The following is a 43,023-nucleotide window of genomic DNA, read 5'->3' on the forward strand; positions in this document are numbered from 1 at the left end:
AGGGCTAGGGGCCGTAAGGTTACCGAACCTTGTCAAACTGCGAATGGCTGCATTTAGAGCTTGGGAGTCAGACTACGAGTGATAAGATCCGTAGTCAAGAGGGAAACAGCCCAGACCATCAGCTAAGGTCCCGAATGCCGTGCTAAGTGGCAAAGGATGTGGCGCTACAAAAACAACCAGGATGTTGGCTTAGAAGCAGCCATCATTCAAAGAGTGCGTAATAGCTCACTGGTCGAGTGGCGCTGCGCCGAAGATGTCCGGGGCTAAAGCACGGAACCGAAGCTATGGGATTGAGAGGTGCATCTCACCTCTCAGTCGGTAGGGGAGCGTTCTTACCGGGTAGAAGGTTTTCTGGAAGGGGAGCTGGACTGGTAAGAAGTGAGAATGCCGGTATGAGTAGCGAAAAGACAGGTGAGAATCCTGTCCACCGAAAGCCTAAGGGTTCCTGAGCAACGATCGTCGACTCAGGGTAAGTCGGGACCTAAGCCGAGGCGGATAAGCGTAGGCGATGGACAACGGGTAAACATTCCCGTACCGCCCGAAGTCGTTTGAGCGAAGGAGTGACGCAGGAGGTAAGGCAAGCGCGAGGATGGAAAGTCGCGTCTAAGCCGGTAGGGTGCAGTGCAGGCAAATCCGCACTGCGAGAGCCTGAGAGGTGAAGGGGAGCTGAGGGGAGACCCTTGGCGAAGTTGCCTGTGCCAGACTGCCGAGAAAAGCTTCTAGCGAGACGGAGGGCGCCCGTACCGGAAACCGACACAGGTAGGCGGGGAGAGGATCCTAAGGTGCGCGGGAGAACCCTCGTTAAGGAACTCGGCAAAATGTCCCCGTAACTTCGGGAGAAGGGGAGCCCAAGCCCGTGAAGGCAGGAAGCGGCCGGAGCGGGAGTGGGTCGCAGAGGAGAGGCCCAAGCGACTGTTTACCACAAACACAGGTGCCTGCTAAAGCGAAAGCTGACGTATAGGTGCTGACACCTGCCCAGTGCCGGAAGGTTAAGGAAGGGGGTTAGGGGGAAACTCCGAAGCTTTCGACCGAAGCCCCGGTGAACGGCGGCCGTAACTATAACGGTCCTAAGGTAGCGAAATTCCTTGTCGGGTAAGTTCCGACCCGCACGAAAGGTGTAACGACTTGGGCACTGTCTCAACGAGGGACCCGGTGAAATTGAAATACCTGTGAAGATGCAGGTTACCCGCGACTGGACAGAAAGACCCCATGGAGCTTTACTGCAACCTGACATTGGACTTTGGTAAAGCATGTACAGGATAGGTGGGAGACTAGGAAGCTTGTGCGCCAGCATAAGTGGAGTCGACGTTGGGATACCACCCTTGGTTTACTGGAGTTCTAACTGGAGGAGTAACGAACCTCAGGACAGTGTCAGGCGGGCAGTTTGACTGGGGCGGTCGCCTCCGAAAGAGTAACGGAGGCGCCCAAAGGTTCCCTCAGCGCGGATGGAAATCGCGCGGAGAGTGTAAAGGCAGAAGGGAGCTTGACTGCGAGACGGACAGGTCGAGCAGGGACGAAAGTCGGGCTTAGTGATCCGGTGGTACCGAGTGGAAGGGCCATCGCTCAACGGATAAAAGCTACCCTGGGGATAACAGGCTAATCTCCCCCAAGAGTCCATATCGACGGGGAGGTTTGGCACCTCGATGTCGGCTCATCACATCCTGGGGCTGAAGTAGGTCCCAAGGGTTGGGCTGTTCGCCCATTAAAGTGGTACGTGAGCTGGGTTCAGAACGTCGTGAGACAGTTCGGTCCCTATCCATCGCGGGCGCAAGAGACTTGAGAGGAGCTGCTCCTAGTACGAGAGGACCGGAGTGGACGGACCAATGGTGTACCAGTTATACCGCCAGGTGTACAGCTGGGTAGCTACGTCCGGAACGGATAAACGCTGAAAGCATCTAAGCGTGAAACCGGCCTTAAGATGAGGTCTCTCACAACGGAAGTTGGTAAGGACCCTTGTAGAAGACAAGGTAGATAGGCCAGGAGTGTAAGGCGGGCAACCGCTTGAGCGGACTGGTACTAATCGGCCGAGGGCTTGACCTAAAAGACAATAGCCGTTGGACATTGGACGTTTGACGGAGAAAGCTAAAGTGCATAGCTTAGTAATCTTCTGTGCAGTTTTGAAGGATCAATCCTTCAAAAAATAGTCGAAGCTCGAATGTCGAAAGTCGACAGGCGAGATAATCCGGTGTCGATAGCTACGGGGATCCACCTGTTCCCATACCGAACACAGAAGTTAAGCCCGTAAACGCCGAAAGTACTTGGCTGGAGACGGCCTGGGAGGATAGGTAGACGCCGGTTACACCAAAAGAGCACCTTGCCCAAGGTGCTCTTTTTATTGATATAGCCGAATAACGTATCCGAAATAAATGCCTGCTCCCATAGGGAGCAGGCATTGTCATAATTAACTATAGACGACCACTGCAATTGAGGACGTTGCGGATTTTGTGTTTTACCATGTTCTTAATGGCTTCGCGTGCCGGTTTTAGGTATTGACGCGGGTCGAAATCACCGGGGTGAAGGGCGAGATGTTCACGGATGGACGCAGTCATGGCCAGGCGGAGGTCGGTATCAATGTTAATTTTACATACACCCATCTGGCCTGCTTTCAACAGCATCTCTTCCGGTACGCCCTGAGCGCCCTGGATTTTGCCGCCGTATTGGTTGCACTTGGCTACAAACTCGGGCAGAACGGAGGATGCACCGTGCAGAACAAGTGGGAAGCCAGGCAACATCTTGCTGATTTTTTCTAGTCGTTCAAAATCCAAGGTAGGCTCTCCTTTGAATTTATATGCGCCATGACTTGTGCCGATGGCAATGGCGAGAGAGTCTACACCTGTGCGCTCGACAAACTCGACTGCTTGGTCGGGGTCGGTATATGTAGCCTCACGCTCGCTAACTTTGACAGCGTCTTCAACGCCGGCAAGGCGGCCTAATTCGCCTTCTACGGTGACGCCGCGCTCATGGGCGTAATCGACTACTTTTTTCGTGAGGGCAATATTTTCCTCAAAGGGAAGCTTAGAACCATCAATCATGACCGAAGTAAAGCCGCCATCAATACAAGCTTTGCAAATCTCGAAATCTTCTCCATGATCAAGATGGAGACAAATAGGCAGGCCTGAGTCTTCAACGGCCGCTTCTACCAGTTTCATCAGATAAATATGTTTGGCATATTTGCGTGCACCGGCGGAAACTTGGAGAATAAGGGGAGCCTGTTCTTCTTTGGCGGCGTCGACAATACCCTGAATTATTTCCATATTGTTGACATTAAAAGCGCCAATGGCGTATTTACCCTCATACGCCTTTTTAAACATTTCTTTTGAGGTAACGAGTGGCAAGCAAAATCCCTCCTGTAACAAAATTACTAATTATTATTATATCATATGGCAAGCAAAAGATAGAAAAAGTATATGTCATTTAAAAATATTACTCACAAATTTAGTTTTTTGACGAAGAAGCTGAATTAAGTCAGCCAGATCAGGGGGTAGTGGGCTGGTCAAAGTCAATACTTTATCTGTAGCAGGGTGCCTGAAGGAGAGACTGGCGGCATGAAGGGCTTGGCGCCTGATCAGGTCGGTTGCCCCTCCATAAAGATCATCGCCCAGCAGCGGGTGTCCGATGTGGGACAAATGCACCCGAATTTGGTGAGTTCGCCCGGTCAAAAGTTCCAGTTCGACCAAACTAGCCATGGAAAAAGTTGATAATACTCGATACAGCGTTATTGCCGGCTGTCCGTCAGACCTGACCACCCGTTTAATTATACTATTAGGGTGGCGGCCAATCGGGGCATCAATCCTCCCCATTAGCGAAGACGGGATACCGGTTACAACCGCCAGGTACAGTCGTTTAAGGCCTTTAGCTCCGCCACCTGATAGAGCATGTTGAATATGCGGGTGTTTCGCGATAGCGACCAAGCCAGAGGTATTACGGTCAAGACGGTGAATAGGGTGAAAGGCGCCCAAAGCTCCCTTGCTGTGAAGGTAGTATAGAATGCCATGAGCTAAGGTGGGCTCCGTGGGGTCGCTTGTGGGGTGGACGAGGAGACCGGCAGGTTTGTTAACAATTAGCAGAAAGTCGTCTTCGTACACAATATGAAGCGGCATCTTCATAGGCGTTAAGCAGCTATCGTCGCCATAATCGATGCTAATTTCATCGCCGGACGAAACCGGCGTCTGAAAACTTTTGACAGGATGGCCATTTATCAAGACTTGCCCTTGGCGCTTGATTTTTCGCAACTGGGTAAGCGATATTCCCGCTGACTTGAGAAAATCTCGCACCGATGTTGAAGTCGTTGCGAATGGCACGGTTAATTTGAACATAATGTCTCCTAACGCATTTAATAGTTATTTCTTATTTTCTCCGCATTTAGATCAATATCCTTGCAAAAAAATAACTGCCTTTGAGGCAGTCGACACTACAGGGCTCTTTGCATCATGGCAATTAGGCTGGCCATATGATCGCGTTCCATGGCCATAGATCCTTTCCAGTAGTCGCTCATCGGGCTACCGCGCAACCCCCATAAATAGTACATGCGGCGGTGGCGACGTATCAGCGCCAGTAGCAGGAAGGTGAGTAGCACAGCGCTTAAACCAAACTGGCGGTCGGCATCTTCGAAGTCGTCAGTGTCTTGCGGTTTCATGCCGTACTTGTTCATGGCATTGGCCATGGCTTCGTCGTGCATGGTAATCATATGCAATACTTAGGTACAACAATAGAAAGTGCCTCAAAACCTTATTTTATATAGCGTCTCGCCGTTTTCAGAGCGCTCTGCGGTGACGGTTATGCCCAGGCGCAGGATTATGCGGCGGCGCTCTTCGAAGGTGTTTGCCTCGAAAACTTCTGTCGGCGAAACGTCGCTTTCCTTGGCGGCCGGCTCTGGTGCAGATAATATTGCCTGGGCCGCGTTGATGTCGCTGTTGAGCTTTTGCAGTTCTTTTTCGGCCACTTCCAGGTCGATTGTTCCGTCCGTTACCCACTTTAGAATAGCCGCCTGCCTGGCTTTCAGTTTTTTTAGCCTTGCCTCGGCCCGGGCCTTTTCTTTGCCGGCGTCACTGGTTTTATTTCTGTCACGGCGAATTCCGCCACTCTTTTTAAACATGTTCACTATTTCCTGCCAGACGGCTTCATCGAGTTCCTGGGACGGCACACAACGGCGGTTGTCGCACTCGTACGCATTGACGTATGCACTGCAGACGTAGTAAGCGTAGTCTTTATTGTTGCGTTTGGGGAAGCGTGTACCGCGCATGGCATAGCCGCACTTTGGACACTTGATAATGCCTGACAGTAGATACTCAAATTTGGTGTTTCGCTTTGCAGTGACTTTGTTCTGTCGACGGACTTCGGCTGCCTTCTGAAACGTCTCTTTGTCGATGATTGCTGGCACGTCGATTGACACCCATTCGTTTACATTTCTTTTTAAAACTTTCCGCTTTTTTTGTCCCACCGTCTTTTGATATTTTTGGAAATACCACTTCGTCCCGGCGTACATCTCGTTTGCAAGTATGTGGTCCAGAACCGACAGGCTAAAAGGTTTGCCGCTTCGATTGACAACTCCCATCGCTTTGAGCTGGGCATGGAGCTTCGCGACGCTGTAACGGTTTTCGGTGTATAGCTTGAAGATAAGCCGGACGATTTTTGCTTCTTCTTCGTTTATAACATATTGTCCAGTATCACGGTCACATATGTAACCGTAAGGGTCCCGGCCAAACAGAGGCTTACCGGAAAGGACCTTCGCCCGTTTCCCACGCAGGCTGCGCTCACGGATTTTTTCTTTTTCAAATTCCGCGATGGCCCCGCGGATGGAAAAAAAGAGCCTGCCTTCCGGGCTGGCGTCGTAAGAGCCGGTGATAAATTCAAGTTTCGCCCCGTATTTTTCTATTTCATCGGCAATGATGAGCTGATTGGTGAGGTTACGGCTGAGTCGGTCAGGGTCATAGACCATGACGGTTTTTATGAGCCCGGCCCGCAGATCGTCGCGCAAGCGCGATAGGGCAGGACGGTCGAGAAATTCACCGCTGTAGCCGTCGTCTATGTACTCTTTGATATTCGACAGGCCCAGACTGAGAAGCTTCTTGCGACATTGGTTGACCTGGTCCTGGAGAGAATAGCCTGTTCTTGCTTGTTCGTCTGTTGAAACTCGGGCGTATATAGCGTGCATGTTTGGTCTCTCCGTAAATTCTTATCGATTGTCCCGCTTTTTGGTGCTCACAACTCGTCTATCAAGGAAACAAACCAGTACTATAGTTATTGATATTAACAAAGAGCCCATAATAGAGTAAAATATCAAGTTTTGCCTTTTTTGATAGGCGTTATCTAATAACTTTTGAATTTGATGAAATGGAGGATTATGCCCAGTCGGATAATTTTCAAGATGCTTTAACATTGCATCAAATTCCAAATCTTCTGGTGGATTTACCCCCATTTGTAAAAACAAAATTTCTTTTCGCTTGGTTTCAATTTGAATTTGTCTCTGCCGTGCTTCCCAGCGATCGATTTCTTGCTGGGTAGGCGGGTATAACTTGATTTCGTTTTTTGCTGCTTTTTGGTAACGAACAATATCACTATCGTAATAATAATAGGCTATAGGTAAACTGATTATAAGACATAAGATAAAAGATATAAAAAAGATTCTTAATAAAGACATTGGTGGTTTTTCTTGGTACAAGTCAACCACCCCACGGCTAAAGCCGGGTGGCCCCGACGCTATTTGATCCTGATTGACAATATTTGTAGGATTTTGATTTATTGGTAATATTTCATTTCTTGGTACCTTGCATTCGGCAAATATATCAATAAGAGCAGGATATTCCTGTATGAGGTTTTTAGCAGTTATAATATTAGGGTTATCAATAAATTCATTTAAAAAGATCATAAATATTTCGTCTTTTATTATTTCAGCTTCAATACCACCATTTTTCTCAATTTCAGCCAAAAAAACTACTACTTTTGGAACGGCTTTGCGAAAGTCTACGTCTTTTAGTTTGTCATAAAGCAAGTATGACATAAACTTCCATCCTCCAAACACAAAGACACAGCCTATCAAGTTCAGTGCTGTGTCTTTTACTGCGTTAGTCATGGCTTCGCCTCGCTTTAATACTTCCGGATAGTCTGTTTCACTTTGCCAACAATCCGGATTTTTTTGCGCTCTTCGCCCGTAAAAATTTCCGGCGGGTAGGACGGATTGGCTGATTGGAGGACAATGCTGTCGCCTTTAAAGTGGACGCGCTTAATCCGCCCTTCCGGCTCAATGTCATCTACGATGACAACGGCCAGGTCTCCAGAATAAACTTCCGGCTGTTCTTTAACAAGGGCCAAGTCGCCCGGCAAGATGCCTTCGCCGATCATGCTGTCACCTTTGACTTGCAAAAATATATGCTTTGCACCGTTGACGTCTTTTTTGTCGACATACTCATAGCCAAGATGTTCCTCGTACGCTAGGCCGTTGGGGCCGGCCTTTACGGTGCCGACAATGGGGATAGGAACAAAGTTGCTTAAGTCGGCGGGAATTGCGTCGGGAAAAAGGTCTGTAATGGATGGCTTAGGCTTGTCCCGGCCCAACAGGTAGTCCACCGAGACGCCAAAGAAGTCGGCCAGGCGGGACAGGGTGGCGTTGTCAGGTTCGCGTCGGTCTATTTCATAATGTGCATATGTACCGCGAGCAATTCCTAATATATCAGCCATTTCTTGCTGGGTTATTCCTTTTTGCTCTCTTAATGATTTAAGTCTTTCGCCGAGCATGACAACACCTCTTAAATATATTATAGATGTTGCGGTTCGCCACCAAAATATCTGTGGCGATAAGATACATTTCAGCTAAAAACCTATTGACATTGTAGCGATATGCCACTAAAATAAATAGTGAAAGTAGCTTTACGCCACAAGGGGGGTGAAAAGGTGAAAAGAGTATGGTTAGAGCGAGTGCTGCAAAACAAAAAAATGACGCACCAGGAAGCTGCAAATTTAATTGGTATTGAACGCTCATACTTTACGCAAATAGTAAATGGCCGACGGAGACCAAGCCCAGAAGTAGCGCAAAAGATTGGCCAGGCACTGGGATTTGATTGGACGATTTTTTTTAACTGTTATTGTGGCGTAAAGCCGCACGACAATCAAGCCGCGACTGTTGAACCGGAGCCGGCGGCGTAGAGAGGGGAGAATGTAATGACACTTAAAGAAGCGGCCAGAAAACTGTATCAGCACAACGTCGGTGGCTTGGTGCAGTGTATGCAAGGGGATCTGTTAATTGAGCTTGTTCGTACCGGATGGGATACATGCCTTTATACCGAGTATGACTACGATCCTGTAACCGATATGTGTAAAGAGATATATCAGCACAGCATGACCATTAGCGTAATTGCTGGACTGTAAGGAAAGGGGGCGAAACACTTGGCAAGCGGTATCTCATTAGACCAGTTCAATCGTGAAATGGCGTTATTACCTGAATGGAAACAGAAGCTAATTGAAGCCTGCTTTATCCTTGAGAACAACCCAGAAAAGTTCTATAAGCATCCTGCAAGACTACTCCGGGCGATTGCATCTGCACTCCACAAAACTGGACATGTCGAGTATCTCAATGTCTGCCGCAAATGCGGCGGCACTGGGCTTTACGACATGCACACAACCTACCGTGATGATCGCGGCAAACCATTTTGCTTCCGATGCAATGGCTTAGGATACGACATTAAAAAATTGTCGGATAAGCGAATAGAAGAAGTCCGTGTAATCGTTGAGAAATATCGTGCCGATAATTTACCGGCGACGCTGGAGAAGGCGGGGTGAGGAGGTGAATAAGGCTACCATTAGTATGTTCTGTCCAAAAAAATTTTTCGTGGCGCAACCAGACAATCCGTTCCCGCATATATTCTACGGGGGTGGTGATGTGGCAGTAAGGTGTGTCGGGTATGTCATGGGCGGCGTGGAGTATTCTGAGCCGCCCCAGGAAATGATTGAGCGCGTTCGGCAGGCCTTTCAGGCAGAATACGACTCTCAGCACAGTCAGCTTGAGATGTCCGAAGAGGACGAGCAGAGGAATGTTGGCTAACCGGCGTGCTCCAAAATTGGACAAGCGGGGGTGAGAATGTGACGAAAGACAGACTTGCGTGGTACCGAGACCAGATGGAGCGGGCCGAAGACGGCCGCACGCTGGCTTCCCTAATGTCGCTGATGGAACGCGAATTCAAAATACCGGCCATGCGGTGTCGAAAATTCGAGCGCAGAAACCCAGGGGTAATGGCGCTATATCTTGAGATGGCCAGACGGAGGTGGGAGATTGGCTAGTAAAAAGCGGCCATGCGCAACGTGTGGCAAAAAGCTAACCCGGTTCGACGGCACGTACATGTTCGACAGCCAGGTGCAGAAAGTCGTGTTTGTTTGCCGTGACGATAGAATGTGCCAACGGCCATACCTAAAAACGCCGGCAAAGGGGGTGAGTGGATGCGTTGGTTAGCGTCGCTAATCTGGCGTTTGCGGTACTGGTGGCTAGACCGTCAGGCAAAAAAGCGTCGGGCAAATGTGTGGCGCTGTTATTTCGCCCGTGGCGGCCAGTGGTGATGATAAAAAAACTGCTTGATTACATGATACCCTCGAAAGGAGGTGAGGTCGATGTTTAAAGAGGCCAGAAAGGCAGCTGGATTAAGCCAGGCTGAAGCGCATTTTAAAACTGGAATAGCCCTAAAACGCCTTCAGCGCATTGAAAGCGGGGCGGAGCTGCCGCTGCCAGGGGAGGTTAGTTTGTTAGATAAAACCTATGGCGCGAACCGGATGCTGGTGCTTCGCTATTGCGGCGGCCGGTGTCCGGATGGGCAATATGCGGGCCTGCAATTTGAAAATGTAAGTCCGCAAACAGTCGGCATAAAGCTCATCAGTAGCTTAGCCGGGATTGAAAAGCTGCTGCCGGAGATAGCAAACATTGTGTGCGAGGCATGCGACGGTATTTATCGCCCAGAAAATCGGGACAAGTACGTCAGTATATGCCAGCTGCTTAGTCAGCTTCGGCGGTACATCATGGCGATTGAGGTCCTTATGCTTGCAGAGAGGTTGCCGCAGTTTCAAGACACAAAAAAAGTACGCGAAATGCTTGCTTACCTAAAAGAAAAAACCGCCTGCAATAGCAGACGGTAACTAATTACAATCCCTATTAAAATTGTAAACCGGAAGGGGCGTAAAGTCAAATGTATTTAAGCACAAACAAAGCCCCACTGACTTGCAAATATCATACACGCTTAATCATAGCAATGGCGCTTGAGCAGCGGGGTTACAATGATGCAAAAACGCGCTACATTGAGCATCTTAAAAATTTTTCGGTGGACGAGTTGGCCGACGTGGAAAGAACGTTTGCTAAGATTGGGACGCTGCACGGCCTGGGTGTTGCCAGGTTTGCGCGGGAATTAGCGAGAGCAAAAGGGGGACAAGGGGTATGTCAGTCTGCTTAGACAGGTTTGCGCAGGGCCTGCCGGACCCGCAGGCCAGGGAGCCGGAAATAGTTGCAAATTGTTCATTTTGTTGTAAAACGCTCTACGATACTGACAGCTTTGTGTTTCTTGATGACAACTATTATTGTGATACTTACTGCTTAGCACGATATTTGGGCGCTGAGTTTTGGGATGGTGATAATAAATGAATACGCTATATGAGCTTGATAACAATTTCAATGCTGTACTGTCGATGGTGTATGACGAAGATGTTGACCTTGATATGCTGGAAGACACATTGCAGGCCATCGAGGCGGCATTAGAAACTAAGGTCCAAAATGGGATAGGTCTTTTTCGAGAGCTCGAGAAGGAACGCAACGGACTCAAAGCCGAGATTGAGCGACTGACCAAAAAACTCAAGCGCATTGACGGCAGCATTGAAAGGCTTAAAACATACTACCAAGCTCACCTGGAAAGCATGGCCAAGGATGCAGTAAAGACGCCGATCGGAACAATGAAAATCTGTTAAATCCACCGACTGTGGTCATTGATGACGAAACGAAGCTGCCGCCACAATATTTTCGTATCATTCCTGAAACCAGAGAACCTGACAAAAAAAATATCCTGCAGGCGCTAAAATCCGGGGCCGATATCCCTGGAGTGCACCTCGAACAAAAGCGGAGGTTAGATATTAAATGAGCAATATTGTTGAGTATAACAACGCTGCAATATCAATAATTGAAAGCGTTAACTTGCAACAAGTGCAGGCGACAATGCAGAAAATAGCCCAGTTTCAGGCACTTGTACAAAAAACTTTGAAAAAAGATCATGACTTTGGTGTTATCCCAGGCACTGGCAGTAAGCCTACCCTGCTAAAACCTGGAGCGGAAAAAATTTTGATGCTTATGGGACTAACAAGCGAGTATGAAGTCGTCGAGAAGGTCCAGGACTATGACACCGGGTTCTTCGCTTTTACCGTAAAATGCACGATACTGCGGCAAGGTTTAAAAATCACCGAAGGGGTCGGGCACGCCAACACGCGGGAAAAAAGATATACCTCTGGCCGACAACAGGACCCATACACGCTCGCCAATACCGTTCTCAAGATGGCGAAAAAACGTGCGCAGATCGATGCGGTGTTGACTGTAGCAAGCTTGTCGGAAATCTTTACCCAAGACCTTGAGGATATGGACTTCGAGCAGGAAAAACCAAGACAGGAACAACCTAGACCGGCTACTCAGAACGGACCAGCCACCGAGGCCCAGCTCAAGAAACTCTACGCAATGGCCAAGGAAATGGGCGTGTCTGACCAAGCGATGAAAGAACTGTTACAGCAAAGATACCAGGTAGAAAGTTCTAAGCAATTGACTAAGCAACAAGCTAGCGACCTGATTGAATACCTTGAGCAGTTCCGAGCAACTCAGGAGCAACCAGCATAACACACTACTGTCCCGTTCGCGGCAGGCGGCGACTTGCAGTTGTGCTAGGTCAAAGAAGTGGTGGAAGGGAGCCGAAGCACATAAACTTGCAAGCAGGCGTTGAGGGAGGGGCGGTCGCAGGGACTAAAAATCCCGAGGCGGCGGGGCGGTAGTAATACGGCCGGCCGCTCGATGAGTCCCGGTTCCTACTGGGAAGAGAGCGGTCCCGCCAAACATCATATCAGGCCAGGCAGGCGGACAGACGCCGGGGTGAACCCTTCCGCCGGGTGAGCGGCTGCGGTCGAGCTCCACAGGGCCGCAGCAACGGCCCGCTCCTAAGCGCCGAAAGGTGAGAAAGTAGGAGTCGCTGCAGGCGGCAGCGGCCCTGGCCTTGATAAATATAACGGAATGAAGGAGAGGAGTAAATTTATGTCCGCTGAGTATTTTGATGCTCCGGAAGTTGAGGTAATTGCTAAAGAGTTAATTGAAGATCATCATCCTAACCTTTGCCAGGCTAAAATCAAGTATCTATTCCGAACCGGTGATTGGGAAAGCAAGGGCAAAACGATACTTGGAAAAGCTGAGAAACTCAATGACAAGATTAAGCACCTCGCGGGCTACGACTTCATAATTACCATAAATCAGATAATGTTTTTCGCCATGACCCCACAGCAAAGAAGAGCACTTGTTGACCATGAGCTAACCCATTGTTTTGTTGATGAAGATGATAGCGGAAACCCGGTGTACAAAATACTGCCGCACGATGTTGAGGAGTTCCATTCGATTATCCGTCGGCACGGACTGTGGCAGGAAGATTTACGAAAAACTGAGACGGCTATGGAGCAGCATCGGCAGCTTAGTTTGTTTAAGCGTACCGGCACAGAAGGGTAAGCACTGAACTTTAAAGCGGCGGGCCGGTAGCCCCGGCCTGCTGCCGGTATGGCCGCTAGTTTACGGGGCAAAACGCCGGCTGGCAGACGCCGGAGTGCCGCCGTTCAAGTCGGCGGGCGGTCTCCATTTTTACCTCGCAAAAATGACAAGAGTATCCCTGATACGTAGTATATGCAAAAAATATGCATCTTATGCATGGCGGGGAGGTGGAATTTTGGCATGGATAGAGTTACATCAGGCTATTTGGACTCACCGCAAGACACTATTGCTCGCCGCAGAGTTAGACTTGGACGAGACATATGCGGCCGCTCATATGATTCGCCTATGGACATGGGCATTAGATAATGCTCCAACAGGAGAACTCACAGGACTACCAGCTAAAGTTATTGCTTACGGTGCTGGCTGGCGCGATGACCCAAATACATTCGTAAATGCAGCAATACATGCTGGATGGCTTGATAAAGATGGCGATAGATTATTTATTCATGACTGGCAAGATTATGCCGGTAGGCTAATTGAGAAGCGACGGGCCAACGCCGAACGCATGAGAAAGGCGCGTGCAGATGATGTTGCTATTAAAAATAAAGCATGTGCGTTGCACGTGCAATGCACAACATCAGCATGTGCAGGGGCTACCGTACCTAACCATACCGTACCTAACCAAATAAATAATATATATACACTCGCGCAAAGCGGCGAGTGCGAGCGAGTGCAACAAGTCGATGGACGAGCAGCGGGCCAAGACCCTGATGGAAGCGTAGAGGCCGAAAAGGTGACTGCTACATCAGGCGAGCAGCGGGCCAAGACTCCATTGACTGACAAGCCGGAGACCGCCGTTTAGCAGTAAAAAACAAGAAGCTCTGTTTGATCAGTTCTGGCAGCTTTATCCCAAAAAAAAGAACAAGGGACAAGCAGAGAAGGTTTGGGTTAGGTTGCGTCCTGACGAGGCTTTGTTCGCGGAAATAATTGCCGGCCTGGAAAAAGCCGTGGCATGCCATGACTGGTTGAAAGACGGCGGAAGGTTTATCCCGTACCCCGCCACTTGGCTGAATGCAAAAGGCTGGGAGGATGAATATATGCCCGAGGTGAACCCGGCCAGGCCATACAAACCACGCGCTATTGGGGAGGATTTGCCGCTGTTATGAGCGTTGATTTAGAGCTTGAAGCCCAGGTGTTGGCCGCCATGCTGAACGACAACGAGTGTCTGGACTCCGGTATGGCGCTGGTCAAAAAAGAATACTTTGCCGAGCCTTTTCATCGCACAGTGTTTGACCATGTCCAAGCCATGTATTCGGCCGGCAAGCACATCGACGCCATAACGGTTTACGAAGAGATTAAAGATATTGCCAAAGGCCGCGGCGTAAGCTGGATGACGTTAAAAGACGCGTTTTTTAGCAGCGCGACGTTTGAGTACTGCGTCAACAAACTGGCTGACCTATATCGTGCCCGCCGCCTGGCTGATCTTGCACAAAAGACTCTTAAGCGAATTCAGCAGAAAGACGAGCCTGAAGATATCCTGAAAGACGTCGAAGGCGAGTTGTATGCAATCACGATGCAGACAAGCGAGATAAAAATATTAACGCCCCAAGACCATGCCAGGCGGATGTTTGAGACGCTGTCTAAGCGCCTGGAAAAACGGTCAAACGGCGGCATTTGTACAAGTTATGTCCGGCTCAACTACGCGACTAACGGAGGTTTTTTGCCTGGCCAGCTGATAATCATCGCTGCACAAACGGGAAAAGGCAAGACGGCGTTCGCGATGAATTTGATGCGCGATATAGCAATCCAGCAAAAGCAGCCGGCGCTATACATAAACACTGAGATGTCAGAAGAACAGATGGACTGTCGGTGGATGGCGATGTTGACGCCGGAGCCGGAGCTTACGCACACCAAAATTGCAAGCGGCCAGCTCACGGATGAAGAAAGCCTTTCCGTTGTGCGGGCCCTGGACAAAATGAATAATTCCGGCTTTTACAGCACGACTATCCCAGACTTGACGCTTACTACGCTTGTCAGCACTGCCCGGCGTTTTAAGTCGAGAACCGGCATGAAAGTGCTTGTTGTCGATTATGTCGGCCGGATGGACACGTCGGACCCGAAATTGCAAGAGTGGCAAGTGTATAAGCAGATTGCCAAACGGTTGAAAACATTGGCCCAGGAACTGCAAATAACTGTCATCATGCTGGCGCAAATAACCGAAGACGAAAAACTGGAAGGCGCGCGCGGCATGAAAAACGAGTGTGATTTATTCGCCTGCCTGCGCGAGATGACACCGGACGAAAGCCTAAGTTTCTTGCAAAGCTATAACTACTTCCTTGTACTTGACAAAAACCGCGATGGGCGGCGGATAAAAATCCCTCTAAGGTTTATCGGCGAAAAACTGACTTTCGAGGGGGAAACGATTGATGAAGTGGTTAGAAGCCAACAAAAACAGGGTGAAAATCGAAGCGCTCCAGAGGTTGCGGCAGAAACTGGCGGAGGACGCGGTCGAAGGCAGGCAGGATCGAGAAAAATGCCGCAAGCTGATTGGGCTCGTTAATAAGCGCATTGAAAAGCTATATTACGCGGGGGTGTCATAATGGACACATTCTTTTGGGGCATGGTGGTCGGCGCACTTGTCGGCCTGTTTATCGCCGGTCTGTGCGCGGCGGCGGGCAGAAGTGACCTGTTAACCGAAAACGAGGAGCTGCGTCGCGAGAATATCGCGCTCGAGTGTGAAAATATTCATCTGCGGCGGAAGCTGCGTTCAGTAGGGGTGGTTGACGATGACGCATGAAAAAGAGGCGAAAGCCATGGGATTGTATCGCGCTGGGCAAAAGCGACCAAGAAATAGGTCGAGCATTGAACTATTCTGCGAGCAGCATCTTGTGGTGGCGAAAGAAAAATGGCCTACCGCCTAACCCCAGAAAAAGGAAGTACGACGAGGACAAGCTGCTTGAGCTGTATGCCGAAGGGTACTCAGATGCAAAAATCGCTGCTGAACTGGGGTGCTGCCGGGACGTGGTGTTTAATTTTCGTCAACGAAACGAACTGCCCGCTCTCCATGGAATAGGCGGGCGACTAAGAAAAAGGGGTGCGGGAAATGCATAGTCGTGAATACTTGGTGCGATATATCCTTAACAAACTGAACGAAGTTAAATCGTTGTTCGAATACAAAAACGGAGCCTATGGCGCAGAAAACGATGTGTTCTGGAACTTTCGCCAGACGGCGCTTAGGAAGTTCGGCAGCGCGTTACCGCCGGCAATGTTTGACGTTGCATACATACTAGCGGACAAGCACTGGGTGGCCCTGGGCAAGGGAATTGATGTTGCCGAGGCCGAGGAGCGATTGCAAGACATGATTGTCTACTGCCTGATTATGCTGGCAATGCTTGAGGAACACAGGAGAATAGCGGAGGATGAAAATGCTTAAACCGGCGACAAAGTTTATCAAAAACTCTCCAATCGAACAATTTAATCACATACTGAGTGAGGTTGCAGAAGCGCACTTCGAATTGTTGCTTAGCTCAAAAGAAAAAAACGCCGATAAAAACACTAATATCGTTCTGGCTAGAGAACTTGTTGACATCCAGGTTAGTTGCGAGACAATGTTGGCGTGTCTTGGCTACAATGACGAGGAGCGAGACAAACTACGGCGGCATGTGTACGAGAAAAACAAGGCGAGGGGGTACTACGATGAATAAAGCAATCCTGGTCGGCCGCCTGGCCCAGGACCCGGATGTACGGTACACGCAGAGCGGCAAGGCGGTGGCATCGTTTAACCTCGCCGTAAACCGCTACGTTGGCCAGGGCCAACAGCAGGCAGACTTTATTCCGATTGTCGCGTGGGACAAACTGGCCGAGACGGTTGGCAATTACCTTGCCAAGGGGCAGCGGATTTTGGTGGAAGGGCGGTTGCAGGTGCGGAGTTATGAGAAAGACGGGGCCAAGCGGTGGGTGACGGAAGTGGTTGCGCTACACGTTGAGTTTCTGGAGCAAAAGAAACAGGCGCAGCCGCATCAGGAGGATCCGTTCGGTGCAATGGGGCAAGAGTTGCCGCCAGATGAAGAGATACCATTTTGAGGTGACGGCTATGTGCGGTGATTATATGCCCAATCCTTTTCCGCAAGGAAAACATTGTTTCAGTTATCCTCATTGTGGTTATAAAGACTATTTTCAATCAGGTGGTGGGTGGACGCCAAGGTCATATGTTTATTGTAAGCTCATCGGCGCTGAGGTTTATGTTGAACCACCCGACGCCGATGGGGTTATGAAGCCGATTGAAAAGGTGTTGTTGCCAGACAAGTGTCCGTACGCGATGATGAAAGACCTGTTTTGATGCCGCGAAGAGGGGAGATGGCGGTCGTGATTGACGTGACAGCCGTGATATTGGCGCTGCTGGCGCTGCTTTATGCAATTGGTTGGTGGGGAGGATGTTGAAATGATGGGAGGGCGAGATGAATGTTTAATCGTGCGACGCAAGCGCAGATTGAGTACATAAAAATCCTATGTGAGCGGCTGGGATATGATTGCGAGGATTATTTAAGCGAGGAACTGACAAAGCAAGAAGCGGCAAGGATTATTAACGATCTCAAGGACGAGTGGGAAGGGTAAAAACATGTCAAATCTGGGGGATTGACAATGCTGAAGTTAACGCTCCCGATAGTCCCAAGTGTCAACCACTGCTATAGAAACGTCAGCATCCACCGGCGCGTTTTAACGCCGATCGGTAAAGCGTGGCAAGAAAAAGCTCAGTACATAGCAAAAGCAGCGGCCGCAAAACAAGGGTGGCGGTTTTCTAAAAGACAAAAATTGGTCATGGAGTATTGGACATACTGGCCGGATTATCGCACCCGAGACGTACACAATCAAGAGAAGCTGCTCTTAGACACGCTGGAAGGCATACTCTACGACAACGATAAATGGGTGCTGCCGCGGGCGATGGATTTTGCGGTGGACAAGGTTAATCCGAGGATTGAAATTTTGATTTATCCATTGGAGGGGAGATAATGGCAACGACAAAGATAGAGTGGGCCGAGCGGGTATGGAACCCGGTCACAGGCTGCACAAAGATTAGCCCCGGTTGCCAGAATTGCTACGCTGAGCACATGGCCCGGCGCCTGGCCGGGCGGTGTGGGTATCCGGCGGAGGAGCCGTTTCGAGTGACCATACATGGGGACAGATTTAATGAGCCTTTGCGTTTTGCTAAACCACAAAGGTATTTTGTTTGCAGTATGGGCGATCTTTTTCATGCCGACGTACCTGACAACATAGTATATGAAATTTTTGCTGTAATGGCTGATACTCCTGGGCACACATACATCGTCCTAACAAAACGTCCACAACGGATGAAAGAACTACTAGGCAGACCAGACGCCGCGAATGAAGTATGGAATAGAACAACGTACAGTGATTATCCTGGTTGCAAAAAACCCTGGCCTCTACCCAATGTCTGGCTCGGCGTCACTGCAGAAAACCAGCAGGCTGCCGACGAGCGCATACCGATACTGCTCCAGATACCGGCGGCGGTGAGGTTTGTTTCATGCGAGCCTTTGTTGGGACCGGTGGATCTGTATGATTATTTGCAACCAAAGACCAAGACCGCGTTTTATAATTATGGCGGTCGAGGGCGAGCCATGGAGGTTGTGATCAGAAAAGAACACCTGAACTGGGTCATCTGCGGCGGAGAAACAGGCCCTAACGCCCGGCCGATGCACCCGGATTGGGTGCGTAGTTTGCGTGACCAGTGCAATGCGGCGGGCGTGCCGTTCCTGTTTAAACAGTGGGGTGAGTGGCGGGAGGCGTGTCCGCCAGACGATGAGATCTGGAACGGGCATCCACCGACACTGAGGCATGAACACGGAACGTATTTTATCCGCTTGGGCAAAAAACAAGCCGGCCGCCTGCTGGACGGTGTGGCGTGGGATGAGTTGCCACGTTTCTAAGACGACCTAGATGCTGTGCTTGGGGGATTAAACAGGGCGGTTAGTCCGCCCTACGCCTATTTGGGGGTGGGAGAGTGGCCATACTTGATGGCAGTGTTTTTAAGCGCATTGAACGGTATTTTTACCTGCACGACAAAATAGCACGGGCGGTGCGCGAGGCTCGGGAGCAAATGCTGTATGGACATGCCGGCACGGAAAAAACAGGCGGTGTGGGCCACTGCTACATTAGTGACCCGACTGCCAACAAGGCAATCGGGTTAGTTGACCCGATCCAGCGGGTGGAGGTAGACGGTGAGACTATCCGCCGGCCGGAGGACTGGCTCAAAGTTGTGGCTGCTACCCGCCAGCGGTTCGCCGGTACGCCAATGGGGGAGCTGATGGAGCGGCGATACATACGCAATGAGACGATTGTAAAGACGTGCCAGGAGATGCATATTGATCGTAGTACATACTACTATTGGCGCGAAGACATAATTACCTACGCAGCTATGGTGTGCTGCCAGGTGGGGCTGTTGAAAGTTTCGGAGTGAAAAAATAAGGCTGGGACTATTTGTCCCGGCCTTTGTAATTTGCAGCAACTCTACAATTTGGGGAACATCGCGCTTAGACTGATAATAGATTGCATAACACGTGCCACTCTCCCCATTGCATAGCTGGGGTTTTTTAGGTTTCAACCCAAACCTTGCAGCCAAGAAATTGTCAATCTTGGTGACAATGTCAAGACTGCCATAAATTCGCAAGCGTGGAGTTGGTACCCCTTTGGGCCTAACAACATCAAGCGTTGCTTTTGTGTGACAATAACCTCGGATAAACTCAATTTCGTCAAATAGTCCTCTAGGATATTTACGCTCTTTATCTAGCCTACCTGACCATCCAAGCGACATCAACCTCTGGGCAAATGGGTGTTTAAGCGAAAAACGTAAAGCTGTTTTTCCTTCTGTCGGATGGTACGGTTTTGCCTTTGTCCGTAGAACTTCTGCGATCTCAGCAAGAAGTTCTACGTCGTGATACCTGATAAAAAGGCGGTGGCTAGATATTGTACCAACTCCCCAAGTAAAACCCAAGACCCAATCCTCAGTTATAACTATCACCCTATTCGCCAGTTTTTGGTTGCGGGCCGTACACCCGCTTCATTGCGGCCCGTGTAACAAGCCACGTCCCCGCGCTTTTGCGGACTTCATCTGGAGCAAAGCGCGGCGGGTAACCGCGCTGCCCCAATATGGCTTTTTTTATTGTACTCGGGTCCAGTCCCCAAAGCTCTGCTGCTTCGGGGACTGTGAGAACTTCTTTTAGGATATTGGTCAAAAACATTCCTCCTCTTGCCCGTCTATTTGTCCGCGCCTATAAGGCGGCGAATATTGATGCATAACTCACGCAAGGTATTGTCCCCTGTTTGGTCAAGCCACAATTCAAATTCTTCTTCTTCGTAGCTTGCTAGATTGGCAAGCTCGTCAATGGTGACTACAAAATCACTATTTTCCGGTTCTCTTTCGGCCACTTCTTCATCGTGGCCGTCCCAGTTTGCGACCGAACTTGTTTTTACAAAATCAACAATTGCGCTGGCACATTCTTCTATGCCATTTCCTTCTTGGTGGTCATAGAAGTGTGCCCAATTGGGCAGTTGTAGAGTGATGCCACCAGCATTATCAATTATTATTCTTTCCATTTGTATATGCCTCCTTTTTATGTCCTAATGCCCGACTATTTCTACCGCCGCCGGGCGGGCGGAAGTGTTTAAAATGGAGCGCACCAGACGTGATACACCTTACCTTTGTAAACGCGGCCGTATAAAACATATTTTCCGCACTCCGCACATGGAGTGGGTTCGCCGGGGCCTATGGTCTCGACATTATTTAATAAATCGTCGGCTAGTAAGTGGTAGCCCCTGATTCGCAATTCGTTTTCGATGTTACTGAGATAATTATCAAAAATTACCTCGTCGATTAAAACATCTCTAACTTTTTTAGCTATTTCGGGGTCAATGTGATCCCACAATCGTCTTGTTATAAACCGCGTTCTAACAGTCATTTTTTATCCTCCTTATTGATTAGAACTTAAAATCGCTTGTGAATTTATACAACACTTCTTCGACACGCTCAAGACAGCGGGGCGAGTTAAGCTGGAATACCTCGTCGGTGTCCCAAATATATTTAACAATTAAATTTTCAACGACTGTATCGACGCTTTTTTGAGTGTATTCCCCAGACTCCACAAACTCAATATGGAGTCTTACTTCCGGATGTTCTGCGAAGTATATTTTTCCAACCTCTAGCAACCTGTCTCGTTCCAAGTCCGCCCTGTCGCGGGCCGCGAGGATATTTTTGTACCTCGCCAGCGCGCGCATGTACTGCGTGGCCGCGATAAGATAACGATGTACCGCTTTTCTCAGAGTTTGCTCTTTCAAATCCATTTTCCCTTCCCCTTTCGCCCCGACCCCTTACCGGGCCTGCGGGCTCTGGGCTTCTGCCCTGTTTCTGATTAAAGCATATCACGATTTCGCGATACATACAATAGGACTTAAGTCCTATTTTTATCGAAAACTTGTTCGTTGCAACTTTTAAAAAGTCGTCGACTTTTTGCCCAATAGCTGTGGTATAATAGCATCAAGTAAAATAGTCTTTTATATATCGCGAGCCGTCCGGAAGGGCGGCTTTCGTGTTATATCGGCATATATAGTCAGCCGGGAGGTGATAGTGTGGCTAGGGGTAGAGGTAGGCCGACCGAGTACAAGGCAGAATACGCAGAACAGGCATACAAGCTGTGTCTCTTGGGTGCCACAGACAAGGAAATAGCGGATTTTTTCGGGGTAAATGAAAAGACGTTGAACAACTGGAAGCAAAAGCATCCCGATTTTTTACAGTCCCTAAAAGAAGGTAAAGAAGAAGCTGACGCGAAAGTCGCCAAAAGTCTATATCATAGGGCGCTTGGTTATAGTCATGAAGCAGTAAAAATAATGCAGTATGAGGGTGAAGTAATCCAGGTGCCATACATTGAGCATTATCCGCCTGATACTACAGCCTGCATCTTCTGGCTGAAAAACCGGCAGCCGAAGCTGTGGCGCGATAAAGTCGAGCAAGAAATAACTGGTCCCGACGGCGGCCCGATCGGCGTAGTAGTGTTGCCTGCTGCTGATTTAGGAGAGGTTCCGCGTGGGGAAGGTAGCGAATAGGATACTCTGGCAGCCGAACCCGGGGCCGCAGACGGACTTTTTGCGTCGCACTGAGTTCGAAGTGCTATACGGAGGTGCCGCTGGTGGAGGTAAAATGCTGCCACTTGACACACCGTTGCCTACGCCGCACGGATGGACGACAATGGGTGACGTGCAAGTTGGTGATGAGCTGTTCGACGAGAGCGGACGAGTATGTCGCGTTGTCGCGGTGTTCCCCGTACAGACGCCTGATGAGGCATACCGCTTGACTTTCGACGATGGCGTATCAATTGATGCATGTGGAGACCATTTATGGCTTACTTATGACGCCAAAGAGCTTGCCGCGTTGACGCGGCGCGACCCGGTATGGCGGGCTCGGCGTCGTGCAAAGCGACCGAGTCGTGCCAAAGGCAACAAGTCGCAGCGTTTTGTTGAGGTGATTACCGCGCGAAATCGTGCTTGTCCGCCGCCTGTCATGCCGGCACCGTCTGGCTCCGTACGTAGTACGCGAGAAATTGCTCAGACACTTTTGACGCAACACGGGAGACGCAATCATGCCATTCCGGTGGCGATGGCGCTGGAGTTACCGCATGTAGATTTGCCTCTTGACCCTTATTTACTGGGGTGCTGGTTGGGAGATGGGCATACGCATGCCGGGCGTATTACTACAGCTGACCCTGAAATTGCAGCGGCATACCTACGTGCTGGTTTTGAGGTTGTACGTTACCATAGTGACGATATTGATTATGGCATTCATGGCTTATCGTCTATTCTGCGGTCATTAGGAGTCCTGGGTGATAAGCATATTCCCGTACAATACCTGCGTGCTTCTCGGGAGCAGCGCCTTGCTTTGTTACAGGGACTCATGGACACGGACGGCACGGTGGCGCGTAATTCGGGCGCTGCCGAATTTACAACAACGTCTCCGGCTATACGGTGTGGTATGGAAGAGTTGGTGCGGTCCCTCGGATGGAAAGTTCGTGTGCGCGAGGGGCGCGCAAAATTAAACGGCATAGATCATGGGCCAAAGTGGACAATGAAATGGATGGCATCCGAACCAGTATTTCGGCTAGAGCGCAAACTTCGGCTGCAGCGCATAGCGACTCGACGTACGACGCGATTTCGGTATGTTGTGTCGTGTGACCCGATCGAACCGGTTCCCATGCGTTGCATTGCAGTGGATTCTCAGTCGCATTTATACCTAGCCGGGCGGGCAATGGTGCCTACACATAACAGCGATGCGCTTGTCATCGAGGCCCTGCGCCAAGTTGCACACCCGCGCTACCGCGCCGTCATCTTTCGCCGGACACTCACAGAAGCCAGCGAGCTCATCGACCGTTCGCGGCTGTACTACCCGGCTGCCGGTGGAGTGTGGCGTGAGCAGCAGAAAGAGTGGAAGTTCCCGAGTGGCGCGATTATTCGCTTCAGGTATCTTGAAAATGTTGGCGACGAGCTTCGCTATCAGGGGCATGAGTATCAGTATATTGCTTTTGATGAGCTCACGCACTTTGATGAGCGGCAGTACCTGTACCTGTTGTCCCGGTGTCGGACGAGCGACCCGGCGCTACGCTGTTATGTGCGTGCGGCGTCCAATCCTGGCGGACCTGGGCACCACTGGGTGAAGGCGCGCTTTATTGACGTCGCGCCGCCTGGCAAAACATATGTTGACCCGGTGACTGGCTTGACGCGCTGTTTTGTGCCGGCGCGCGTGTTCGACAATCCCATACTGCTGAGAGCAGACCCGCTATACCTTAAGCGGTTAGAGAGCCTTCCTGAAGCTGAGCGGAAGGCTCTTCTCTTAGGCGACTGGGACGCTTTCGCGGGCCAGGTATTCAGTGAGTGGCGGCGGGATGTTCACGTTGTAGAGCCGTTTGCAATTCCTGCTGGCTGGCTGCGCTTCCGAGCGATGGACTGGGGTTTCTCAAAACCATACTGCATACTGTGGTTTGCAGTTGACTATAATGGTGTTATCTATGTCTACCGCGAGCTATACGGCCTTAAACCAGGCTGCGTGGACGTCGGCACGCAAGAGACGGCCCGCGAAGTAGCACAGAAAGTTAAAGCTGCGGAAGACTGGAAGAATTTTATCGCCGACGAGGGCGTAAAACTCGAAACCCAGTTAAGTGGCGAAAAAATCGCCTACGGTGTCGCCGATCCGGCCTGCTGGGCCAAGACCGGGCACGATGGTCCGAGCATTGCCGAGACGTTTGCCAGCGAAGGCGTTTTTTGGAAACCGGCTGACAATGACCGTCTACAAGGTAAAATGCAGGTGCATCTGCGCCTGCGTGGCTGGGGACCGGAGCGGCCAGGGTTAAAGGTGTTTAATACGTGCACTAATCTCATTCGCACCCTGCCGGCGTTGTGTTATGATGCACACCGGCCGGAGGACGTGGATACGACCCAAGAGGACCATGCGTATGATGCTTTGCGATACGGTCTTATGTCACGTCCGTGGGCGCCGCCGAAGGAAAAACAAAGAAAACGTGACGCCTGGGCGTGGGATGATGAGGAGAAAACTACCAGCTACATGTCTGTGTAGGGAGGTGACATAGTGACGAGAACAACAGACTTACCGCCTGAGCTAGTGCGCAAACGGAATATGTTTCGTGCGGCGATTGAGAAAAGCCGGACGTGGCGGCAGGCGGCGCGAAAAGATTATGAGTTTTACTTTGGCAAGCAGTGGGAAGACGCTGACCTGCAGGCGCTCAAAAAGCAGAAGCGGCCAGCAATCACGATCAACCGCATTAGGCCGCTCATCAATCTCATCTCCGGCTACCAGCGATTAAACCGCTACGAGCCGGATTTCAAACCGCGCACGGCAGATGACATTGACTTATGTAAAGTAAGAAAAGGCATCACGAAATATATCATGGATAGTTGCCGGTATAATCGCGAGGAAAGCCGCGTGTTTCTTGACGGCATCATCGGCGGCGTTGGCTGGTTTGAGGTCGGCTACGAATTCGACTATCACGCATTGGATGGCAAGGCGGTGATTAAGCGCGTTAGTCCTTTCGATATTTATGTCGATCCAGAAAGCCGCGAGCCGGACCTGTCAGACGCGGAGTATATTTGCCGCGCCAAATGGGTGTCAAAGGATGACCTCAAACGCACATACCCTGAGTTTGCCGACGAGATTGAAGCGTTTGCCGAGCGGTACGACCGCGACGAAGAGGAAGAATGCGACGAGGATTTAGAGCCGCTCTGGTACTCGCGCGAGAAGAAGAAATGCCGCCTGGTTGAAATATGGTACAAGCGGCATACAATGAAAGAGTACTACGTCATTGGACCCGGGCAGATTGTCACGAAAGACGAGCTGCTGCCGGGCATGATGGTGACGCATAAGTTTCGCGTGCCGCAGACGGAAATTCGCTGCAGTGCAATCATTGGCGATGTTGAGCTGGAGGACGTGCCGTCGCCGTACCAGCATGGACGGTTTCCGTTTGCGCCGTACTTTGCCTACTATGTCGGCGAAGAGGGAGAAATTCCGGCTGGTGTCGTGCGGGACTTGCAGGACATACAGCGCGAACAAAACAAGCGCAGAAGTCAGCTCCTACATCTTATCAACACGATGGCCAACCGTGGATGGCTGTTAAGACGCGGGCAAGAAGATACCAAGAAAAAGCTATTAGAAAGCGGCAGTACGCCCGGTGTAGTGGTTGAGTACGACACAGACCCGCCAAAGCCGTTCGATAGCACGTCTGTGCCGACGACATTTGCCGAGTTTGAACAATTAGGCGACGCGGATTTCAGGCAAATAAGCGGTATAAACGAGGCTATGCTTGGGCAGGAAATACCGTCCGGCACGAGCGGCAGGGCGATAGAGCTGCGCCAGCGCACAGCCGTGACGCAGGTGGCCGGGCTGTTTGACAACCTGCGGGCAACTAAAGAGATGGTATTGTACCTGCTCTGGGGCAGCGAAGGTGCTCCTGGCATTATCCCGCAGTACTATACCGAGGAAAAGACGTTCCGCATCATCGGCGAATCTGGCAAAGATGAATTCGTCACGATTAATCAGCGGCAGCTGGCTGGCTACGACTGGATGGGTAACGCAATATACCGTACGCTTAACGACTTGTCCGTCGGCGAATTTGATATTGTCATTGACGACGTGCCGGCTACGCCGACGCAGCGGATTGCGCAGTTCTATGCACTCTTAGAACTGGCGAAGTTATTGCCGCCCGGGGCAATACCGGTTGACATGATTATTGATGCCAGCGATTTCGATAACAAGGAAGAGCTCAAACAGCGCTGGCTTGAGCAGCAGCGCGCAGCGGCGCAAGCTGTGGCAATGAAACAAAGCGGTGCGCCTCCGCCGGGGCAGCCTGGGCAGCCGGGGATAGTGCCGCAGAGCGCGGCAATTGAAGCAATGCGAGCGGCGCTGTAAAAGGGGGTGATGCGATGCAGGAGTGCAGAGTTTTAGAAACACATGTGTTTTATCAGCCGACTGAGCAGATTGTTATAGACGCGCCAGATGATGGTATTGTGTACTCTGACCACGAGCATATAACGATTGTGCCGCAGGTGGTCAGAAAAGGCGCAAACAAAGTCATGGCCATCCGCAATGCTAAGTTAGTGACTGTCCAGGCCGGTGAGGTGGTTGGCATTGTGATGCCGTTTGCAACTGTCAAAGGCAAAAAATAGCTAATCAGCAACGTTAAACGACGTTGCTTTTTTTATGCCTAAATTCCGCGCCGCCCGGCGACACAGGGCGCAAATAATTCGTCTTGAGGAGGACGTAAAACATGAGTGAAGTTAAAAACGCTGCGGGCGCGTCAGTCCCGATGGAAACTGTAGAAGGCATTGACCAAGATATTATCAAAGAAGTGCTCGCCGACGAGGGCGTAAAACTCGAAACAGAGACAGCGAAAAGCGAACCGAAGCAGCAAGAACAAAAGACTGCACAACAGGATGATGACTGGCCGGAAGACGATGAAAAACCTGTACAGCAGCAGACAGGCAAGCCGCCCAAGGGCTATGTGCCATTGCAGGCCCTGCATGAAGAGCGCGAGGCGCGCAAAATGCTGCAGCAGCAGATGATGATGCTTCAGCAACAGCTTATGCAGATGCAAGAGAAAGTCGCTCAGCCTGCCAAGCAACAGCAGGAAGAGGACCCGCTGGCCGCGCTGGTGCGCCAGCAACTTGAAAGCGCTTTGCCGCAGTACCTTAAGCCTGTCAGTGAGGTCCAGCAGCTAATCAAGCAAATGCAGGAAGAGCAGGCAATCCGGCAGCGTGTCATTCAGTCCGAAGCCAATGCGCGGGCAAAGTATCCTGATTATGACGAAGTCGTTGAGCCCGTACGTCAACGGGTGATGTCTGACCCTGATTTTGCCAAGCTCATACTGCAGATGCCAGACCCGGCCGAGTTTGCTTATCTTTTCGCGCTCGGTCAGCAGGCGCAGGCGCAAAGACTGCAGCAGGGTAAGGCAAAAGTGCAAAAGCTTGAACAAGCGGCAGCCATGCCGCGGTCTATGCAAATCAAAGGCGGTGCCGGGCCTGCGGAATATGAGAGTATAGACGATTTAATTGAGAATTTCGATAAACTCACGCCGGCACAGCAGCAAAAACTTTTGAAACTCACTAACAAAATTGCGGGAGGATGATAACCTATGGCAGTATCCCAAGTGCCAGCCGCGCTGGTACCTAAAATATGGTCAAAGGCGCTTTGGGTAGAAGCGCTAAAAGAAAGCTATTTTGAAAAATTCATCGGTGAAGACGAAAATAGTATTATCCAGCGTAATACCGATCTAGAAAAAGAGCCTGGTGACACTGTTACTTTTGGGCTACTCATGCAGCTCACCGGAACTGGCGTTGATGGTGACAATGTCTTAGAAGGCAACGAAGAAAGCATGGTCTTCTATGACATGTCTGTTACTATCGACCAAAAACGTCATGGCGTCCGGCTGGCCGGTCTTTTGGCTGAGCAGAAGTCGCCGTATGAAATGCGGAACCGCGCCAAGAACTTACTCAAAAACTGGCTGGCGCAGTACCGCGACAAGAAGTTTTTCTCTGTGCTTACTGCTAGCCCGTCTGCTAACCGTGTCTTGTACGCAGGAGGCAAGACGGCAGAAAACCAAATTACCGACAATGATAAGCTCACTCTTGACCTTATTTCCCTTGCAAAACGCAAAGCGCAGCTTGCTAAGCCGATGCTACGCCCGGTCATGGTTAACGGTGAGCCGCATTTTGTTGCCGTGTTCCATCCGTGGCAAATCCGCGACTTGAAGTCTGATGCAAATTACAAAGACGCTGTTCTTAACGCAGCCGAACGCGGTAAAAACAACCCGCTGTTTACCGGTGCTATTGCCATGTGGGACGGCGTTATCATCCATGAACATCCGTGGGTGCCTATTACCGCCACCGGCGCCACCGGCGCCAATGTCGGTCATGGGCTGTTTCTCGGCGCGCAAGCTGCTGTCGAGGCCGTCGCCAAGAAAATGTACTGGCGCGAAAAAGCATTCGACTATGACAATCAACAGGGCTTTGCCATCGGCATCATCCACGGTGTTGCAAAATCTAAATACAACGGCGAAGACTTCGGTTGCATCTCCATTTTGACCGGTGCGAAGGCTGAATAGTCATGGATGAGGAGCTTTTATTAGCTTATATCCATGCTAATCCCCTGATTATCATTAAGGGGAGGTGACAAGTATGAAACGCCGTCGCTAAAAAAAAACAAAGGGGGCGGGGTAAAACCCGCCCCAATTTTCATAAGGTGGTGTTATTGTGAACGCCAAAGAAATGCTGGATAAGGCTGAAAAAATCATCGCGCGGCAGGACGTTGACAGGAACTTATTGCTTCTGTTCATGAACACTGCCCGCAAAGCGGTTATGCGCGACCATGATATACCGAGATTTTATTCGTATTTAGTCAATGTTCCGGTTACAAGTGGTATTGTTGAACTTTTTCTTCCTGTATCAAGTGGTATTATCGACACTGTTCCATTGAAGCTTAAAAGCGTCAAAGTCGTTGAACATGACAAAGGCGCTACTAAGACAGTACTTACTAAATTCGAAAACTACGCCGCTGCACGTCAATATTATCCTGACTTTACGCAGACAGGCGATGCTCAATATTACCTTGAACTCGGCACGAAGATTTATATTTTGCCCGTGCCGACAACTGGCATAATCAACATTCTCGGCGAAGTCTGGCCGGATGATCTGATAGACGACATTTCCAGTAGCGACATTACCACGACAGAGATTCCAGAAGCGTTTATCTATCTTGCTGTCGCCGAGTACTTCGATTACTTCGACGAAACAGATAAAGGCAACTACTTTCGACAGAAGGGGGCCTATATCGTTGACCAGTACATCAAGCAAATCAACATGCAGGCGGCAAACGGGGTAGAAAATGCTGTCAAGCCCTATTTTGGAAGCTCGTATGTAAGGAGTGATTATTGATGGCGTTCAGCCAGATAGATGCAACCAAACCTGCGGGTACTGACAAAAAGAAGTTCGGTGATGATGTAATTCGGGAATTTAAGCAGCAGGTTATTGACAATCTGAAAGAGATAACCAACTACCCGGCGAGCGCAAAGCCTGCGCTTAAAACAGCGGTGTGGACGACCGCGACAAGGCCGACTGGCGCGGAACTTGTTGACCGAGTAACAGGATATAATACTGACCTGTCCGCCTATGAATATTACGATTCGGCGTCAGCAACATGGAAAACTTTATATTCAAACATCCTGCCAGCATGGAACGTTGCCGGAAGACCGACGGGGAAACCGGCTGGCTATACTGGATACAATGTTGAACTAAACGTCATTGAAAGATGGAATGGCACAGCCTGGATACGAATTGCCGGTGGTCGACGTGGCGATATAAAGATGTGGTCTGGCTCGGTTAGTGACATAGAAGTAGGTTGGGTTCTCTGTGATGGCAAAACACGTAATCATCCAGAAGGAGGAACATTTACTCCTCCTGACCTGCGCGACCGCTTTATCGCCGGCGCTGGTGGTAGTTATGCAGTAGGGGCAACTGGTGGCGAGGCGTTCCATACTTTGACAGTTGCAGAGATGCCAAATCATTCACATACAGTGACTATTGCAACATCGGGAACAAGTGGTGTTGACCCTTGGGTGTCTTTTAAGCGTGCTAATTTAAGTGATGGATTATTACCTCCTCCTACATCTGCTTTTAATATATATTCAACAGGTGGTAACCAACCCCACGAAAACCGTCCGCCGTACTATGCTTTATGCTTTTTGTATAAGCTGTAGGTGATTGCCATGCAGAGAAAAACAATTCTCGACCCCGACAAAGGCATAAACAAATATCTGCCTAAAGACCTCATTCCTGACACCGCCTGGTCCGACGGCAATAACGTTCTGTTCGGCGTTGGCTACGTCGAAAAAGCCCAAGGCTGGCAGAAATTTATCGCCACCCAGCTTGATGGGCCAATCATGGCAATTGACAACTACTACAAGTTTAACGGCGACAGTTTTTTGATGATTGTTACTACCAAGCGCGTTTATTACTACAACCCCGTTACAAACAATGTTGTTGATATTACCGGCGCAACACCGCTTAATGGCACAGTAGATAATCCTGTATTTACCGAAACCGCGCAGGACCTATTTATCATTACCAATGGAATTGACCCTATCAAATACTGGGACGGTGTATCAGCGACAATCGCTGATTTGCCGGGACTGACCGACTGCGTCGGTGGGGTTACCAGTGTACGGGCTAAGTCTTTAGTTTTCTTTCAAAATTTCCTTGTCTTGTTTAACACAATTGAAAACGGCAACAACTGCCCACAGCGATTGCGCTGGTCCCAACTTGGAGATATTCAAAAATGGAAAAATAACGCTGACGGCAGCGGGCAGGCCGGTTTTGGTGACTTGACGGACGGCATTGACTTGGGGCAAAGATTAGTACCGCTTGGTAATTACCTTGTTGCGTATAAAGAGCGGAGTATTCAAGTTCTCTCATATGTAGGCGGCGACCTGATTTGGGATAAGCGTCCGGCGATATTCGGCACAGGGTTGCTTGCACCTAAGGCTATTATGGACTTAGGTGACGAGCACATTTTTATTGGCCCGGACAATATTTACAGCTTTGACCTAATTGAGCCTAAAATCGCTGGCGACGACATTGCTAAAGAGTTTTTCCGTATACTTGACCCAGCGAAAGCGCACATGACCACGGCATTTTTTGTTGAAGAAGTTCCGGAGTGTTGGTTTGCGTTTGTCAGCGTCAACAGCCCTAACGGATACCATGACAAAGCAATTGTCTATAACACAGACACCAAAGCATGGTCAATCCGCGACATGCCTATGACGGCGTTTGGTTACTACAACCTCAAAGACGACCCTATCTGGGATACGGATGAAGGCACTTGGGACAGCGACGACAGCGCATGGGACAGCAGTACAAATCTTGCAAACGCGCCGATAAACTTAGGAGGCGATGCACAAGGGTATGTCTATGTTTTTGGCGGCAACTCCAAGGATGGCGCGGACTTATCATTCAACATCACCAGCAAGCTATTCGACCTTGACGAGCCGTTCAGGTTGAAGCGGCTGAAACGCATTCAGCTTATGGTCAGCCGTGAGGGACCTTACAATCTTCTTGTCAAAGTCGGGACGGCTGACAACGTGGATGAGCCTATCAAATGGTATGGGCCGTACAATATGAACCTGGATGTAACAAAACCGCCCTGGGTAGACGTGGACATTACGGGGCGGTATTTTTGCGTTGAGTTTTCGACACTCAAAAAAGACGAGCCTGTGCGGATTACAGGCTATGTTCTCTACTATGACATAAGAGGAGTGGTGTAGATGGACATTAAGCCATTGCCGCAGACGCCAATATTATCTCAGGGTGTTGACAAAACAACTCGCAATGCGTTTAGCGATGTTCATACTAGGTTAAACCAACTTATACAACTAATGGTTCCTTTAACAGATGTAATTACAGCCGCGGCTTGGCAACCCAACAAAACTTATGCCGTCGGCGATATTTGCTACAGTCCCAATGCGCCCAGCTACACCCGCATGGAGTGTGTTGTGGCAGGCAGAAGCGGCACGACTGAGCCTACCTGGCCAACGGTAGGGAATATGGTGGTTGATGGGACGGTGACGTGGATTGTGGATGATGTAAGAGACGGTACACCTGTCGGCAGGATTGTTGCTGAGATTTCTCCCATTTGTCGTCCTGGCTACCTCAAAGCAAACGGTGCTTTGGTTTCACGCGCCGCATATCCGCGTCTATGGGCGTATGTTCAAGCTCGTGGGTTAGTAGTACCAGATACAGTATGGCCAGCAAACTATTGGGGTTGTTTTTCTACTGGTGATGGTTCTACGACATTTCGTCTTCCAGATTTACGCGGTGAATTCATCCGTGGCGGGGATGATGGACGCGGTGTAGATGGCGGGCGTGCTTTTGGTAGTTGGCAGGCTGATGGGATTAAAAGTCACAATCATCCATATCAAAGTCAGCCATATTTATTTGTTGAGTCATTTGATGGTGGAGATGTAATAGCAGAAAGAACTTCTACTGCAAAGTGGGTAACGCATTATACTTCTAATTTTGGAGGCCCCGAAACTCGCCCCCGCAACATAGCGCTTTTATACTGCATAAAATACTAGGTGATATTATGGACGAAATGATTTCCGATTTCCTCCGCCGCTCCCGTTCCCGTTACACTCCAGAGCATATAAAACAATCGTTAAGAGATAACCTGTCCATCGTAACCGAGGACGGGTTTATTTGTTTCAACATCGTGCAGGATGAGTGTTATATCCTGTTTTGCTACGTCCGGCCCGGCAAGGACGTTACGCCTTTTAAACTGGCCGTCGAGGCTTATGCTAAAGCGCACGGCTGCCGGTGGATAAAATTCCTTACTCACCGGGAAAAGGCTTTCGCTCGTAAGTTCAAAGACTACCACCCCACGGCAAGACTGTTTGAAAAGGAGTTGAGATAATGAGCGGTCTATTCGGCAGTAAAAAATCGTCGAACACGACAACTGTGCCATACAGCGGCAAATATGCCGATCAGGTTGATTATGTTTATCAGAAAGTAAAAAACAACCTTGATACACCGGCAACAGCATATCCTGGGCAACTTAGCGCTGGACTATCAGGTACGCAAAGTAGCGCATTGAGTGGGTACAGTGGGCTAATCAATAATCAGGTTTTGTCTGACACGATTGCCGGCAAGTATCTTAGTCCGGATTCTAATCCCTATCTTAGCCAGTATTACGATCAGGCGAAAAATAAAGTAATGGAGAGCCTGGGGGAAATGAACGACAACGTTAATTCGCAGTTCAACGTCCGGGGCCTTTATTATGGTTCTGCCAGGCAGGAAGCGTTGCAGAAGCAGGCTAACAAGGCTGCCGAAACGTTGGCGAACATGGCAACCAACATTTACGGCAATGCGTACAACCAAGAGCGCGAACGGCAGCTACAGGGTATTAATCAGCAAAGCAATCTGCTCGGCAATTACTTCAATATGGGCACGACCGAGCAGAACATTTCCCAAGACGCCCTTGACCGTGCGTATAAGGAGTGGCTCAGGCAACAAGGTGTTGATGAGAACGATTTATCTACTGCTTTACAATATTTGTCGCTTGTTAAGAACCCAAGCCAGACTACTACTGAAAGGGAATCAAAAGGTATTGGTAGCCTATTATTCGGTAAATAAGGAGGTGATAAAATGGGCCTTTTGGATTTTGTTGGCAATATCACGTCCGGTATCGGTAAATGGCAGTATGACATGGGAATTGATACGCCGCTGTCGCGCGGGTATTTGATGAGGGAAATGAAAAAGAAAAATTCTCTTGTCGAACCGCTTATTGCCGCTGCCAAGCGTGACATGTTCGGAAGTATTTCTGCTAATCCTGACTACGATATAAGAAATTCTATACCAAAACCCGAAGGTATAAAAGAAAGAACAGAATCTGCGGTTATTAAATCAGCGATGCCGGACATTAACTTTGCGCCGCAGTATTCTGACAAGAATAAATTCACGTTCAACGCGGCCGATTACTTGCCTGCTCCGCAAAATGGCCTTGCCAGCGCCTTAAACAACGTTAGCCCGATTACCTACAATGCGCCGCTTAGTACGCCGGAACTGATGCGAAAGCACGCCGTGGCGTTCTCGCTGGCCGGTGTGAAACCGGAAGCCCTGCAGATGGGCATGATGACGCCCGAAGAAAACTACCGTGCTGCGCTTGTTAAGCACAATCTCGCTCTTAGCGCAGCTGAGGATGCAGAGCTTAGGCGTAAATATGGCAACGACCTTGTTGATAAATTGTATAAAGCTGGGCTGCTCACTAATAAAGCTGTTGAAACCGGAACCAAATACGGTACTGAAAACAATAACCTTGTTGACATTACAAATGAGATTATTGGGAGTTTTGGCGTCCAGAAACCGTTTACCATGGACAAAACGCCTGGGCTTGAAACGCAAAAAACACAGGCGTATGTGAACAGACAGAACGCAGCAGCTAATGCCAGTGACTCTGTTGCTTGGCGAAACTACAATAAGCCATTTTTTAGTCCCAATACTGGCGCCGGACAGTACGACAGAACACAAATTAGCCTCGCATTAAAGGATATTAATGCCCACCAACAAGCAGTCAGGGCGGCCATGAGAAACGCCTTGCCTGGCGAAGATATTGACGAAACGAAACTTCCGACGTATCCTGCGTACGTGCAGGCGCAAAATTATTTGAACGGGGTTAAGCAGTATGGTCCGGCAAATAGTCAACCAACGCAAACTAATCCTTATGATGGTATGAGTCCTGTTATGCGCGATTTTGCCGTTGCCTTGAATAATCATATTCAAACGTATGGGGCAGAAGCAGCTCGGCAGTGGATTAACCAAAATCGTGATGCATTGTTAGCCAAGGGGATTGACCCTGATGTTGCCTTGACGTGGATACCCTAATAAAAAGGGGTGATAATGTGTTTACTCTTGATGATTTTGCAAGTAAATATTCTGATGAAAACAAGTTGGACAGCCTTGATAGTTTTGCCGCCAAACATTTAGGACCTAAACAGCCCCAACCGTCGCCGACCATCCCTGCTCCTGAAATCCCGATTGACGTACCGCAGGAAGAACCTGCGCCTGGTTTTTTGACTAACCTGGCGAAAGATATTTCGCGCATAGGTGCAAGGTATTTAGAAGGCGCAAGGCAGGCGTGGGATGAGGTGCAACGGGCGAATCAGCGGTATGATGCCGTTGCCAGCGACCCCAATGCTGATCTTACAGACATTGAAGCAGCAAGGTACCAGGCCAATGCCGCGCAGGGCCAGTTTGTCAAAGACGTAGCGCAAACGCCGCTCATGATTGGTGCACTAGCTGGCGCGCCTGGTGCTGCGGTAGCTGTTGCGCCATTTATTGCAGCTGATATAGCCAATGCGGCGCAAGAAAGGTTTCAACAAGAAGGTGCTTTAGGTGCAGCTAAGCAGGTGGCCGGTGACGTAACTGGGATAGGACCAGCAATCGAAGAGTTACCGAAGGTGTTTAACCTTGATTACTGGAAACAAGCGTATGAAGAGCCGGTAACTACAATTGGAAGCACGGCTATGGCGCTGGCTCCGGCTGCGCTCATCGGAAAAGGCGTATATAAAGGTGTAAGTGGTGTTGTAGAAGACAAGGTTAAAAGCGCGCTCGATGAATTTGACTTTACCAAGTCAGATGAGCTACCAACCAATCCGAACGTAGAGGCGCTGGTTAAGGCTATAGCTGAACAAGAAAGCGGCGGTGATTATGGCGCCGTTAATCCTGACAGCGGCGCGCGGGGTAAGTTCCAAATCATGCCGGAAAACTGGCCGGAGTGGGCGGAAGAATTCGGGCTCGGCCGGGATGCGCCAATGACGCCGGAGAACCAGGAATATGTAGCTACGCGAAAAATCCGGCAACTGTTCGACAAATACGGTAACGCCGAGGATGTTGCGCGGGCATGGTACGCAGGTGAGGGATATGTTGATGCCTTGCGTCGCGGCGAACCGCCCTATTCGCCTGATGTAAGGTTTAACGCTGATGGCATAGCGGACCCGAACGGACAATACCCATCGGTCAATGAGTATGCGCAGCAAGTGGTCAGTCGTATGGGAAAACCAGGTTTTGCTCCGGATGCTGTAACCGACTATGACCTTGCTGAAACATGGGTCCGCCCGGCGACAAGGGAAGAGCTTCAGGCTTCTTTACTCGATGCATTGCGCCAAATTGGAGAGCAAAAATGGGATGAGGCGGAGCAGGCGGCTGCAGAGAGCGCGTTCTGGCGTGATATTCCCTACCATGAAAAAGGCAAATTGGCTGGAGAAGGTCTTGTTTTAGGCGAAGAAAAACCGCAGGCCAGGATTATTTTGCCTGGCGAAGCAGAAGTAAACCCGGAAGCTATCAAGGTGATTGAAGCGCTCAAAAAACAGGCTGAAATTGATGCGGAGATAGCAAGAACCAAAGGAGATCCTCGTCAATTTTTAGCTGATGCAATCAAGGCAGGCGATTATTACCGCGCCGCTCGGTGGGCTGAGATTGTCGGCAGTAAAGACCTTGCTGAAAAATATCGCAAGCTGTGGTGGAAAGAGCAGGGCTTTAAAGATGAACCGGCTATTGATTTAAGCAGGGTAGAACCTACTTTACATGATATACGCCCGGATATTAAACAGTTTATTGAAGACACCACTCAGAGGATTGCAGCGGATAGGAAAAACGCCCGCCAGGAGTTGCTGAATGCTTTGGAAGCGGTAAAGCAAAAGGCGTGGGACAATGCTGAAGCTGAAGCCGTTACCTCTCGGATGAACCCCGAAGCAATCGTTTTAACTGAGTATTTTAATACCTATAAAATATCTCCAGAGGCGTTAGAAAAAGCGCTACGGCGGCGCCAGGAAAAGCTGATTGATGATTATATGTCTGTCCTGCGCAGTCAAATGAAGCAGGGCGTTGAGAACCGGTCCATGACGCCTGTTTTAGACAAAGCGGGCAATCCAACAGGTGAGTATACTTTTTCGCCCGGATACAGTCGCAATTACCAATGGTATCGCGACATGCTCGAAGCTAACGGCGGCAAAATGCCTAAAAAAGCTGACCTGGAGTATTGGCTGCGCGAAACAGCTGTTGACCATCTGCGCAATGGCTACCGTGACCCGATGTATGGCGAATTGCCGCCTTCAAGCGAATTTGTGAAGATCGAGCAAGCTTTGTCTGGCCTACAAAAGTATCGAAAACAGCTTCCGTTTGAACTGCGCACCTGGGAGAAAAACAAGGCGATTGATGAGAATGCTTTAGAAAGCGGCGCCGAAGTTGCGGGACTGGTTAATCAGGCTCCGCCCCCACCTGGGATTGAGTATTTACGCAAACGGAGCAATATGGCGCAAAGCGGCCTGAGTGTGCCGGTAAACAGTCCGCGGCCTGAAACTTCTTCCGGTGTTACTGTGCCTGAAACTATTTCCCGCAAGCAGATTATGGACAAAATTAACGAGTTATTTACCGCTGTCCGCACTGGCCGTTTGGGTGTTGATGGCGTACTTGGCTGGTTTGACCGCAATTCTGAGGTTATCCGCACAAAGGGCTATGCCGACTTCCGGGCAATCATGCATGAGATAGGGCATTACCTCGATAAAGGACTTGGCCTGCGTAACGACGCACGTTTTGACAATGAGTTAATCAGCGCCGTTCATCGCCGGTTTGGTGATGCCTATGACAATTTACCAGTTGAACGACTCCGTGGAGAAGGCATAGCCGAATTTATCCATGACTACACGACAAACAAAGCTAGGGCACAGGCTGAGTTTCCGCAGTATTATGCGGCGTTTGAGAAGCGGTTGAAGAAAGAGCCGGAAATACGCGGCAGGCTTAAAATAGTCAGCGACATGCTCAAAACGTGGTACAACCAAGCTGCTAAAGACCGCGTAAAAGGTTCCATATCGTTTGGCGACCGCCGGACCGCTTTTGAGAAAACGAAGGATGCCGTCAAAAACCCGAAGCAAACTGCTGAGGCTATTGCCGAAAGCGGCAGAGAAATCATTGACAAGGTGTATGACAAGTTTGTCGATGAACTCGCGCCGCTTGACCGCATGATGAAAGAGATTGAGAAGCTAACCGGCGAAAAATTGCCATTAGCGCAAGATGTCTTTAAACAGGCATGGCTTGCCAGGGGCTGGGCTGGAAAGGCGCAAACGCTCATTGAACACGGCATCCCAGAAAAAGGAATACCGTCGCTCAAATCAATCGTGAAGTCAGTTGAAAAGAACATTGACGATTTCAGCGCCTACCTTGTAGCGCTCCGCGAGATTGACATGTACCGGATGGAGGAGCAAGGACTTGGTAAGTTTGAACATGCGATTTCTAAAGCTGACGCTGCTCTCACGGTAGCTGAAGGACGTCAAAGGCCAGAATTTGTTAAGGCCCAGCAGGAGCTTGTTAAATTCCAAAACCACCTGCTGGATATTTTGGTTGATGCCGGCATAAAAGATCGTGCTTCAGTAGAAATAATGAAAACTAAGTGGCCGAACTATGTGCCGTTCTTTCGGGAGTTTGATGAAGCGGCAATTGAGAAGTTTTTGAGCGGCAAAGGTTTCGGCAACGTATCTGACCCGATTAAAAAGCTCAAAGGAAGCACGCGGGACATCATCAACCCGCTGGAAAGCATCGTAAAGAACACGTACCTATTCATCAACCTGGCAGAACGTAACCGCGTGGCCAGGTTGTTTGTTGATTTGGCACAGAAGCCAGGATTGGGTAAGCTTATCGAAGAAGTATCTGGTCCGGCATCGTCAAAAGACAGTACATTTGCTGTATGGGACAAAGGCAAAAAACGAGTGTTTCAAACAACGCCGGAACTGTACCGGGCGATTATGCTGCTTGACCGTGAAGCGGCTGGAGTTATTGAAAAAATCCTCTCGATTCCTGCTGGTTGGCTGCGTGCCGGCGCGGTGTTGTCACCGGAGTTCATAGTCCGCAATCCCGTGAGAGATGCGCACTCAGCGTTCATTTATTCCAAGTACGGCTTTATTCCGGTGATAGACACCTTCCGGGGCTTGGCCCATGTCCTCAAAAAAGATGACCTGTACTGGGAATACATGAATAGCGGCGCAGCTCACTCGACAATGGTAAGCCTTGACCGTGACTATCTTGCCAAGAACTTGCGCGAAATTATGTCTAAGCCAGGATACCAAAAATTTATTGCGCCGCTTAATCCCAAAACTTACATTGATATTCTCCGGGCGTTTTCGGAAACTCTGGAAATGGGCACTCGTGTCGCTGAATACGAGAACGCCAGGCGCGGTTACAACGGCGTGATAAACAGATTGTTCAGTAACAAACGCACGCAGCGCAGTATGGAGGAAGCAGCTTTAGCGGCGCGTGACATTACTCTTGACTTTAGCCGGGCTGGTACGGTGGGCAAAAAGATTAACAAGGTTGTTGCTTTTTGGAATGCGACAATCCAGGGCATGGACAAAATGATACGTGCCTTCAAAGAAGACCCAGTTACTACGTCAGCGAAGGTGTTCATGTCGGTTACGCTGCCGTCGATCGTGCTATGGTACTTAAACAAAGACGATCCACGCTACCAAGAACTGCCCCAATGGCAGAAAGATTTGTTTTGGATTATCCCGGCCAAAGATACTCTTATTCGCATTCCCAAGCCTTTTGAAGTCGGAATTCTTTTTGGCACATCGGTGGAGCGGATGCTTGACTGGATGTATAAAAAAGACCCGAACGCATTTAAGGGGTACGGGAAAACAGTCTGGGATGCTATGGTGCCTGGCTGGATGCCGACAGCTTTGCTGCCAATTGTCGAGTGGACGTCGAATTATTCATATTTCATGGAGCGCAACATTGTGCCGCCGAGCCAAGAAAAACTGCCGCCAAAGCTGCAGTATGGACCAAATACCTCAGCTATTGGCAAATGGATAGGCGAACATGCTATAACTCCATGGACACCGCAGGGAGTATCGCCGGCAAAAGTAGATAATACCATTCGTGGCTATACCGGCGGCCTTGGTGGACTGGCTATGACGCTAGGTGATTTGGTGGCCGGCGAATTTGATAAGCGTCCGTCATTGAAGTGGACGGAGTACCCTGGTATTCGTGCTTTTACGGCTACGCCATACAGGAGCAGCAAGTCAGTGCAGGATTTCTACGACCGCTGGAACGAAGTGCAGCAAATGTACAACGAGTACAAGCAGACAGGCGTAAAACCTGCCGGACTTGACGGAGCAGAGTACCGGCGGCTGCAAGGTGTTAATGAGATTATGCAAAAAATCAACAAGCGAGAGAAGGAAATCCTTTCTGATAAGAACATGAGCAGCGAGGAAAAGAGGAGCCGTCTGGATCAGCTCAATGTTATGAAAACCAATTACGCCAGGATTGCCCTGGGCAGACAAAAAATAGCGCAGTAAAAAAAGCAGGGATTAGCTCCCTGCTTTTGCTTTGCGCTTTTTGTACTCCTGCCAGATTGCTCCGGCAATACTCGCTACAATAAAGATGGGAAAGCCGTATATTACAACAGCCAGCCAGATTTCAAAGAAGGCCCCGGCGGCAGAAAGGAGGATGATAAGTAAGGGCAAAGTCAACCAGAGGATAGCGGAACCAATAGCGGCGCCTGCGAGAGTACCCAAAAATTTTAATAATTTCTTCATTGTTAAACCTCTATTTCGTGGTTAGCATTCGTTGTTATACTGGACGCTTCCTCTATCAAAAACGGTCAAATCAGACGTAAAGGGGTGTGAAAATGGGCGAAAAAGAGCTCAATATAGAATTAATCGAGCGAATGACACGCCTAGAGAGTAAAGTAGACATGATACTCATGCAATGCCCGCAGTGTCAGGCGGCAGTGCGCAAACATGATGCGGATATCGCTGCCCTAACGCAAAACATAGACTCGACCCACCAGCGAATTGACACAATATATCGCACTGCCAGCATCATTAGCGCGGCTATTGCGCTGTTTATGCAGGCGGCCGTGTTTGTTTGGCAGGGGGTGCGGCATTGATTATGAACCGAATGCAAAAATACATTATCGAGGCATTGATAGGAGCGTTCCTGCTCCTATTTTTGTTTTGGGCTGTAGGTTACTGGTGGAATGCCCTCGGTAATGCAAAATTTGAACTGAAAAGTTGCTGGGATGGTGTGGCGGCTTTAGGGGCCGCCGGGACTCTTGCAGCCATAAAATATATTGTAGATAGCGTGGCTAATAGCGAACAGGGAAAAAATCCGTATGAAAAGGGGGATAACTGATGACACCCGATGAATTTATTGCCTGGTTAGGGCCCGTAGCTCAACGTGTTTGCCGCAAGTACGGCCTGCCTGCCAGCGTCTGCATCGCCCAGGGAGCACTGGAAAGCGGCTGGGGGCGATATGTGATTGGCGAGTATAACCTTTTTGGCCGCAAAGCCGTTGCTGGTGACAAGTCAATAACCGTCACCACACAGGAGTATATTAACGGCGAATGGGTAACTATCAATGACGAATTCAAGGACTATGACAGCTTGGACGAGGCCGTGGAGGACTGGTGCGTGCTAATGACTGAGGAGCCGGCATACGCTGACGCGCTGGCGGTGTGGCAAGAGACACATGATGTTGAGCAGTTTGTGCGGACAATGGGTCCGGTATACGCTACAGACCCTGAATATGCCGACAAGGTGCTGGCGACAATTCGCGCCAATGATTTAACGCAATACGATGAGGTGATGGCTTAATGCCTAGTTGGGAAATTTACAGCGTCAAAGTTACTGCTGATGAAGGCATTAGCTACGAAGAAGCTATGCACTACGTTCACGAAGAACAACTACTATGGAAAGAGCGCGGCAAGGTCCTGGGCCGCATGGAAATCCGCATCATCAACGACGGCCTGGATGTCGAGATCAAAACCTACGAACGGTCGCCGATCCGGCGGGTAAGACGCATCACCGGTTACCTTAGCACGGTCGACCGGTTTAACGATGCAAAGCGCGCGGAGCTGGCGGACCGAGTGGCGCATGAGTACCGAGAGGCGTTGACTGACAATATAAGGGGGTAATGGCGTGATTAACATTGAAGCTAACCGTCGTTGGGTATATTGGACGTGTGTAGCGCTGGCGGTGGTAATTGCGGTTGTCGCCTGGGCATATCTGCACAAGCCGCCGCCAGTCACCGTTATGGCGCAAGAAGAGGTGCGGGACCCGGTGCAGGTGGCGCAAAAAATAGACGTGCCGCAGTCTGTCGCCCGGGAGATTGTCCGCGAGGTGCAGGTTGTCACGCAGACACCGCCGGCCGCGACGTATACGGTGCAGGCAACGGATACGAAAAAAGCTGCCCAGATGGTTGAGCAGCAGATAAAACTTGACAAAGCACCGGTCTCGTTGCCGCCGGCGGATAAAACGATTGTGACGCCGCGCGAGCAAAAGGTGGACGTGTACCGTATTACGCTTGACAAACCGCGCGCGGTCGGGGTGTACGCCAGCACAGAGAGTGTCGGCATTATGGCGCAGTACAAAAACATAATAGTATTCGGCGGACCCAAATACCAGGGTGGATATGAGATAGGGGCCGCCTACATGATTAGGTGGTAATTGCCGCTCCGAAAGGGGCGGCTTTTTTCTATTATTGTAACCAAATCATATGCAATACTTAGGTACAACAATAGAAAGTGCCTCAAAACCTTATTTTATATAGCGTCTCGCCGTTTTCAGAGCGCTCTGCGGTGACGGTTATGCCCAGGCGCAGGATTATGCGGCGGCGCTCTTCGAAGGTGTTTGCCTCGAAAACTTCTGTCGGCGAAACGTCGCTTTCCTTGGCGGCCGGCTCTGGTGCAGATAATATTGCCTGGGCCGCGTTGATGTCGCTGTTGAGCTTTTGCAGTTCTTTTTCGGCCACTTCCAGGTCGATTGTTCCGTCCGTTACCCACTTTAGAATAGCCGCCTGCCTGGCTTTCAGTTTTTTTAGCCTTGCCTCGGCCCGGGCCTTTTCTTTGCCGGCGTCACTGGTTTTATTTCTGTCACGGCGAATTCCGCCACTCTTTTTAAACATGTTCACTATTTCCTGCCAGACGGCTTCATCGAGTTCCTGGGACGGCACACAACGGCGGTTGTCGCACTCGTACGCATTGACGTATGCACTGCACACGTAGTAAGCGTAGTCTTTATTGTTGCGCTTGGGGAAGCGTGTACCGCGCATGGCATAGCCGCACTTTGGACACTTGATAATGCCTGACAGTAGATACTCAAATTTGGTGTTTCGCTTTGCAGTGACTTTGTTCTGTCGACGGACTTCGGCTGCCTTCTGAAACGTCTCTT

Annotated in this window: 56 protein-coding genes and 2 rRNA genes (1 of these 58 only partly in view); 46 read left to right on the plus strand and 12 right to left on the minus strand. The window is 49.8% G+C overall.

Annotated features, from left to right (window positions below):
- Both TCARDRAFT_RS07875 and rrf read left to right on the plus strand, forming a co-directional pair.
- Nucleotides 1-2,040, plus strand: a 23S ribosomal RNA gene (locus tag TCARDRAFT_RS07875) (it extends 990 nt beyond the left edge of the window).
- A 141-nt stretch (nt 2,041-2,181) separates the two neighbouring features.
- Nucleotides 2,182-2,298: ribosomal RNA gene (gene rrf, locus TCARDRAFT_RS07880) — 5S ribosomal RNA — on the plus strand.
- Nucleotides 2,299-2,405: 107 nt separating this feature from the next.
- Here rrf and fba read toward each other — a convergent pair.
- The 6 genes from fba to TCARDRAFT_RS07910 all read right to left on the minus strand — a co-directional run bounded on the left by fba (nt 2,406) and on the right by TCARDRAFT_RS07910 (nt 7,734).
- Nucleotides 2,406-3,335 (minus strand): class II fructose-1,6-bisphosphate aldolase, encoded by a 930-nt coding sequence (fba, locus tag TCARDRAFT_RS07885; protein ID WP_007289482.1) that lies wholly within the window; start codon nt 3,333-3,335, stop codon nt 2,406-2,408.
- A 75-nt stretch (nt 3,336-3,410) separates the two neighbouring features.
- Nucleotides 3,411-4,316 carry an RluA family pseudouridine synthase gene (locus TCARDRAFT_RS07890; protein WP_007289483.1) on the minus strand — a complete coding sequence of 302 codons (906 nt, stop codon included), beginning with the start codon at nt 4,314-4,316 and terminating at the stop codon, nt 3,411-3,413.
- Between the two features lie 95 nt (nt 4,317-4,411).
- Nucleotides 4,412-4,687 (minus strand): hypothetical protein, encoded by a 276-nt coding sequence (locus tag TCARDRAFT_RS07895; RefSeq protein ID WP_007289484.1) that lies wholly within the window; start codon nt 4,685-4,687, stop codon nt 4,412-4,414.
- Nucleotides 4,688-4,720: 33 nt separating this feature from the next.
- Nucleotides 4,721-6,154, minus strand: a complete 1,434-nt coding sequence (locus TCARDRAFT_RS07900) for a recombinase family protein (RefSeq protein ID WP_007289485.1) — start codon at nt 6,152-6,154, stop codon at nt 4,721-4,723.
- A gap of 21 nt (nt 6,155-6,175) precedes the next feature.
- A complete protein-coding gene (locus TCARDRAFT_RS07905; RefSeq protein WP_040683189.1) occupies nt 6,176-7,072 on the minus strand; it encodes a hypothetical protein in 897 nt (298 codons plus the stop codon).
- Nucleotides 7,073-7,086: 14 nt separating this feature from the next.
- Entirely contained in the window at nt 7,087-7,734 is a 648-nt protein-coding gene (locus TCARDRAFT_RS07910; protein ID WP_007289487.1) for a LexA family protein, read from the minus strand.
- 156 nt (nt 7,735-7,890) lie between these two features.
- Here TCARDRAFT_RS07910 and TCARDRAFT_RS07915 point away from each other — a divergent pair, with 156 nt between their 5' ends.
- The 25 genes from TCARDRAFT_RS07915 to TCARDRAFT_RS08030 all read left to right on the plus strand — a co-directional run bounded on the left by TCARDRAFT_RS07915 (nt 7,891) and on the right by TCARDRAFT_RS08030 (nt 19,169).
- On the plus strand, nt 7,891-8,142 hold the full coding sequence (locus TCARDRAFT_RS07915; RefSeq protein WP_040683190.1) for a helix-turn-helix domain-containing protein: 252 nt from the start codon (nt 7,891-7,893) through the stop codon (nt 8,140-8,142).
- Between the two features lie 15 nt (nt 8,143-8,157).
- Nucleotides 8,158-8,364: a hypothetical protein gene (locus TCARDRAFT_RS07920; RefSeq protein ID WP_040683191.1), complete on the plus strand. Its 207-nt coding sequence runs from the start codon at nt 8,158-8,160 to the stop codon at nt 8,362-8,364.
- Nucleotides 8,365-8,382: 18 nt separating this feature from the next.
- Nucleotides 8,383-8,775, plus strand: coding sequence for a hypothetical protein (locus TCARDRAFT_RS07925; RefSeq protein ID WP_040683192.1), 393 nt, complete (start codon nt 8,383-8,385; stop codon nt 8,773-8,775).
- Between the two features lie 100 nt (nt 8,776-8,875).
- A complete protein-coding gene (locus TCARDRAFT_RS15500) occupies nt 8,876-9,037 on the plus strand; it encodes a hypothetical protein (RefSeq protein ID WP_156784659.1) in 162 nt (53 codons plus the stop codon).
- Nucleotides 9,038-9,075: 38 nt separating this feature from the next.
- Nucleotides 9,076-9,273, plus strand: coding sequence for a hypothetical protein (locus TCARDRAFT_RS07935; protein ID WP_040683194.1), 198 nt, complete (start codon nt 9,076-9,078; stop codon nt 9,271-9,273).
- Nucleotides 9,274-9,425: 152 nt separating this feature from the next.
- Nucleotides 9,426-9,605, plus strand: a complete 180-nt coding sequence (locus TCARDRAFT_RS07940; protein WP_040683195.1) for a hypothetical protein — start codon at nt 9,426-9,428, stop codon at nt 9,603-9,605.
- Nucleotides 9,598-10,116: a helix-turn-helix domain-containing protein gene (locus TCARDRAFT_RS07945; protein WP_007289488.1), complete on the plus strand. Its 519-nt coding sequence runs from the start codon at nt 9,598-9,600 to the stop codon at nt 10,114-10,116. Before TCARDRAFT_RS07940 ends, TCARDRAFT_RS07945 begins: the two co-directional genes overlap by 8 nt.
- A gap of 50 nt (nt 10,117-10,166) precedes the next feature.
- A complete protein-coding gene (locus TCARDRAFT_RS07950) occupies nt 10,167-10,427 on the plus strand; it encodes a hypothetical protein (protein ID WP_007289519.1) in 261 nt (86 codons plus the stop codon).
- A 184-nt stretch (nt 10,428-10,611) separates the two neighbouring features.
- Complete coding sequence (locus tag TCARDRAFT_RS16210) at nt 10,612-10,935, plus strand: siphovirus Gp157 family protein (RefSeq protein WP_007289489.1); 324 nt, start codon at nt 10,612-10,614, stop codon at nt 10,933-10,935.
- Between the two features lie 11 nt (nt 10,936-10,946).
- Nucleotides 10,947-11,105 (plus strand): siphovirus Gp157 family protein, encoded by a 159-nt coding sequence (locus TCARDRAFT_RS16400; protein ID WP_198003910.1) that lies wholly within the window; start codon nt 10,947-10,949, stop codon nt 11,103-11,105.
- Complete coding sequence (locus TCARDRAFT_RS07965) at nt 11,102-11,845, plus strand: phage protein GemA/Gp16 family protein (protein ID WP_007289490.1); 744 nt, start codon at nt 11,102-11,104, stop codon at nt 11,843-11,845. Before TCARDRAFT_RS16400 ends, TCARDRAFT_RS07965 begins: the two co-directional genes overlap by 4 nt.
- A 408-nt stretch (nt 11,846-12,253) precedes the next feature.
- Entirely contained in the window at nt 12,254-12,715 is a 462-nt protein-coding gene (locus TCARDRAFT_RS15805) for a putative metallopeptidase (RefSeq protein ID WP_050769603.1), read from the plus strand.
- A gap of 214 nt (nt 12,716-12,929) precedes the next feature.
- Complete coding sequence (locus TCARDRAFT_RS14605; protein WP_050769604.1) at nt 12,930-13,556, plus strand: hypothetical protein; 627 nt, start codon at nt 12,930-12,932, stop codon at nt 13,554-13,556.
- A 91-nt stretch (nt 13,557-13,647) separates the two neighbouring features.
- Nucleotides 13,648-13,860: a hypothetical protein gene (locus TCARDRAFT_RS07980; protein ID WP_040683197.1), complete on the plus strand. Its 213-nt coding sequence runs from the start codon at nt 13,648-13,650 to the stop codon at nt 13,858-13,860.
- On the plus strand, nt 13,857-15,254 hold the full coding sequence (locus tag TCARDRAFT_RS07985; RefSeq protein WP_007289491.1) for a replicative DNA helicase: 1,398 nt from the start codon (nt 13,857-13,859) through the stop codon (nt 15,252-15,254). Before TCARDRAFT_RS07980 ends, TCARDRAFT_RS07985 begins: the two co-directional genes overlap by 4 nt.
- 39 nt (nt 15,255-15,293) lie before the next feature.
- Nucleotides 15,294-15,491: a hypothetical protein gene (locus TCARDRAFT_RS07990; RefSeq protein WP_040683198.1), complete on the plus strand. Its 198-nt coding sequence runs from the start codon at nt 15,294-15,296 to the stop codon at nt 15,489-15,491.
- On the plus strand, nt 15,488-15,805 hold the full coding sequence (locus tag TCARDRAFT_RS07995) for a helix-turn-helix domain-containing protein (RefSeq protein WP_040683199.1): 318 nt from the start codon (nt 15,488-15,490) through the stop codon (nt 15,803-15,805). Before TCARDRAFT_RS07990 ends, TCARDRAFT_RS07995 begins: the two co-directional genes overlap by 4 nt.
- The gene (locus tag TCARDRAFT_RS08000; RefSeq protein WP_007289492.1) at nt 15,798-16,127 is read left to right on the plus strand and encodes a hypothetical protein; all 330 of its coding nucleotides are present in this window, start codon (nt 15,798-15,800) and stop codon (nt 16,125-16,127) included. The genes TCARDRAFT_RS07995 and TCARDRAFT_RS08000 overlap by 8 nt, the downstream gene beginning before the upstream one ends.
- The gene (locus TCARDRAFT_RS08005; RefSeq protein ID WP_040683200.1) at nt 16,120-16,398 is read left to right on the plus strand and encodes a hypothetical protein; all 279 of its coding nucleotides are present in this window, start codon (nt 16,120-16,122) and stop codon (nt 16,396-16,398) included. The genes TCARDRAFT_RS08000 and TCARDRAFT_RS08005 overlap by 8 nt, the downstream gene beginning before the upstream one ends.
- Complete coding sequence (locus tag TCARDRAFT_RS08010; RefSeq protein WP_007289493.1) at nt 16,391-16,777, plus strand: single-stranded DNA-binding protein; 387 nt, start codon at nt 16,391-16,393, stop codon at nt 16,775-16,777. Before TCARDRAFT_RS08005 ends, TCARDRAFT_RS08010 begins: the two co-directional genes overlap by 8 nt.
- Nucleotides 16,758-17,033 carry a hypothetical protein gene (locus tag TCARDRAFT_RS08015; RefSeq protein WP_156784660.1) on the plus strand — a complete coding sequence of 92 codons (276 nt, stop codon included), beginning with the start codon at nt 16,758-16,760 and terminating at the stop codon, nt 17,031-17,033. Before TCARDRAFT_RS08010 ends, TCARDRAFT_RS08015 begins: the two co-directional genes overlap by 20 nt.
- Nucleotides 17,034-17,155: 122 nt before the next feature.
- Nucleotides 17,156-17,308, plus strand: a complete 153-nt coding sequence (locus TCARDRAFT_RS15505; protein ID WP_156784661.1) for a DUF3072 domain-containing protein — start codon at nt 17,156-17,158, stop codon at nt 17,306-17,308.
- A 27-nt stretch (nt 17,309-17,335) separates the two neighbouring features.
- Nucleotides 17,336-17,704, plus strand: a complete 369-nt coding sequence (locus TCARDRAFT_RS14980) for a RusA family crossover junction endodeoxyribonuclease (RefSeq protein ID WP_040683202.1) — start codon at nt 17,336-17,338, stop codon at nt 17,702-17,704.
- Nucleotides 17,704-18,639: a phage Gp37/Gp68 family protein gene (locus TCARDRAFT_RS08025; protein ID WP_007289494.1), complete on the plus strand. Its 936-nt coding sequence runs from the start codon at nt 17,704-17,706 to the stop codon at nt 18,637-18,639. Before TCARDRAFT_RS14980 ends, TCARDRAFT_RS08025 begins: the two co-directional genes overlap by 1 nt.
- A 74-nt stretch (nt 18,640-18,713) precedes the next feature.
- Nucleotides 18,714-19,169 (plus strand): hypothetical protein, encoded by a 456-nt coding sequence (locus TCARDRAFT_RS08030; protein WP_007289495.1) that lies wholly within the window; start codon nt 18,714-18,716, stop codon nt 19,167-19,169.
- A 562-nt stretch (nt 19,170-19,731) separates the two neighbouring features.
- Here the strand turns inward: TCARDRAFT_RS08030 and TCARDRAFT_RS08035 are convergent.
- From TCARDRAFT_RS08035 to TCARDRAFT_RS08050, 4 genes are all read right to left on the minus strand, one after another.
- On the minus strand, nt 19,732-19,944 hold the full coding sequence (locus TCARDRAFT_RS08035; RefSeq protein WP_198003911.1) for a helix-turn-helix domain-containing protein: 213 nt from the start codon (nt 19,942-19,944) through the stop codon (nt 19,732-19,734).
- Nucleotides 19,945-19,966: 22 nt separating this feature from the next.
- Complete coding sequence (locus TCARDRAFT_RS08040; RefSeq protein WP_007289496.1) at nt 19,967-20,305, minus strand: hypothetical protein; 339 nt, start codon at nt 20,303-20,305, stop codon at nt 19,967-19,969.
- Nucleotides 20,306-20,373: 68 nt separating this feature from the next.
- Entirely contained in the window at nt 20,374-20,667 is a 294-nt protein-coding gene (locus tag TCARDRAFT_RS08045) for a hypothetical protein (protein WP_040683203.1), read from the minus strand.
- A 19-nt stretch (nt 20,668-20,686) separates the two neighbouring features.
- Nucleotides 20,687-21,049, minus strand: a complete 363-nt coding sequence (locus TCARDRAFT_RS08050; protein WP_007289497.1) for a hypothetical protein — start codon at nt 21,047-21,049, stop codon at nt 20,687-20,689.
- 285 nt (nt 21,050-21,334) lie between these two features.
- Here TCARDRAFT_RS08050 and TCARDRAFT_RS08055 point away from each other — a divergent pair, with 285 nt between their 5' ends.
- The 14 genes from TCARDRAFT_RS08055 (at nt 21,335) to TCARDRAFT_RS08120 (ending at nt 40,149) form a co-directional block, all read left to right on the plus strand.
- The gene (locus TCARDRAFT_RS08055) at nt 21,335-21,808 is read left to right on the plus strand and encodes a hypothetical protein (protein ID WP_007289498.1); all 474 of its coding nucleotides are present in this window, start codon (nt 21,335-21,337) and stop codon (nt 21,806-21,808) included.
- 94 nt (nt 21,809-21,902) lie between these two features.
- A complete protein-coding gene (locus TCARDRAFT_RS14615; protein ID WP_083795409.1) occupies nt 21,903-24,326 on the plus strand; it encodes a terminase large subunit domain-containing protein in 2,424 nt (807 codons plus the stop codon).
- A gap of 12 nt (nt 24,327-24,338) precedes the next feature.
- On the plus strand, nt 24,339-26,171 hold the full coding sequence (locus tag TCARDRAFT_RS08065; RefSeq protein ID WP_007289500.1) for a portal protein: 1,833 nt from the start codon (nt 24,339-24,341) through the stop codon (nt 26,169-26,171).
- A 14-nt stretch (nt 26,172-26,185) separates the two neighbouring features.
- Nucleotides 26,186-26,428, plus strand: a complete 243-nt coding sequence (locus TCARDRAFT_RS08070) for a hypothetical protein (protein ID WP_007289524.1) — start codon at nt 26,186-26,188, stop codon at nt 26,426-26,428.
- Between the two features lie 101 nt (nt 26,429-26,529).
- Nucleotides 26,530-27,387: a hypothetical protein gene (locus TCARDRAFT_RS08075; RefSeq protein ID WP_007289501.1), complete on the plus strand. Its 858-nt coding sequence runs from the start codon at nt 26,530-26,532 to the stop codon at nt 27,385-27,387.
- A gap of 6 nt (nt 27,388-27,393) precedes the next feature.
- A complete protein-coding gene (locus tag TCARDRAFT_RS08080) occupies nt 27,394-28,362 on the plus strand; it encodes a N4-gp56 family major capsid protein (RefSeq protein ID WP_007289502.1) in 969 nt (322 codons plus the stop codon).
- Between the two features lie 148 nt (nt 28,363-28,510).
- Nucleotides 28,511-29,191, plus strand: coding sequence for a phage adaptor protein (locus TCARDRAFT_RS08085; protein WP_007289503.1), 681 nt, complete (start codon nt 28,511-28,513; stop codon nt 29,189-29,191).
- Nucleotides 29,191-30,012, plus strand: a complete 822-nt coding sequence (locus TCARDRAFT_RS14620; protein ID WP_050769607.1) for a hypothetical protein — start codon at nt 29,191-29,193, stop codon at nt 30,010-30,012. Before TCARDRAFT_RS08085 ends, TCARDRAFT_RS14620 begins: the two co-directional genes overlap by 1 nt.
- 9 nt (nt 30,013-30,021) lie before the next feature.
- Nucleotides 30,022-31,575 carry a hypothetical protein gene (locus tag TCARDRAFT_RS08095; RefSeq protein WP_007289504.1) on the plus strand — a complete coding sequence of 518 codons (1,554 nt, stop codon included), beginning with the start codon at nt 30,022-30,024 and terminating at the stop codon, nt 31,573-31,575.
- Nucleotides 31,576-32,385 (plus strand): phage tail protein, encoded by an 810-nt coding sequence (locus tag TCARDRAFT_RS14625; RefSeq protein ID WP_007289505.1) that lies wholly within the window; start codon nt 31,576-31,578, stop codon nt 32,383-32,385.
- An 8-nt stretch (nt 32,386-32,393) separates the two neighbouring features.
- Nucleotides 32,394-32,720, plus strand: coding sequence for a hypothetical protein (locus TCARDRAFT_RS08105; protein ID WP_007289506.1), 327 nt, complete (start codon nt 32,394-32,396; stop codon nt 32,718-32,720).
- Nucleotides 32,720-33,439: a hypothetical protein gene (locus tag TCARDRAFT_RS08110; protein WP_007289507.1), complete on the plus strand. Its 720-nt coding sequence runs from the start codon at nt 32,720-32,722 to the stop codon at nt 33,437-33,439. The genes TCARDRAFT_RS08105 and TCARDRAFT_RS08110 overlap by 1 nt, the downstream gene beginning before the upstream one ends.
- A 12-nt stretch (nt 33,440-33,451) precedes the next feature.
- The gene (locus TCARDRAFT_RS08115; RefSeq protein ID WP_007289508.1) at nt 33,452-34,687 is read left to right on the plus strand and encodes a hypothetical protein; all 1,236 of its coding nucleotides are present in this window, start codon (nt 33,452-33,454) and stop codon (nt 34,685-34,687) included.
- Nucleotides 34,688-34,704: 17 nt separating this feature from the next.
- Nucleotides 34,705-40,149 carry an LPD38 domain-containing protein gene (locus tag TCARDRAFT_RS08120; RefSeq protein WP_007289509.1) on the plus strand — a complete coding sequence of 1,815 codons (5,445 nt, stop codon included), beginning with the start codon at nt 34,705-34,707 and terminating at the stop codon, nt 40,147-40,149.
- 12 nt (nt 40,150-40,161) lie between these two features.
- On the opposite strand, the gene TCARDRAFT_RS08125 is transcribed toward TCARDRAFT_RS08120, so the two are convergent.
- Entirely contained in the window at nt 40,162-40,389 is a 228-nt protein-coding gene (locus TCARDRAFT_RS08125; RefSeq protein WP_040683204.1) for a hypothetical protein, read from the minus strand.
- A 92-nt stretch (nt 40,390-40,481) separates the two neighbouring features.
- Between TCARDRAFT_RS08125 and TCARDRAFT_RS08130 the strand changes: the two genes are divergently transcribed.
- The 5 genes from TCARDRAFT_RS08130 to TCARDRAFT_RS08150 are packed head-to-tail and all read left to right on the plus strand — an operon-like array spanning nt 40,482 to nt 42,300.
- Nucleotides 40,482-40,742, plus strand: a complete 261-nt coding sequence (locus TCARDRAFT_RS08130) for a hypothetical protein (protein WP_156784663.1) — start codon at nt 40,482-40,484, stop codon at nt 40,740-40,742.
- On the plus strand, nt 40,739-40,987 hold the full coding sequence (locus tag TCARDRAFT_RS08135) for a hypothetical protein (protein ID WP_050769608.1): 249 nt from the start codon (nt 40,739-40,741) through the stop codon (nt 40,985-40,987). Before TCARDRAFT_RS08130 ends, TCARDRAFT_RS08135 begins: the two co-directional genes overlap by 4 nt.
- On the plus strand, nt 40,987-41,448 hold the full coding sequence (locus tag TCARDRAFT_RS08140; protein WP_007289510.1) for a glycoside hydrolase family 73 protein: 462 nt from the start codon (nt 40,987-40,989) through the stop codon (nt 41,446-41,448). Before TCARDRAFT_RS08135 ends, TCARDRAFT_RS08140 begins: the two co-directional genes overlap by 1 nt.
- The gene (gene nrdD, locus TCARDRAFT_RS08145; protein ID WP_007289511.1) at nt 41,448-41,768 is read left to right on the plus strand and encodes an anaerobic ribonucleoside-triphosphate reductase; all 321 of its coding nucleotides are present in this window, start codon (nt 41,448-41,450) and stop codon (nt 41,766-41,768) included. The genes TCARDRAFT_RS08140 and nrdD overlap by 1 nt, the downstream gene beginning before the upstream one ends.
- Before the next feature lie 4 nt (nt 41,769-41,772).
- A complete protein-coding gene (locus TCARDRAFT_RS08150; RefSeq protein WP_007289512.1) occupies nt 41,773-42,300 on the plus strand; it encodes a hypothetical protein in 528 nt (175 codons plus the stop codon).
- An 82-nt stretch (nt 42,301-42,382) separates the two neighbouring features.
- Here the strand turns inward: TCARDRAFT_RS08150 and TCARDRAFT_RS08155 are convergent.
- The coding region (locus TCARDRAFT_RS08155; RefSeq protein WP_007289513.1) for a zinc ribbon domain-containing protein at nt 42,383-43,023 on the minus strand (641 nt) is incomplete at its 5' end.

The sequence above is a fragment of the Thermosinus carboxydivorans Nor1 genome (genome assembly GCF_000169155.1).
Taxonomy (GTDB): Bacteria; Bacillota; Negativicutes; order Sporomusales; family Thermosinaceae; genus Thermosinus; species Thermosinus carboxydivorans.

What these genes read in the sequence shown, in the direction of transcription:
- TCARDRAFT_RS07890 (WP_007289483.1), bottom strand. Translation starts at nt 4,316, where the DNA reads ATGTTCAAATTAACCGTGCCATTCGCAACGACTTCAACATCGGTGCGA.
- TCARDRAFT_RS07895 (WP_007289484.1), bottom strand. Translation starts at nt 4,687, where the DNA reads ATGATTACCATGCACGACGAAGCCATGGCCAATGCCATGAACAAGTAC.
- TCARDRAFT_RS07900 (WP_007289485.1), bottom strand. Translation starts at nt 6,154, where the DNA reads ATGCACGCTATATACGCCCGAGTTTCAACAGACGAACAAGCAAGAACA.
- TCARDRAFT_RS07905 (WP_040683189.1), bottom strand. Translation starts at nt 7,072, where the DNA reads ATGACTAACGCAGTAAAAGACACAGCACTGAACTTGATAGGCTGTGTC.
- TCARDRAFT_RS07910 (WP_007289487.1), bottom strand. Translation starts at nt 7,734, where the DNA reads ATGCTCGGCGAAAGACTTAAATCATTAAGAGAGCAAAAAGGAATAACC.
- TCARDRAFT_RS07920 (WP_040683191.1), top strand. Translation starts at nt 8,158, where the DNA reads ATGACACTTAAAGAAGCGGCCAGAAAACTGTATCAGCACAACGTCGGT.
- TCARDRAFT_RS07945 (WP_007289488.1), top strand. Translation starts at nt 9,598, where the DNA reads ATGTTTAAAGAGGCCAGAAAGGCAGCTGGATTAAGCCAGGCTGAAGCG.
- TCARDRAFT_RS07950 (WP_007289519.1), top strand. Translation starts at nt 10,167, where the DNA reads ATGTATTTAAGCACAAACAAAGCCCCACTGACTTGCAAATATCATACA.
- TCARDRAFT_RS16210 (WP_007289489.1), top strand. Translation starts at nt 10,612, where the DNA reads ATGAATACGCTATATGAGCTTGATAACAATTTCAATGCTGTACTGTCG.
- TCARDRAFT_RS07965 (WP_007289490.1), top strand. Translation starts at nt 11,102, where the DNA reads ATGAGCAATATTGTTGAGTATAACAACGCTGCAATATCAATAATTGAA.
- TCARDRAFT_RS15805 (WP_050769603.1), top strand. Translation starts at nt 12,254, where the DNA reads ATGTCCGCTGAGTATTTTGATGCTCCGGAAGTTGAGGTAATTGCTAAA.
- TCARDRAFT_RS07985 (WP_007289491.1), top strand. Translation starts at nt 13,857, where the DNA reads ATGAGCGTTGATTTAGAGCTTGAAGCCCAGGTGTTGGCCGCCATGCTG.
- TCARDRAFT_RS07990 (WP_040683198.1), top strand. Translation starts at nt 15,294, where the DNA reads ATGGACACATTCTTTTGGGGCATGGTGGTCGGCGCACTTGTCGGCCTG.
- TCARDRAFT_RS07995 (WP_040683199.1), top strand. Translation starts at nt 15,488, where the DNA reads ATGAAAAAGAGGCGAAAGCCATGGGATTGTATCGCGCTGGGCAAAAGC.
- TCARDRAFT_RS08000 (WP_007289492.1), top strand. Translation starts at nt 15,798, where the DNA reads ATGCATAGTCGTGAATACTTGGTGCGATATATCCTTAACAAACTGAAC.
- TCARDRAFT_RS08005 (WP_040683200.1), top strand. Translation starts at nt 16,120, where the DNA reads ATGCTTAAACCGGCGACAAAGTTTATCAAAAACTCTCCAATCGAACAA.
- TCARDRAFT_RS08010 (WP_007289493.1), top strand. Translation starts at nt 16,391, where the DNA reads ATGAATAAAGCAATCCTGGTCGGCCGCCTGGCCCAGGACCCGGATGTA.
- TCARDRAFT_RS08015 (WP_156784660.1), top strand. Translation starts at nt 16,758, where the DNA reads ATGAAGAGATACCATTTTGAGGTGACGGCTATGTGCGGTGATTATATG.
- TCARDRAFT_RS15505 (WP_156784661.1), top strand. Translation starts at nt 17,156, where the DNA reads ATGTTTAATCGTGCGACGCAAGCGCAGATTGAGTACATAAAAATCCTA.
- TCARDRAFT_RS14980 (WP_040683202.1), top strand. Translation starts at nt 17,336, where the DNA reads ATGCTGAAGTTAACGCTCCCGATAGTCCCAAGTGTCAACCACTGCTAT.
- TCARDRAFT_RS08025 (WP_007289494.1), top strand. Translation starts at nt 17,704, where the DNA reads ATGGCAACGACAAAGATAGAGTGGGCCGAGCGGGTATGGAACCCGGTC.
- TCARDRAFT_RS08040 (WP_007289496.1), bottom strand. Translation starts at nt 20,305, where the DNA reads ATGGAAAGAATAATAATTGATAATGCTGGTGGCATCACTCTACAACTG.
- TCARDRAFT_RS08045 (WP_040683203.1), bottom strand. Translation starts at nt 20,667, where the DNA reads ATGACTGTTAGAACGCGGTTTATAACAAGACGATTGTGGGATCACATT.
- TCARDRAFT_RS08050 (WP_007289497.1), bottom strand. Translation starts at nt 21,049, where the DNA reads ATGGATTTGAAAGAGCAAACTCTGAGAAAAGCGGTACATCGTTATCTT.
- TCARDRAFT_RS14615 (WP_083795409.1), top strand. Translation starts at nt 21,903, where the DNA reads ATGCTGCCACTTGACACACCGTTGCCTACGCCGCACGGATGGACGACA.
- TCARDRAFT_RS08070 (WP_007289524.1), top strand. Translation starts at nt 26,186, where the DNA reads ATGCAGGAGTGCAGAGTTTTAGAAACACATGTGTTTTATCAGCCGACT.
- TCARDRAFT_RS08075 (WP_007289501.1), top strand. Translation starts at nt 26,530, where the DNA reads ATGAGTGAAGTTAAAAACGCTGCGGGCGCGTCAGTCCCGATGGAAACT.
- TCARDRAFT_RS08080 (WP_007289502.1), top strand. Translation starts at nt 27,394, where the DNA reads ATGGCAGTATCCCAAGTGCCAGCCGCGCTGGTACCTAAAATATGGTCA.
- TCARDRAFT_RS14620 (WP_050769607.1), top strand. Translation starts at nt 29,191, where the DNA reads ATGGCGTTCAGCCAGATAGATGCAACCAAACCTGCGGGTACTGACAAA.
- TCARDRAFT_RS08095 (WP_007289504.1), top strand. Translation starts at nt 30,022, where the DNA reads ATGCAGAGAAAAACAATTCTCGACCCCGACAAAGGCATAAACAAATAT.
- TCARDRAFT_RS14625 (WP_007289505.1), top strand. Translation starts at nt 31,576, where the DNA reads ATGGACATTAAGCCATTGCCGCAGACGCCAATATTATCTCAGGGTGTT.
- TCARDRAFT_RS08105 (WP_007289506.1), top strand. Translation starts at nt 32,394, where the DNA reads ATGGACGAAATGATTTCCGATTTCCTCCGCCGCTCCCGTTCCCGTTAC.
- TCARDRAFT_RS08110 (WP_007289507.1), top strand. Translation starts at nt 32,720, where the DNA reads ATGAGCGGTCTATTCGGCAGTAAAAAATCGTCGAACACGACAACTGTG.
- TCARDRAFT_RS08115 (WP_007289508.1), top strand. Translation starts at nt 33,452, where the DNA reads ATGGGCCTTTTGGATTTTGTTGGCAATATCACGTCCGGTATCGGTAAA.
- TCARDRAFT_RS08125 (WP_040683204.1), bottom strand. Translation starts at nt 40,389, where the DNA reads ATGAAGAAATTATTAAAATTTTTGGGTACTCTCGCAGGCGCCGCTATT.
- TCARDRAFT_RS08130 (WP_156784663.1), top strand. Translation starts at nt 40,482, where the DNA reads ATGGGCGAAAAAGAGCTCAATATAGAATTAATCGAGCGAATGACACGC.
- TCARDRAFT_RS08140 (WP_007289510.1), top strand. Translation starts at nt 40,987, where the DNA reads ATGACACCCGATGAATTTATTGCCTGGTTAGGGCCCGTAGCTCAACGT.
- nrdD (WP_007289511.1), top strand. Translation starts at nt 41,448, where the DNA reads ATGCCTAGTTGGGAAATTTACAGCGTCAAAGTTACTGCTGATGAAGGC.